The organism is Geminisphaera colitermitum TAV2, from assembly GCF_000171235.2.
GTDB lineage: Bacteria > Verrucomicrobiota > Verrucomicrobiia > Opitutales > Opitutaceae > Geminisphaera > Geminisphaera colitermitum.
Genome location: NZ_ABEA03000195.1, coordinates 1 through 57,671 on the forward strand (window position 1 = coordinate 1; position 57,671 = coordinate 57,671).

The following is a 57,671-nucleotide window of genomic DNA, read 5'->3' on the forward strand; positions in this document are numbered from 1 at the left end:
TCGTCCTCCGCGACATCAACTTTGAAGCCCGCCCCGGCCAGACCGTTGCCCTCGTCGGACACACCGGCAGCGGCAAAAGCTCCATCATCAACCTCGTATCCAAATTCTACCTACCCACATCCGGCCAGGTGCTCATTGACGGCCGCGACATTCTCACGCTCACCGGCCACTCCCTGCACCGGCAGACCGGCATGGTCACACAGCAAAACTTCCTCTTCAGCGGCACCGTTCTCGACAACATCCGCATGGCCCGCCCCGAGGCGACGGAAGACGACGTGCGCGCCGCCGCCGCGTCCATCGACTGCCTCGATCTCCTCGACGCCCTGCCTTGCGGACTTGCCACCGACGTCGGCGCGGGGGGGGGGGGGATCTCGCTCGGCCAGCGCCAGCTCGTGTGCTTCACCCGCGCCATGCTTGCCAAGCCGCGCCTCGTCATCCTCGACGAGGCCACCAGCGCCATCGACGCCCTCACCGAAGCCCGACTCCAGCGCGCCCTGCAACTCCTCCTCACCGGCCGCACCAGCCTCGTCGTCGCCCACCGCCTCAGCACCATCCGCCACGCCGACCTCGTGCTTGTGCTCGACCACGGACGTATCATCGAACGCGGTACACACGACACCCTCGTCGCCGCCGGCGGAGTTTACGCCTCCCTCCACGGCCAGTTTGCGCAAGGCGACAAAAGCCCCTCCGCGGCAGACTCGCCGCCCCTTCAGACGTAGTTATTTTTCAACTACGCAGCCATCCGGCGCTTTTGAAAACTCTTGGCCGGTTACGCAAGTTTGAAATTTTCCCTCTGAAACCGGTATTTTTACCCAGAAAAAATACTGTTTGCATTCGCTCCGCACTGTCCTAGGACGAACCTCGCTATGGCAAAAACACCTGCACGCAAACCCAACGCTGCCTTCATGAAACCGGTTCAACCTGACGACGTCCTCGCGGCCGTTGTTGGTGCGAAACCCCTCCCCCGCACGGAGCTCACCAAGAAACTCTGGGAATACATCAAGAAGAACAACCTTCAGGACAAGAAGGTGAAGACCAACATCAACGCGGACGACAAACTGAAGGCCGTTTTCAACGGCAAGAAGACCGTCTCGATGTTCGAAATGACCAAGCTCGTTTCCGGCCACCTCAAGGCTTGATTCGCGCGCGACATTTCCTCGCAGCAACTCTTGCCGCCGGCGCCCTCAAAAGCCCGGCGGCTTTTTTGTGCCCGCGCAACTTGCAGTGGAAAAGGAAGTTGCCTCATCCGAATCCCGCTCAGGAGGCAAAATCCGCCTCCCCCTGCCTCCACCCGGCCCGCCTCCTGCTATACCGTCCGGCCATCGTCGCGCCAACCTATGCCCATTCACGTTGCTCTCCACCACCGGACAGCCTACGCCTACGACCGCCCGATCAACCTCGGCCCGCAGGTCATCCGACTCCGGCCCGCGCCGCACTGCCGGACGCCCATCCCGGCCTACTCGCTCAAAATCGAACCCGAAGGCTACTTCATCAACTGGCAGCAGGACCCGTTCAGCAATCACCTGGCGCGGGTTGTTTTTCCTGAAAAAATCACCCGGTTCACCGTCACCGTGGACCTCGTGGCCGGGATGTCGGTTTACAATCCGTTCGATTTTTTTCTCGAACCCGAGGCGGAAAAATTCCCCTTCACCTACGCCGAATCCCTCGCCACCGAGCTTGCTCCCTACCGCAACAGACCCAGTCCGGGCCAAAAACTCGCCTGTTTCATCCATTCGCTCGACCTCAAGCCCCGCCGTACAATCGACTTTCTTGTCGCACTCAATCAGAGGCTCTTCACCGAAATCCGTTACATTATTCGCATGGAACCCGGCGTGCAAAACGCCGAGACCACGCTCGCCATGCGCAGCGGTTCCTGCCGCGACTCCGCCTGGCTGATGGTGCAGGTGCTCCGCAGCATCGGCCTCGCCGCACGCTTCGTATCTGGATATTTGATACAACTCAAGGCCGACGTGAAATCCCTCGACGGCCCCTCCGGAGCGGAGCAGGACTTCACCGACCTGCACGCCTGGTGCGAAGTGTTTCTCCCCGGCGCCGGCTGGGTCGGCCTCGACCCCACCTCCGGCCTCTTCGCCGGCGAAGGCCACATCCCTGTCGCCTGTTCGCCCGAACCCTCCAGCGCCGCGCCCATCACGGGCGCGCTCGACGAATGCGAAGTCGAGTTTGCCCATGAGATGCATGTCAGCCGCATCCAGGAATCCCCGCGTGTCACGCAGCCCTGCACCGAGGAGCAATGGGCGGCCATCGACCGTCTCGGCCACCAGATCGACGCCGACCTCGAACGCGACGACATCCGCCTCACCATGGGCGGCGAACCCACCTTCGTCTCCATCGACGATCCCGACGGCCCCGAGTGGAATTTCACCGCCGTCTCTCACCCAAAACGCATCCTCTCCGGCCAGCTCATCAAACGCCTGCGCGACAAATTCGCCCCCGGCGCACTGCTGCACTACGGCCAGGGCAAATGGTATCCCGGCGAACCCCTGCCCCGCTGGGCGCTCTCCGCCTTCTGGCGCAAGGACGGAGTCCCCGTCTGGCGCGACGACTCTCTGATCGCCGACGTGTCACGGGATTATGGATACGGCGCCCGCGAGGCCCGCGAACTCGCCCTGCGCATCGCCCGCGCCGCCGGGCTCAACCCCGCGCATCTGCTGCCCGCCTACGAGGACGTCTTTTATTACACATGGAAGGAGCGCCGCCTCCCGTCCAACGTCGCCGCCGGGGATTCCCGGCTCAAAGACAAGCAGGAGCGCGAACGCATCGCCCGCATTTTCCAGAAGGAACTCGGCGAAGTCGTCGGCTACGCGCTCCCCATCAAACGCATCTCCGAAGACGCCGGCGGCGGACACGCGGGCTGGATGTCCGGCCCCTGGTTTCTGCGTGACGACGACACCCTCTGGCTCATCCCCGGCGATTCGCCCATGGGCCTGCGCCTCCCGCTCGACTCGATCCCCTGGGTTGCGCCGAAGGACTACCCGCACCAATGGCCGCGCGATCTCTCGCAACCCCTGCCCGCGCTGCCCCGCGAATTTCCCCTTGGCATCGGCCGCCAGCGTTTCGTGAGTGGTGCGAACGCCCCGCTCGCGCCCGGACACGGCCCCGGCCAGCGCGCGCAGCAGCCCGACCCCGCACGCCGCCCCGCCGAAGGCGAAAGCGCGCCGCACATCATCCGCACCGCCCTCTGCGTGCAACCGCGCGACGGACGCCTGCACGTCTTCATGCCCCCGATCACGCTTGCCGAGGATTACCTCGATCTCATCTCCGGTATCGAAACTTCCGCTACAGAACTCGGCCTGCCCGTCATCATCGAGGGCGAGCCGCCGCCGCGCGATCCGCGCCTCAACAAGCTCTCCGTCACACCCGATCCCGGCGTCATCGAGGTCAACCTCCACCCGAGCCGCACCTGGACCGAACTCGTTGACCGCACCACCACGCTCTATGAAGAAGCCCGGCTTGCGCGCCTCGGCACGGAAAAGTTCATGATCGACGGACGCCACACCGGCACCGGCGGCGGCAACCACATCATCCTCGGCGGCGAAACGCCCTCCGACTCCCCCATCCTGCGACGCCCCGACCTCCTCCGCTCGCTCCTCACCTACTGGCAAAACCATCCCTCGCTCAGCTACCTGTTTTCCGGCCTCTTCATCGGCCCCACCTCGCAGGCCCCGCGTGTGGATGAGGCGCGCAACGACAGCCTCTACGAACTCGACATCGCCTTTCACGAACTGGACCGCCAGCTTGCCGCCGGCCACACGCCGCCCTGGCTCGTTGACCGCCTCTTTCGCAACCTGCTCACCGACGCCACCGGCAACACGCACCGCGCCGAGTTCAGCATCGACAAACTCTACTCGCCCGACGGTCCCGCCGGGCGTCTCGGACTCGTCGAGATGCGCGCCTTCGAGATGCCGCCGCACGCGCGCATGAGCCTCACCCAGCACCTGCTTTTGCGCGGCCTCGTCGCCAAATTCTGGCGCAAACCCTGCCGCAACAAACTCGTTCACTGGGGCTCCGACATTCATGACCGCTGGATGCTGCCGCACTTCTGCGAGACGGATTTCAATGACGTGCTGCGCGACCTGCGCGAATCCGGTTATCCCTTCGACCCGGCGTGGTTCGCTCCGCATTTCGAATTTCGCTTTCCGCGCATCGGCGAGTTTGCCCAGCGCGACGTCCACGTCGAGTTGCGCACCGCGCTGGAGCCCTGGCATGTGCTCGGCGAGGAGGCCGGCGGCGGCGGCACCGTGCGCTACGTGGACAGTTCGCTGGAGCGTCTTCAGATAAAAGCCCGCGGACTCATCGGCGACCGTTTCGCCCTCGCCGTCAACGGTCGCCGCCTCCCTCTGCACCCGACCGGCGTCAACGGCGAAGGCGTGGCCGGCGTGCGTTACCGCGCCTGGCAGCCACCCAATTGCCTGCAACCGACGATCGGCGTTCACGCCCCGCTCGTATTCGACCTGGTGGATACATGGAACAACCGTCCACTCGGCGGCTGCACCTATCACGTCGCCCACCCCGGCGGTCGCAATTACGAAACTCTGCCGGTCAATTCCTACGAAGCCGAAAGCCGCCGCCTCGCACGTTTTTCCACCATCGGCCACACGCCCGGCGCGGAGCCAGTCGCCCTTCGGCACGACTCTGCCCCCGGCATGGCTTTCACGCTCGACCTGCGCCATCCAGAACCTGCATCACGGAATCCCGAATGAGTTCCGCCGCCACTACCACCGCCGACCTCCTCGCTGACTACCGGCAACGTCCCGGCCACTTCGACGAATGCCGCCTGCCCGACGACGTCGCCCTGCGCCCGGCATGGGCCGAATTTTTCAGCCACCTCGGCTCCCATCCGCAGGACGCCATTCGCTCCGCCGTCGAAGCCTGCCGCCGTGCCGTGCTCGAACAAGACGTGAGCATGAACGTGTATGCCGGCGATGGATCAACCGCCCACGTCTGGCCCCTCGACCCTATCCCGCTCCTCCTTGGTTCCGACGACTGGACTCTCATCACCGACGGACTTCGCCAGCGCGCCCGCCTCTACAACGCCCTGCTCAATGACCTCTACGGCCCGCAACACCTCCTGCGCGACGGCCACCTGCCCGCCTCGCTTGCCATGGCCAGCCCGCATTTCCTCCGCGCCTGCCACGGTCTCGGACGCGCCCCCTCCCCCCACACCTACGCCGCCGACATCGCCCGCTCCCCGGACGGACGCTGGTGGGTGATCGAAGACCGCCTCGACGCGCCCTCCGGCCTCGGCTACTCGCTGCAAAACCGCATGATTACGCGCGAGGTTTTGCCTCGTGTTTTTCAGCGCGCGCCCGTCACGCGCCTCCATCGCTTTTTCCATGACTTCCGCCAGTCGCTCGAAACCCTCGCCCCCCACGGTTCCACCGATCCGCGCGTCGTTTTCCTCACGCCCGGCCCCGCCAACGAAACATGGTTCGAACACGCCTACCTCGCCCGCTACCTCGGATTCCCCTTGGTTGAAGGCGCCGACCTCACCACCCGCGACCGCCAGGTTTTCCTGCGCACCGTCGGCGGTCTGCGCCGCGTCGATGTCATCGTGCGCCGCGTCGATTCCGACTTTTGCGACCCGCTCGAACTCAACGACCAGTCCCTGCTCGGCGTCCCCGGCCTGATCGAAGCTGCGCAAGCCCGGCGCGTCGCCATCGCCAATCTTCCCGGAGGCCGCGCCCTCGAAACCACCGCCCTCCTCGCCTTCCTCGCCCCGCTCTGCCGCCACGTATTGGGAGAGGAACTACGCCTGCCCAGCGTCGCCACCTGGTGGTGCGGTCACGATGACGCCCGCCGCTACGTGCTGGAAAACCTGCACGGCCTCGTCATCAAGCCCACCTTTCCCACGCCCGGCAGCCCCCCCCTCCGCTACGGACCTCAGCTCTCCGAGGCGGGCCGCGCCACCCTCGCACGCGACATCAAACTCCGCCCCTGGGCCTGGTGCGGACAGGAGCGCGTGCTCCTCGGCACCACGCCCGGACTCAATCCCGCCACCGGACATCTCACCGCCATGCCCTTCATCGCGCGCATCCACCTCGCGTGGCACGACGGCGATTATCAAGTCATGCCCGGCGGCCTCGCGCGCTGCAACCCGGTGGGCGAAGACGCCATCGTTTCCCTCCAGACCGGCTCCGTCGCCAAGGACATCTGGGTGCTGCACGCCACCGACGCCCCCCCCGAGCCCGCGTCCACGCCCGCCGCCGCCTCTGTCTCCAACGAAGCGCACGACACTCCCAGTCGCCTCGCCGACGACCTCTTCTGGCTCGGACGCTACCTCGAACGCACCGGACAACTCGCCCGCATGCTCGCCAAGCTGGAACCCCTGCTCCGCGATGAAATCGCCACCCTCGATCCCGCCGTCGTGGACGACGCCGTGCGCCTGCTCTGCCACCTCCAGCAAGTCCCCGTGCCAGAGGTGGGGCCGATCGAAAAAAGCGCCGCCTTCGTCCGCCGCATCGCCACCGATCCCGGCCAGCCGGGCAGCCTCAACACCAATCTCGAACGCCTCGGACGCAGCCTCGAAGCCGTCAAATCGCGCCTCCCGCCCGAAGCCTGGCAAATGACACGCCGCCTGCGTGAATCCCGCCAGTCCGCGCCCGGCGCGGTGGGACTGCGCGCGCAACTCGCCGCGCTCGACGGCATCCTCGCCGAGAACCTCCCGCGCAACACCGCCTGGCACTTCCTCGACCTGGGTCGCCGCATCGAACGCAGCCTGCAAATCCTCAACGTCCTGCAACACCTGCTCGGCGACGCCACCGGAACTGCGCCCTCGGAATTTCGCCTCCAAACCACGCTGCACCTCGCCGACTCTCTCTTCGCCTACCGCTCCATGCACCACGGCGCATTTCACCCCGAGACGGTGTTGCAATGGCTCGTCACCGAACGGGAGAACACCCGCGGCCTGCACTATCAGGCCGACCTTGTCACGCAGAGCCTCGCCGCCCTGCCCGACCGGCTCGCGCCCCGCGCCGTGGAGCAATTGCGCAACCGCGCCCTGTACTACCTCAGCATCGTGCGCATGGCCGACACAGCACGCTTCGCCGCCGCCACCGCCGCCGCTGTTCCCTTCTGGCAAACACTCGTCTCGCTCAACCGCGAACTCAGCGCCCAACTCACCGAAATCTATTTCTCCCACGCCCGTGCCTCTGGCGCAGACACCGACCAGATGACCGGACTGTAACCGCCGGACTGGGATTCAGGATATTCCACACACATGCCGCTCTATCGTATCACGCATACCACTACATGGACGCACCACGCCCCTGTCGCCACGGCGTGGCAGATGCTGCGCCTGCAACCGGGCGACACCACCGGCCAGCGTTGCCTTGACTGGCGGCTGTCCATCACGCCTGAGCCCGCCGTCATCACCACGCGAACGGATTATTTTGGAAACCGGATGCACCTCTTCAACCTCAGCCAGCCCCATGCCCAACTTGTCATCCATGCCGTCAGCCGCGTCGCCCGTGAAGACATCCCGCCACCCGCGCTCGACCTCGATCTCACACCGCCCCCAGCCCTCGCCGCCCTCCAGACGACGCAGGCCATCCACTCCGGTGAATTTCAACTCGAACAATACCGGCATCCCACCGCCCTCGTCCCTCATCTCCCGGAAGCCGCCTCTCTCGCCGCCGGTCTCGATCTCGCCGGCATGCCCGTGCTCACATGGCTGGCTGCGCTCGGAGAAAAGTTCGGACGCGACTACAAGTTCGACACGACCGTGACCACCATCGCCACCCCGCTCGCACAGGTGCTGCGCAATCGTCGCGGTGTGTGCCAGGACTTCGCGCACCTGTTTCTCAGTTGCCTTCGCCAGCACGGACTCGCCGCTGCCTACGTGAGCGGTTATCTCCTCACCGAACCGCCGCCCGGCTCTCCGCGTCTGCTCGGCGTCGATGCCATGCACGCCTGGATTTCTGTCCATGTCCCCGGCACCGGCTGGATCGATTACGATCCCACCAACCTGATGTTTGCGGGCGTCGGCCACATCACCGTCGCCCGAGGCCGCGACTACGCCGACATCACGCCCACCCGCGGCGTCTTCAGCGGTGCCGACTCCCACGCTCTCAAGGTGGAAGTCACCGTCCAGCCGGAGGACGAAATGGACTGCTCCTTCACTATATAATCAAGGCCCAGCGCCCGCCGCGCCCGGGTCACCGCGTGGCGCAGTTGCCAGCCGTAGTCCTCGCGCACCTTCGCCGCCATTTGTTGCGCGGGTAACTCAGGAAACACCGTCGAATGCCCGGGATCACGCACGGCATTGGGCGCGAGCGTTGCCGACAGCTTTTCGAGGATGGCCGTCACCTGCATCCGTTCCGAATCGGAAAGGGCAAACCGCCGGGCCAGCGCCTCGCAAGCGAGAGCTACGGCGCTGCGCAGGTTGAGAACCAGCGAGGTATCCGACGCCAGTTCTTCCAGCAACGGGAGGCTGGCCGGGGTGATGCAACGTTTGAGGAGCGTCACCGCCGCATACCAGCGCGGCACATAAAACCATTCCTGCTGCGGACGCGTGATGTCACGCGCCTTGGCGTCCTCGCGGGTGCGGAACGCCTGCCAAAGGCGTGGCTCGGAACGCGCGTCGCCCCACATCGCAAGAATCGCCGCGGCACGCCACGAAACAGTTGTATCGGGCGATGTGAGCCGTTTTTCAACCGCGGTGCGCGTCTCCTCGTCATGCCCCGACCGATACAAATGCCACAAGGCCACCGTGGCTGGTCCTGTCGTGAGTTCTTCCAACCAGCGGTCAGATATGCGAGCGGATGGCGTGATTGCCTGTTCGTTTTCAAAAAATTCCGGTGACGCAACATTGCTGCCAAACGAAGCAGCCAGTTCGGAAGGCGGCTCCAACTTCACCGCACCGGAGGTCAGCAGGTGCGGATGCAGTTTTTCATATGGCAGGTCACGGCACGCCACGCCTGCCTGCGCGGCCAGCGCGCAACCCGCCCCGGCCGCTTCGCCGATGCGCTGGATGTCGCGCTGCATCCGAAACGAATGATGCGCCTCCTCGCTCACACCGACGGCGCGGCAGGCCAGCGTCACGTTTTTCAAGTCACGTGGCAGGAGGAGTCGCCAGGGAATTTCGCAGGCAAGGCGGCCATACCATTGCTGGCAAACCCACACCCAGAAGGCGGCTTCGACGCTTTCAAATTCATAATCGCGGGCATGGTTGTCGTAGTGTCCGCCGGTGCAGCCGACTGTATCCAGAAAACGGCGACGGCTGATGAGATCGTCGAGCGTGAGTTCGTAGTCCGTGCGGATGTGCCGCGACTGGCGCAGTCCGACGAGCGGTGCGATGTAGGTGGGATGATCGTCGGCGGTGTAGCGAGCGCGAGCGTAGTGCGAAACACCAACAAGGCGGGCGCGGGTCAGATCGAGTTCGTCGGTTGGGTTGCAGTAACCGGCGTCGTAATTGGGAATCTGCATTCGGGCCACGCCGTCTTTGACGGACACACGGCCGGAGGACTGGCTGTAAGCGTGAAGCAATCCGTCGCCCCTGCGTCCGAGTCGGAACGCTGCGCCCGCCATTGCCGCGAGGTCGCCGTCGCCGGTGGCATCGACCCAGCCGCGCGCGCGGATGCGGAGCGGGCCGCTTGGTGTGGAAAACAGGGCAGACTCCACCACTGCGTTTTTCGTTTCCACGGAAACGAGCATGGCATCGTAAACGACGTCCACGCCGGCTTCGGCGAGCATTTCGTCGAGTGCGATTTTTTTCGCCTCGGGGTGAAAACCACCAACCTGCCCCGCCGATCCGAAGAGCGGCATGATGTCGCGCACGCGGCGATTGATTTCTTCCTGCAAGCCGCCCGGCGCGCCGAAATAGTAAACATGAAACCCGCCGCCCGTCCCGATGCCTCCGGGAAAGGGCATTGCTTCGAATGCGAGCACGCGCGCGTTCGGCGTAGCACGCGCGGCGGCAATGGCCGCAACAGCCCCGCCGGTACCGAGTCCGGCAATGGCAACAAGTGGCGCGGGCGTCTCGCCCGCAATCTGCGATGTCGGCAGGATGCCTGCGCTGCCACGAAAGGACGATTGCAGGCAGGATGCCTGCGCTACGGGGCGACGCTGCGCGCCGTCTGCGGGCGTCTCGCCCGCGCCACATGCCGGCAGGATGCCGGCGCTCCCAGGCGCTGCCGCGCCATAGGTGAATTTCTCTGCCAGCGTCGCGCCGCATCCGCCAAGATAACGGACATTCGTGGGCAAGTTGGGCGATGCGGGTTGCGCTAAATATTTTCTGAACGGCACCACACTCCCATGCGTGACGACTGCGCCTTTCAGATCGGCCTCCGGCACCGTGGAGCGAAGCGTGCGCAAGGCAGGCAACCAAGCCCGACGCGGATGCGTAAAATCTCCCGGCAACTCGATCCGCAAAATCTGTTCGCCGGGCCATAATCCCGGTTCCCATTGCAGACGCGCGATAGCGGGGAGTTCGGCGGGCGTGACGAGTTCGCACGCTGGCAACGATTCATCGCGCCCAAGTCGGAAGGTGATGTTGATGACCTGACTCTCCGGTTGCGGAGTCCTCCAATCGAGGACCAGCAAGGTTGCCAATTCGCCTGCGTCGGTGGCGTCGATCCATTCGCGTGCGGTGAGGTGATGCAGGCCGGATTTTGTTCCGATGGTCACCGTGCCAATCCCGCCCCCCCCTCCCCCCCCCCCTACCGCAACGGGAACGGCATGATAAAGGACGGCGATGTTTCGGGTGCGCAGCCATTCGCTGGCGAAGATTTCTGTAATGGCGCCGTCAATACGTCCATCGCGCACCGCTCCGTGAACATCAAGGTGGGCCAGCCATTCGCGCCAAAGTGGATCGTCAGATTCGCCCGTGTCGGTGGCGAAGGACCACGAGCATTCGGCGAGCGGCGAGGCATGGCGGTCAACGAGCAACACGCGTTTGTCTGCGCGATGCGCGGCGAGCGTTGCGGCAAACCCAGCGCAACCGGCACCAAAAATGACGGTGTCGTAAACAGTGTTGTAAAATGAAGCGGCGTCAGCCGCGGTTTCGGATTTCATGGTGCAGGTTGATGCGGCACTCAGGATGAGCGACGGCTGGAACAACACGGCGAGGCCGATGGTGTTTTACATACAGCATAGCTCCCCCCCCCCCCCCCGGCTCACGGATGCGGTCGCGGCAGCACCGGCATGACTTCGCCCCAAGACAAGGCACCGGCATCAGGAGCCTCACCGGAAAAATATCCGGGCGCACAAGCGGGAAGCGGGTCGCCAATATGGCGCGAGAGATCAATGCCACGAGCGCGAGCGACACTCTTTTCCGTCAGGCTGAAATCCTTCGTTTTCTCATCGCGGAATCCGGGCTGCTCTTCCGTCCACAGACTATGCGCATCCAAGCCCAGACGTTTTGCGTATTCGATGCCTTCGGTCCAGCGTGCGTCGGTGCCCTGACGCGCGTAAACATTGCCGTCAGCCTTCCAGTTGGGCTCCACGGAACCACCCTGCTCGGCGTTGAGAAACCAGTGGGTGGGGTGCCAGAGGTTGTTGTAAAAATGGTAATTCGGCGTGCCGATTCCGCGGACTTTGTTGGAAACAATCGCGGCGGACGGCGAGGCAAAGGTGTTGTGATAAACAAACACAATGGCCGGTCTCGGCTCTGGGTTTCCGCCGAAATTGCGGACGTCCTCCCGATTCTCGAAAAAGATATTCCGGTGGATGTAAAGCGGTCCTGTAGTGGGTCCTTTGATACGGACGCCGACGAAGCAGCGGCTGACAATGTTGTCGTGCCATTGGGTGTCGATTTGTGCGCCTGCGGTTTCGAGGCCGTCGTCGCACATAGTGTCGATGCGGTTGTGGTGGACGCGGATGGCGCGGTCTTTGTCGCCGAAGGGACGGGCGCTGATGCCGTCCCAATGGTCGTGAATGTAGTTGTCGTGGATGTCGTGGCCGCCTGTGTTTTCGCGGATTTCCACGCCGTAGCGGTCGAGCCAGCCGCCGCGTTTGTGAACGCGCCAGTGATCCGTCGCGCCGGGTTTGTTGTGCGGATTGGCGCCGTCATAGGGATTCCAGAATATGCGGTTGTGGCGGACAATGGCGTTGGTCGCGCCTTCATGGAGGAGGATGCCGAAATCGGCGGGGCCGATGGTGTTTTGTTCGATGAGTGTGGAGTCGGCGTTGGTCACGCGAATGCCGGCGGCGGCGTTGCGGAGTTGGAGGCCGCGCACGACGCAGTGGTTGGTGGCGGCGATTTTGATGAGGGCGTCGTTTTTATTAAGGGAGGACAGGGTGAGTTTGAGCGTATTGGGATCGGTGTCACCACGGACGCGGAGGAGGAGTTGTTTTTGTTCGGGCAGGTAAAGGGCGAGCGCGCCGACGCCACCTTGCCATCCGGAATCACCGACGCCGTTGGCGAAGAGGCGGGGCCATTCCCATGTTTCGCCCATCGGAGCTTTGCCGGGGCGTGTCATGCTTTCACGGAGCATGACGATGATTTTTTCGTCGAGCGTGACGGTGAAAACGGGCTGGGAAAGGGACAGGCGATAAACGCCGGGAGCGATGTCTGGCGCGGCTTGCCAGTGGTGAGGTCCGGGACGGCTTCCGTCGAGGATCGCGCCAGATTCGCCTTCGAGGGTGATGGGGAGAGTCGCCGAGCCGGAACGGCGGAAGCTGACGTATTCGTGATAAACGCCGGTGTGCACGCGGACGGTATCGCCGGGGGCGGCTTGGTCGAGGGCCGTCTGGATGCTGGCAAATGGAGCGGCCGACGAGCCGGTGGCGATGGCGGCGTGTGTTTTTTGTGGTGAAACGTGCAGGATGCGTGGAGCGGCAGCGGGGAGGAGAGGGGGAGAGGAGGCGATGAGCGCCGGGGCAATGGCGGCAAGGCGACGGGCGACGAGGCGCGCCAACTCACGTGCGCCGGTTTCCGTGAAATGCGTGCGATCACCTCGTCCGGTGCGTCCGGGATGTTCGATGTTGTTTAGCGTGAAGGCTGTCGAGCCGTCCTCGCCGAGCTGGGCGAAAAGTTCGCCGCTGTCGTGGTGCAAATCAATCAGCGGCGTGCTGGTTTCGGATGCAACGGCTCGCACGGCGTCTGCCCATGGCGTGAGTTCTTCCGTAAGTTTTCCCGACCGGAACATGCGACGGCGCGGTGGCGTGACGAGAACAGGAGTTGCATTGGCGGCGCGTGCTTCGCGGATGTAACGGCGGAGGTTGTCACGAAAGTCAGTGGCGGCGTCGGTGGACTCGGGCTTGTCTTTGGCGTGGGAGTCGTTGTGGCCAAATTGAATCAGAACGTAGCCGGGCTTGTCGGCCAAGGCGCGTTGCCAGCGTTCGGGCGGGAAGGTTTTGGTGCTGGCTCCGCCTTTGGCTTCGTTTTGGACACGCACTCCGGGCGTAAGATATTCTGGAAGGACCTGCCCCCATCCTCGGCGTGGCGAGGTCGCGGCGTAATTGCAGACGGTGGAATCTCCAACGATGGCAATGAGGGCGGCTCCGCTTGTAGTGGCGGCGTCATGACGCGGTGCGAGAACCATGGCAAGCAGTGCCGTGAGAGCTGGCGGTAGAAACCGAAAAAGAGAAATGCGCATTGGTTGAATTGAGGCGGAGCCGGGGGGGGGGGGGGCGACTTAAGTCGATTTAAATCGGATTAAGTCGTGGCAAGTCGTTCTGACGTGCGGGGCGCTTGCGCAAGGTCAGGCAGGCGGCGAGCGCGAGTATGCCGAGCCATGCGGCGCACGTGGCGGGCTCGGGAACAGCAGCGGCGGCGATGGAGAAACCGTTGGTCAGTTGATCGAACGAGAGGGTGCCGCTTTGTTTGGACGCGCCAAAGTTTTTGTAGGAAAGCGTTGCGCCAGCGAAGTCATTGGTCACGCCGGTGCCGGCAATGGAGAGCAACGCAGCGTAAGTTTGGTCGAATACACCGGTGTTGCCGAAATCAATGGTGAAGGTTGCAGGGCCAGTGGCGTTTTTCAGAAGCAGGTCGCCTCCGATGGTGAGCGTGGGAAAGGTGGCGGCGTCGAGGTCGAAGCCGAGAATAGCGCTGCTTGCCAAGGTGACATCGTGAACGGTGAGCGCATTGGCAGCGGCAAAGGTTGCGTCCGCGAGGACGGTCAGGTCGCCGCTCGGCGCAAGCGTGCCGCTGACTGCGAGCGTGCCGGCTTCAACGGTTGTGCCGCCGGTGTGCGAGAGGGTGCCGGTGAGTTTCTGCGTGCCCGCGCCGGTTTTCAGGAGGGCAAGCGTGCCGCCGATGCCGTCGGTGAGTTGCGTGGTGGCGGTGAAGGTGGTGTCGGCGGCGGTGTCGATTTTGAGCGTGGCAGCGTGCGTGCCGGTTGTGGCAACGGCGGCTTTGGAGCCGGTGATTACTGCGGCAGTGCCGGTGGTCTGCGTGAGGCCGTTGATCGTGGCCGTGCGGGTCTGGGCGGCAGTGGTGTTGTTGATAAGGTTGATCGTGCGGACGTTCGTTCCGCCTCCCGAAAAGGTCACTGTCCCGAGGCGGTAGTCGCTGGCGATGTTGAGGTCGATGTCGATGGCGCTGCTGCCGGAATTTGTGTTCATCGTGACGGCACCGATGGCAAGGCTGCTCAGAGCGGTAGTATTGGTGGCGCTGCTGGTGGTGCCGCCAAAGCGGTATGTCCCCGTGTTGAGCGAAAGGTTTCCGGCTGTCACGGAGAGTGTTGATGCGCCGTCACTGATGAAAACGACATGGTTGGTGTTGGCCGATTTCGAGAGGGTTCCGTTAATGTTGAGCGTGCGCGTGTCGTTCGCCGCGCGGAGCGTCAGCGTGGTGCCGCCGGTGCCGGCCACCGAGAGGTTGTTGATGGAGACGTTGGTATTGAGGTTGACCGTTGTGCTGGTGCTCAGGTTGGAGAACGCGGCGTTGTCGGTCGTTTCGGAGGGCGCACCGGCTGGAGTCCATTTGGCGTTTGCACCGGTCCAGTCGTGTCCGGTGGTGCCGGTTGTGGTCCAAGTGTAGTCGGTGGCGGAGACCATTGTGGCGAAGGCCGCGAAGAGGCTGATCGCAAGCAGGGCGCGGGTGATGCGGATGGTAGTATTTTTTTGTGGTTTCATGCTGGATTCGGGTTGGGTGGTCGTTGGTGGATGGAAAAAAAAGGGGAGGGATTACAGGCCAAGGTCGTCCAGCGGCATGGTCTGGACGTGGCCGTCGAAGAAGAGACGGTTGCGTTTGCTGCCGTGGACGGGTTTGTCGGGCATGACCCATGTGGTATTGGAAGGGCGCATTTCGCGGTCCACGTCGGTCATCATATAAACGCGGGAGGGGGTTGGGATTTGTTGCAGTTTAAGGGATGGCACGCGGGGAGTGGAGGTCGAGTTGCCAAAGGGACGTCCGACATCGGCAATCGCGACCGGGGTGAGTGCGTAAATCGCGGCATTGGAATCGTGGACGGCATCCGGGACGCTTGCTGCGAAGCCGGGACAAACGAAGGACTGGACGAGAAAGTAGTCGCTTTTGTTCGCCGGAACAGGGGTGCCGACGTAGGAGGCGAGGTGGGTTGCGAGGCGGTTCCAGCCGCCGCTGGTCGATACCCACGCGGGAGAGCTGGAGGTGAGACCGGCGTGGTTCGCAGCGGCGGCTTGTCCGGGCAGGGAGCCGTTGTTGTCCTGCGTGTAGAGCAGGGTGGCCACGCCGATCTGTCGAAGGTTGGACTGGCAACTGGCCGCGCGCGCCATTTGGCGCACTTTGCCAATTCCGGACAGGATGAGGGCGGCCAGAACGCCGATGATCGCAATGACGGCAAGCAGTTCAATGAGCGTGAACGCAGCGGAGTGTGGCAGTCGTGGAGCGGGGGGCTGTAACGATGGACCGGACATGCGGGAATTTTTATGCGAAGTGGCGGAAGGGAGGAAAAGCACGGCGCATTGTTACATAACAATAGGGATTGATGGCAAACGCGCGGAAAATCAGAAACGGTTTCGCATCCCCTTCCTCCATTTTCTTATGACCGGGCTCAAATCAATCGCCGACAAAGCTGGTGTGTCTCGAATGACGGTGTCGCGGGCGTTGCGCAATTCGCCGCTGGTCAATGCAGTCACCAGAAAACGGATACTGCAAATAGCGCGCAAAATGGGTTATACCCCTGACGCACGACTCGCCCAAACGATGGCGGGCATCCGGGGCAGCAAGCAAAAGGCGTTGCTCCCGATCGCCTGGCTGCACGCGAATTTGAAACAGGATGCGTTTCATGCCTACAAATGGTTGACGCCGTACATCGATGGGGCGCGTGAACAGGCGCGGGAATTAGGCTACCGGGTGGAGGAATTCTGGCTGGGCGAGGCTGGCATGTCGGGGACGCGCATGTCGTCGATCCTGAACTGCCGGGGGATTACGGGCGTGGTGGTGTGCCCGTCGATGATTCCAAGCATTTCTCACATTCGCATGGATTGGCGGCTGTTCGCGGCAGTCTCGTTTGAGGGTGCGATGCTGGTCCCGCGACTGCATCGCGTGGTGCCGGACTATTATTACAATATGCTGCTCACCTTGAAAATGCTGCGACGGCTTGGTTACCGGCGCATCGGCCTGTATTTGCACCGGCAGGAGGAGCGCCGTTCGCATCACAGGTATCTCTCGGCGTTCCGGCATCTTTTGTGGGACATTCCAGAGTCCGAACGGATTCCGCCGCTCACATTCGAACCGTTCGACCAAAAGGCGCTTGGCACATGGCTGAAAAAAACGCGTCCCGATGTGCTTGTAGGACACGACAGCAGGTTGATTTCTTGGTTGGAAAACACGGGACGATGTGTGCCGGAGGACATCGGCGTGGCGCACTTGTCACTCGACGGAGATTGCGAGGATTGGGCAGGCATCTGGCAGCACAAGCGCCGCATCGGTGCGCAGGCGGTGGAACAGTTGGTGTCGTTGATTCACAACAACCGCCTAGGCCTGCCCGACATCGCCTACGAAACGCTGGTGCCCGGCGAGTGGCGGTTTGGGAAAACGCTGCTACGACGAACGGTGTGATGCGGGTGAAGGTGCGGTATGTGAACCGGGAACGAGGGGACGGGAAAGAGGAGGGGGGCTATGCGGAGGATTTCTCTTCGAGACGGTAGCGCATGAGGAAGGCGATGGAGGCGGCAAAACCGGCGGCGGGGAGAATCGCGTAGATGATGCGCATGCTCAAAATAGTGTCGCTCCCCTGCCCTTCCGCAAGGGCGACATCGAAGCCGATGCCGTTGAGCAACATGTTGAAACCGAGAATGGCGAGCGCGGTGCCCGTTTTCATGATCCAGCCGAAAAGGGCGCTGAACACGGCTTCGTTGCGCTCGCCAGTGCGGCGCGCCTCGACGTCGCACACATCGGCCACCATCGACTCGCCAAGCAGCCAGAGTCCAATGGTGGAGGGACCGAGAAAAAGGGGCGCGAGGAGTTGAAGCACGGAATACGCGGGGGTGTAAAACCACCACGAGGCTGCACTGCCACAGCCCCACAGAAGACAGAGAATGAGCGTATTTCGTTTCCCGATACGACGTGAGATCGCGGTGAGAGGTGCAGGCGGGCTGGAGTGAGTGGACATGCCGCGCAAGCTATGGAGTGGACGAGAGGACTTGCGAGCCGGAGGTACGCGTGCGGTGGAGCGAGGAATCGGTTTTGTGCTGGCCGGTGTGTGGGGGGGGGGGGAGGGAAGAAGGGCGTCAAGTGGTGGCAACGACAAGATCGCTGACGCGAACAAAGGCCACGTCCCCCCCCCTCCCCTGCTGAATCATGGTGTAACAAACATACTCGCCGCGCGGTCCGCAAAACTGGGGATGCGGATGCAGGTGATAGGAACGCAGCGCGGACGGAGGTGCTGGCATTTGGGATACAATGTCAACCGAGCGGCGGGTGCGGAGGTTGACGAAGCGCACGTGATGCATGTCAGTCGCGTCGGGAGGAAGTGCGTCGAGAACGAGGTAGTTACCACATGGAGACGTGTGCGCGTGCGAAACGGTGCGGTGCGGCCAGACGAGTTCGGGGCAGGCGGCGGTGGTGCCGGCGGTGGCAAGCGGAGTGCGTTCAATGCCGGTTTGGTAGTGGACGTAATAAATGTAGTCGCCATCGGCGGACCACCATTCGTGTCCGTGCATCTGGCGGGGGTCGGTGCGGATTTCGGCGTGCGGTGTTTCGAGATGCGAATTGCTGGCGACGGGCCGGTAACTGGAACCTACCAGATGGGCGAGCGAGTGTGGGTAAACCGGAAAAATGCCGTCGCTGTTGTTGACGCCATCGCGCCGGATCAGCCAAAGGCGGTTGTCCTTGTAGCGAACACTGCCGGTGAGCGGGTCCACGCAGTTTTCCTGCGCGAGGAGTTGGAGTCCGGGATGACGGGGCGAGGGGTTGAATTGGGCGTGATTCCAAGTGGGGGCAATAGTTTGCCAGATTTCGATTTCGCCGCGGGTGCGCGCGGTGTTGAGCGAGAGTTGACCGAGGTGGTTGTCGGGGCCGATGGCGGCGTCGATGTTGAGGGCGCGGCGGTCGGGCGATAGGGTGAGGTGCGTGGCGTAGCGGCGCACGGGACGATTGCGTGTGATCGCGGGGGCAAACGCAGCGACACGATGCGGTGTGTCGGCGGAATCGGCGGTGCGTTTCCAGATGCCTTGCCCGTTGGCCCAATAAATTTCGCCGGTGACGTGATCGAGCATAGGCGAGGCTTCGGTGAAGGCGGTTTCGGGAAAATGGCGGAGAGTGCCGGCGATGAAATCGGCAACGGCGAGGGTGCGTCCGCTCTGCGCGGAATTGGCGGGCGGGAACGCGCAATAAAACCAATAGTGCGCGGCGTGTCCGCCGATGGGAAGCCAGAGGCTGGGGTTGACGTAGTAGAATGACTGCTGGACGGGCGCGATGCGGGCGCACGCGGCGGCGGTGCCGGAGGCGGTTAACAGGTGGCTGGTGATGCCGCTGAGGGGATCAGTCCAAGGCGTGAGGAGCGGGGATTGCAGGAAATCGGGACCGGACTCAACGATCGGGAAAGGCGATGGCCGCGGAGGCGTATCAAGAACGGCGTCAGCGGACGAGTTCATAGGCGAGCTGGGTGCCGACGGGCGTGACGGTGGCGGCGGCGAGGACGAGGAGTGCGGGGTCGCGGGCGTCGCGTTGTAGTTTTATTTCCGTGACACGTTTTCCGGTGGCGTCCACGGCCCAGGCGCGCCAGGCGTCGGGTTCGGAGAGGCGAAGGGTGAGGGTCGCGGTACCGCGTTGCACGAGATGCGGGAGGCTGCCCCAGCTTTCGAGGAGTTTGCGGTCTTGATGGGCAAAGCGCAGTCCCGTCGGCAGAGCGTCGGTGAGATGCGTGACGAGGATGCGGCGGGTGCTGGCAAGGGGGGCGTCGTCGAGCGCAATCACTTGCACGACGGCGTCGGTTGAGCCGTTTTTCACGGTCACGAGGTCGCCAGTAAGCTGGCGACTGGCGGTAAGCAAAAAGTGTTCGCTGCGCGGCGTGACGATTTTGACGGTGCCGTCTGTGGCGCGGAGTTCGATCTGACGGGTTTCGCTGATGTAGCGGGTGGCGCTGGCGTCAATGGAACCGTCAGGGATGACGCCATCGCGCTGGAGGCGGGACGCGAGCGTGTCGTCGGCGGTGTAGGCGCGGGCAGGAACAGGTTTCTCCAGCGCGGGGGCAATGCCGGTGACGACGGCAGCGGGCCGGGCGTTGTTATCGCTGGTTTTTGCGAGGATCGCGGCGGGCTCGCCGGTAAGGGAGCCGATACGGGTGACGAGGCCGAGGCGCGAGAAGTGTTCTGGGAAGCGTTGGATGAGGGTGGACCAGACTTCGGCAGGGCGAACAGCGTAGGCAATGACGCCGGGCGCGGGGGCGATGTCGCCGCGTTGAAAGAGGAGCGATCCGACGCGATCAGCAATGATGCCGATGGGATCGGCGGCGAGGGCGAAGTAGTTTTCGTGTCCGCCTTCGAGCGCGGTTTTGTCGTTTTGCGCGTATTGGAAATTATAGAGGGCATCCCAGTCCTGAAGGCTGGCATAGGCGGGCATGAGGAGCGCGCCTTCGGCCCGGTGGCGGTTGGGGCGGCAGTAGTTAAATTCGGTTACGGTGAAGGGTTTTCCGAGGATGCGCGTGGGCATGATTTCACGCGGCAGGCGGGCGAGCTGGCGGGTGGCGCTGCTCTGATGAAAGGCGTAAGGGGGCTGCCAGGGTTTTGAGGGAAATTTCGGGTGATCCCAGTATTGGTGATTGTCCACGTAGTCGTAGTGCTCGCGCACATACGCGAGGCCTTGCGGCGAGGTGTAGTTGGAGCCGGTGAGGAGCGCGTTCTTGCCAATCCCCATGCCGCGGAGGATGGCGAAGAGGCGGGCGTCCGATTTGGCGTGGGTTTCGTAGATAAACTGATTCCAGGCGACGGCACGTTGGGCGTCGGTTTCGCCGGGGGGCGGGGTGCGCGAGGCGGCAAAGGCGGCTTCATAACGGGCACGGATGTCGGGATTGCCGAGTCGGACGACGAGGGTGTCTTCATTGACGGGACAGATGCCGATGAGCGCGGGGTCTTCGGCCCAGGTAAGGCCGGTGTAGGGGTTTTTGCGAAGGAGGAGGGCTCGGGTGAATTTTTCAAGCGAGGCGACGGCGGCGTCAGAGACGGGGATGATGCCTTTGTAGGGGGCGCGCGTCTGGCTGCCTGTCTGGCCGGGGGGGAATCCAAAGGAGACGAGTTCGGCATCGCTGAAACCGCGGTTGGAAAAGAGGTCGATGTTGATGTGGATACCGCGTTTTTTCATGGCGGCAAAAAGGTAGTCGAGCTGGTCGAGCTTGTGCGGGTCGAGATCCCAGGAGTCGGCGCCGCGGCGGCGGACGAGACTTTGATCGAAATGATGGAAACGGACGGTGTTGTAACCGGAGCGGGCAAGTCGGTCGGCGAGGCGGTCGGCGTCGGGTTTTGAAAGGAAATTGGCGGAGAAGCAGAGGTTGACGCCCCAGAAGCGGACACGTTCGGCGGGGGTTTGCTCGAAGGCAAAGTGTCCGTCGGGCGTGACGATGAGTGCGCCGTGTTTTCCAGCGGGTGCGTTTTTGAGGACTTGTGATGAGAAATCGAATACGCCTCCGGGTTCGATCTCAACGGAATGAGCGTAGGAGGCCCAGTCTTTGCCGGGAGCGATCACGAGAGGGAGGCGAGCCTCGAAAAGCGGAATGTCGTCGGGCGACGCGGTGGCGGCGAGGATCATCCAAGTGGCGGCGCCGGTGCCTTCGAGTTGCAGGGAGGCGGGGGTTTTGCCTGCGTCGATGGCGAAGCGGGAGGCATAGAGTCCGATGCGAGCAGCGGGGTTTTCGGCGGACCAGGCGATGGCGGCATTGGGCGCGGAGAGGGGGTTCCACCAGTCGCCGACGTCGCGGCCACTCACGACTTCGTGACGGGTGCGGGTGCCGTCGGTATAGTGGAGGGTGAGGGTGCCGACGGATTTTTGCGCAGAGGGGAGCCAAGCTGCGGCGTGCAGGAGGTAGAGGTTGCGCCACGGGGCGGAACGCGAGGTCGGGGAAGGGGGGGGGAGGTCGATGGTGACAGGCGCACGGGGGAGACCGGGCTGGTCGGCGTTGCCAAAGATGATGGCGGCGCGGTTGCCGTTCGTCGCGGGGTCAATAATGTCGAATTCAAGCGGCGGGGCGGCAAGGCGGCCGGGCTTCATTGCGGAGAGGTCGTTGTCCTTGCCTTGGTCGGTCCAGCCGCCTTGCCCGTCGCCGGGAACGTCATCACGGATGTCTCGGTTGGCGGCGAAGCGGAGCGAGAGGGGATCGTTGCGAAAGGGTTGCCAGCGGAATTGCAGGGCGAGCGTCGCGGCGCGAAGGGTTTTGTTGTTATCGGTGGTTTTGGCGTCGGAGGCGTCGAAAAATTTCAGGCGGAAGTTATAGTTGGGCGAGGACCATTTGCGGTTGTCCTGAGCGCGGACGCCAAAGTTGCCGGTGATGGTGAGCGTGCCGGTGCGGGTGGGGATGATGAGTGCGCGGGGGGCGGGGGAGGCGGAAAAGAGGGATGCTGTTTTGGCGGTTTCGTTGGGGAGTGGATAGGTTTTGGCGTCGAGGCGCACGGTCTGGCCGGCGAATTGTCCGACGGGGAGATCAATTTGGAAACTGGCTTCGCTGGTGGGCACGTCGTCGATGGCATTGAGTTGCCATGCCGCAGTGAAGGCGCGCGCGTCTCCGGCAACGGGGGCGAGGCGCTGGGTCAGCGCGAGGGGGACGGGGGATGTTTTGATGGCGAGCGTGCCGCGGGTTTCGGTGACGCCGGAGGTCGCGGAGACCGTAGTTGGCGATTCGATACGAAGTGCGTTTTGCCGGGTCTGCACCCATTTGGCGTCGAAATGGCCGATGTAAAATTTTGCGCCGTCGATGTTGAATGTACCGTCAGGCCGGAGTTCGAAGGCGGGGATGCCGGGCGCGGGGGAATCGGCGGCGACGGCGGCAACAGGCGCAATGGCCGCGAGCACGGCAAAAAGAATTCGGACAGCAGGGAATGAAAAGAGATGTCGCATAGTTGAAAATCGGATACAGATGGCGGCGTTTAGGGCCGTGGATGGGGGGGGGGGGGGAGGACGACGGCGCGGAGGCCAGACATATCAACGGCCAAGCCAAAACATCTTGCCGTCTGCATCAAGGGCCGCGGCAGACTGGCCGTAACCAGGGATATTGTCTTTGGAGAACGAGCGTACGTGTCCGTCGAGAAAGAGGAAATTGGCACGTTCGCGGTGGGCGAGTTCGGGCGGTTTGTCGTGTGCCATGCCATCGCCGTAAAGCGAGTGGACGGCTTCCCAATAGCCGTCGGCAATAATCACCACGCGGGATGGCGCGGAAAAATCATGCAAGCTGGGTGTGTTGGGACGGGCGGGATTGGTGGCACTGCGCGTGAGGGCGAGGTTCGCACCGTAGGTGCGCTTCGTGTTGTCGAGGTTTCGTTTGGTGCGTTGCTCGGGGCAGCCCATGACGCCGCGCAGGTTGCGGATGTCGCTTACGCCGATGTTTTCGGAGAGGAGGCTGAAGTAACCTTTGCTTCTCGATTCGTCCCACGACCACGGGATGCGGTCCTTGTTCTCCATGGTTTGCTGCATGTAGGCCATGTGGTTTTGCCGGAGGTTGGAAAGACACTGGGCGTTGCGCGCAGATTCACGCACGCGGCCAACGGTCGGGATGATTATGGCGGCCAAGATGCCGATGATCGCAATGACCGTGAGAAGCTCGATAAGCGTGAAGGCGGCGTCAGTGTCTTTTGAATACGTTCTCATCGGGGAGGGAGGGGCGTTCGGGCAGAATTCAGCCACGAGTAACACGGACGCGCCAGAGGGCAAGTGGAAGTAGCGAGACGATAGCAATGAGAAGCGTGGCGGCGGCGGGTTCAGGGATGACTTGCGTGGCGGTAAATCTTAGGTTGCTGAACTTCGCACCGGACGCGTTGGCGACGAGGCCAAAGCCGTTGAGAGTGGCCTTTTCGAATGTGTAGATTTCCGAAGAACTAATCGAGGTGCTGCCAATCGAAACAGTGTAACCCCACGCCGGGCCGGTGGTGTCGAGGACGAAGGTGAGCGTGGCAGTCGAGGTGGACACGGTGAGGCTCCGGGTTTTGTCGTAGTTGCCGGTGGACGGTGTGGAATAAAAGGTGTGCTGGGGGAGCGTGTTGTTGTCCGATCTCTTGGTGCGCAGAACAAGCAGTCCGTGATGAGGAGATGAGGAGCCAAAGCCCGTGACGGAGGTTTTGTCGGTCGTGAAACCGATGGCGCCGAAGTTACCCGATGTGGCCGCTTGCGTCAGCCCGGTGGAATCGACGTCAACTTTGAGCGTGTAAACAAACCCGTCCTGAAAATCGTAGCCGAGCCAGGCGGAACCGGCTCCCGTGGTATGGCCGTCGGCCTTGAAATTGGTGCTGGCGGTCCAGGTGAGCGCGGCGCGGCCATCATCCGCCAGACCGGTGCTCAGGCCGTTGAGCCCGTCGGCGGCGGCTCCGGAAAATGAATACGTCCAAGTGGTGGAGTTGGCGCTGGCGGTTTGCGCATGGACGAGGATTGACATGCCGATGGCAGAGGAGAGGAGTGCGGCAAGTGTTCGGAATGAGGTTTTCATGGTGCGTTGGGAGTTGTGCGTGTCTGAATGCCATGATGCGGGCTTGCGCGGAAGCGGCATGCCGTTTTACATAAAATACACACAAACACCCAGCACGCGGAACTCATGCCCATGAAGAAAAATAGCCCCGGACTTTCCGAGATCGCCGCGCAGGCGGGCGTGTCGCGCATGACGGTGTCGCTCGCCCTGCGCAATTCACCGCGTATCCTTCCTGAAACTACGGAACGCATTCGTCGGCTGGCGCGGGAGATGGGCTATGCGCCCGATCCGCGCATGGCGGCGGCAATGGCGCGAGTCCGCGATACCAAAAAGAAGGAATTGCTGCCGCTGGCATGGATCAACGCAAACTCGAACCGTGATGCGTTCTCCGACTACAAATGGCTGTCGCCCTACCTGGAGGGTGCGCGCAATATGTGCTCGGAACTTGGATACAGGCTGGATGAATTCTGGTTGCGCGAGCCGGGCATGACGGAACAGCGATTGTCGTCGATCATTTCCAACCGCGGCATCCGGGGCGTGATCGTAACACCGACTCTGCCGAGCATCACGCACCTGCGGCTCGACTGGCGGCAGTTTTCCAGCGTGTCGTTCGAGAACGCGATCCTCCTGCCACGCCTGCACCGCGTGGCGCCGGACTATTATTACAACATCATGCTCACGCTCAAAATGCTGCGGAGGCTCGGTTACCGGCGCATCGGCCTGTGCGTGCAGCAACTGGAGGCGCGACGTTCGCATCACAGTTACCAGGGGGCGTTGCGGGTTTTTCACGCGGGCATCCCGCGCGCTGAACAAACAGCGCCGCTGATTTTCCGTCCATTCGAAATGCGTGAGTTCAAACGCTGGCTGAAGGCGCAGCGGCCCGACGTGATCATCGGGCATCACTCTCGCATGGTGGAGTGGCTGTCGGAGGCCGGGTTGCGCGTGCCGGAAGATGTAGGCGTGGCGCACCTGTCCATCGACGGAGACTGCGAAGACTGGGCGGGCATCTGGCAGCACAAGCGTCGCATCGGCGCGCAGGTGGTGGAGTCGTTGGTGTCGATGATTCACAACAATCGCATGGGCCTGCCCGACATCGCCTACGAAACTCTGCTCCCCGGCGAATGGCGTCATGGAAAAACACTACGCCGCCCGAAATAACGCCGGAATGTAAAACACATCAACCTCCCTCCCCTCCCCCCCCCCACACTCTCTCTTAGTCCTCCCTCATCCCTCCGGGAACGACTCCCCCGTGGTCCACTTGCCCTTGATTGCTATCATGCGTGGGAACTCCGCCAGACCTCGCTGGTTGCTCTGCAACATCGACACCAGCAACTCCACCGCCGCCCGTCCCACCTCCTCCGTGTGCGGATCAATACCCGCCAGACCTCGCTCCCCGCGCTGTACCAAGTTCACAAGTCGCACGTCACGCGGCACGTTGACCCCCGCCTCCGCCAACCGCCCGGCGACATGCGCGCCCGCCGTCAGAATCACATCCGGCCGGTGCCGACGATACCACGCGAGCAACTCCGAGCCCGGCATCTCGTGGTCGTCCGGCGAAAACAGAGGCACCCGGCGTCGAGCTGGCAACGTGTGTTGGTAAAACAAATACCGCGACGACCACGCGTGGTTTGTCGCCCGGTCTTGCGCCGCCGCCACGGCGAACCCAACCCGCTGCGCCCCCGATGCTCGGATACGTTCCAGCGCAGTGTCGATGTCGTGCGTATAGTCCGTCACCACCCGGTGCAGCCCCTCGCGCCGCGTATTGAACCCGATGAGCACCGTTGTGAAACGCCACCAGTCCAGCTCCGGATATTCAAGATTCGGATACGCATCGTCGCGTCCTGGAAAAAAAATCACCCCGTGGATGTCGCGCGCCTTCAACACCTCGCCCAGCCGCTCGTCCGACATCCGCGCCGGGTCGTGGTGAAAACGGTCCACCGCCAGCCCGCGCGCCTCCGCCTCGCGCATGAGCGCCCGGTTGAGCACATGATAAAATCCGCCCGGCGGCAGCTTCTCGTTTAGCTCCAGTGCGCTCGCAAGCCGGCTGATTACCGCAATCGTTTCCCGGCGGGCCCGTCCCTCCCGCTTTTCCCGACGTTCCCGGCGCTGGTCGCGCAGTTGCGACATCAACGCGCCGATCAGCGGATTCGGGCGGTAGCCCAGTTCATCCGCCGCCAGCCGGATCGCATCGCGCGTGGCCGCGGGCAGGCTCGGATGACCGCGCAATGCCAGCGACACCGAGGAGCGGCTGAATCCGGTGCGATCGGCGATCGCCTGCAAAGTGACTGCGCTGGGCTTCGTCTTCATCAACATCAACAAAAGCCCAAAAACAGTCCCGCGCCCACCCGTTTGGCAACGCTATTACTCAACGGGTACAATATCGCTCCGATTGCCTGCCCGCGTCCCAGCCGCCAGCCTGTCGCGCCATGCACTTCCCTTCGACCTTTCCGCTCCTCCCCTCCCTCCCTTGATTCTCCCATCTTCCCGTCTTTCCTTCTCATGAAGCCCTTCGCGCACCGATCCTATTTGGCCATCCTCTCGTATCTCGCATTCATCATGTCCGCCCTCACGCCACTGCCCGCCCAACTCCCGCCTTCGAACACCAATCAGGCAACTCCCCCCCCGCCCACCCGACGCGCCGCGCTGGCGGACATCATTGCCAGTCTCGACCCCGCGCTTGCCGCCGCCCGCGAACAACTCGTCGTCGCCGCCCGCAAGGACGCCGAACAACCCATCATTCGCCGTCCCCGCACCCTCGCCGAACTCCGTGCCACGCCACGCATTGTCATGAAATACGCGGAAAAACCCGCCCACCACGCCCGCCTCGACGACGCCTCCTGGGAACGCTTCGCCCTCTCGCTTGGCGACTCCCACGCCGCCTTCACCTTTACCGCCACCCTCCCCCGGCTCGCCGCCGCCGTTGCCATCACCGACGACCCCGCGCTCGCCGCGCACATCAACGCCCAACTCGCCGAACTCGCCACCTGGTCCCCCCTGCAACGCCCCGGCTGGTCCGGCGCCCGCATCCCCGCCAACGACGGTGCCTGGCTCGGCACCGGCTGGGCCGTCCGCGCCATCGTCCAAACCCTCGAACTCCTCCCCCCCCGCCACCTCACCCCCGAACTCCGGCAGGCGCTCGCTGACCGCCTCGAAGCCGAAATCGCCGGCATCCGCGACGACTGGCGCGCACGCCGCAACTGGTTCACCCAACGCGACTGCGCCTACAGCAACCAATGGGTGCTCCCCACCGAAGCCCTCATCCTTGCCAGCCTCCACACCGGCCTCGACCGACACCGCGACGACTACGAATTTGGCGTAAAAAACCTCCTCCGTTCCCTCGACGCGCAAGGCGCGCAAGGCGAATTTCTTGAAGGCCTCCAATACGCCGCCATCACTCTCACCGCCGTTCTTTCCGCCGCCCGCGACACCGCGGCCACCGGCGACACCCGCATCCTCTCGCACCCCTACCTGAAAAAATTCCCCATCTGGTATGTCCAACACCTCCAACCCGGCGGACAAGTCATCAACGCCTTTGACACCAGAACCACCACGCTCGACTGGAAACTACTCGCCCAATTCGTATCCGACACCCGCGACACCACCGCCCACTGGGCCCTCCATGAACACACGGACAATTGCGACGACGCCAACGACAACGACTATGACAGCCGCGGCATCAAATTTAGCGACACCCTCCCCGCCCTCTTCGCCCGCGCCGTCTCTCGCGCCATCGACAGTCAACCCTCAGCGTTCAGCGCTCAACCCTCAGCATTGGATGTTGGACGTTCGACGTTGGATGTTGGACATTCGGCGCAACGCGCCGCCGCCTTCCCCACTCCCCCCCCCCTCCACGCCCATTACCCCGTTGCCGCGCGCGTCAACTGGCGCAGTAGTTGGAACGACACTACAGCCACCGGATTCTGGATGCGCGGCGGACACGCCACCGACGCCCACGACCATCAGGACCGCGGCCACGTCAACTTCATCATCGGCAAACGCCCCCTGTTGATCGAAGCCGGTCTCTATTCCTACGGCATCCCCGAACACCCCACGCACTTCAAAAGCGTGGCCGGCCACAACGTCCTGCAAGTCGGCAACGCCGACCCCCGGCAACTCACCCCTGCGCTCCTCAACGCCCGCGCCGGCCAGATCCTCGATCCCGCCCACCGCGCCGCCCCGATCACCGTTCACCGCCTCGATGCCGACGGCGGCGAAGTCACCATGGACGGCAGCGCCTGCTACGCCACCGTCGAACGCTGGGTCCGCCACGTTACCTGGGACCGCGCCACCGTTGACATCCGCGACGAAGTCACCCTGCGCGAACCCGACGTCATTCTCTTCCGCTGGCACCTCGGCGAACCCGCCGACGCGCTGCAAACGCTCACCCCCGGTCGCGCCCAAGTCGGCGGCATCATCGTAACCTACGAAACCCCCGCCGACACCGCTCCCCTCACCGCGCTCGTGCAACCCATGCCCGATCACACCCTCCGCCGCCAAGAAAAGACCTACCACTCCACCCTCGTCCTCCGCACCGCCGCCCCCGCCCGCACTCTCACCCTCCGCACACGCGTAGCGCTGGCAGAAGTAGCGGGCAACTGATGTTACGCGGACGATCAGGTGGTTTGCCTACTCGCTACTTTTTACTTCATCTCTCCGGCATGAATCACCTGCCCAGCTCCCTTTTATCCGGTATTTCGCTATTCGCCCTCCTCGCTGCCTCCCCCCCCCCCGCTGCCCGCGCCGCGCTCGAATTTCCCCGCACCACCCAAAACCTCTCCATCGCCGCACTCGATGCCGAGGCCGTCGCCGTGTTCCCCTTTAAAAATACCGGTCAATCCCCCGTCACCCTCACCGCCATCGACAGCGGCTGTGGTTGCACCACCGGCACCACCGCAAAAAAAACCTATGCCCCCGGCGAGACCGGCCACGTGCGCGTCATCTTCACCACCGGGGCCCGCATGGGTGCGCAAAGCAGCGTGCTCATCGTGCGCACCGACGCCGCGGACGCCACCGGCGATGCGAAAGACATCCCCCTGACCGTTGCAGTGGACATCCCGGAAGCGTTCATCGTGGAGCCCGGCACGCTGGCATTTGCGCGCGACGCCAAACCCGACGACCGCCTCAACGTCACCGTGACCGCCACCGGCGAAGTCCCCTTGCAAAACCTCACCGCCACCGCCACCAACGAAGCCCTCCGCCCCTATCTCGCTCGCAATCCCGCCAATCCCGACCAGTGGACGCTTAGCGTGACGCGCCCCAACCAACCCGGCACCCACTCCGTGTTGATCTCCGCCCGCTTCCCCGGCGACATCATCAAGCAAACCACACTCTGGATCGTCGCGCCTGCCAGCCACTAGAGCACCTTCAGCCGATCAGTAGCTGACATTTGGATACAACTCTATCCCTCCCCCCCCCCTTCCATGCGCTCACGCACGAACGCCGCCAAGTCCCCCGCCAGCGGAGCGCGTAACACCAGAGGCACGCCCGCCTCATTCAAGTCGATCTCCGCGCAGTGCAACGCCTGCCGTGGCAAGTGCAACTTTGCCGCCAGTTCCGGCGTGTAACCCGTGTCGATAAAATCTAGGTAAATCCGCGCATCAGGACCGTAGATTTTGTCTCCCACCACCGGCGTTCCCAACCAACTCGCGTGCGCGCGAATCTGGTGTTTGCGCCCTGTTTCCAACCGCACCCGCACCAACGAAAAACCGCCCGCGCACGCCACCGGATAAAAATGCGACACCGCCGCCTTGCCGTCCGCGCGCACGCACGTCTTCACAAACACCGGACTCGCCAGATCGTCACCCAACGGCTGGTCCACCGTCACCGCCTCGCGCAATTCGCCCTCCAGAACCGCCAGATACTCCTTGCGCACCCGCCGCTCCTGCATCGCCCGCTGCAAACGGCTCGCCATCCGCTCATCCTTTGCAAACACGACCACCCCGCTCGTCTCCCGGTCCAGCCGGAAAATCAAATGCGCCTTTTCCAACCCCTTCGCCTCGCGCACCGCGCCCGCCAGACTCGACCACGGCCCCGCCTTCGATGGATGGCACACCACGTCGCCCGGCTTGTTGACGACGAGCAACCGCTCGTCCTCATGCACCACCCACGCCTCGATCTCCTCCGCCGTTATCATCCGCACCCGCGCCGGGTCCGTGCTCTGCGGACGCGGTGGCCACGCACAGGCGCGCCCACCACGATAGTGTTCAACAAAACTTGGCGACACCGGAGCGCCCGCCGCCGCGCCTGCGTCCGTTGCCGTATCCGTTGCCGACTGCTGTTTGTCGCCGCCGTCGTTCACGATTCCCCTCCCCTGCCCTCTCCGCCCGCCACCCGGCTCATCCGGTAGCGCTCCAGAACCCGCGCCCCGATCCGCGCCACCCACGACTTGGGCAACACCGACACCACCCGCGCCACCCATCGCGGACGCCACCCCGGCAGGCACACCGACTGCCCGCGCGCCAACGCCCGTAGCGACTGTTCAACTACACCCTCCACCGTGAACGCCAGCGCATCCCCCGCCGCGCCCTCGCGCAATCCCGCCCGCCGGAAAAACTCCGTTGCCACCGGCCCCGGGCACACCGCCAGCGCCCACGCCCCCCGCTGCGCCCGCCGCCCGCGCAACTCCGCGTCGAGCGCCAGCGTCCAGTGCAGCACAAACGCCTTCGACGCCCCATAGGTCGCCGTGTAGGCCGTCGGCAAAAACCCGGCCAGGCTCGCCACATTGAGCACCGTGCCCCCGCGCTCCTCGATCACCGGCAGCAGGCGCGTAGTCAGGTCCACGACCGCGCGCACATTCACGTCGATCATTTCAAGCTGATGCTCACGCCCCACTTCCGACACCCGCCCGTAGCCGCCGAAACCGCTGTTGTTGATCAACAAAATCCCGCCCGTCGGCGCGCGCTGTTTCAGTTCGCTTAATACCCGCTCCGCCGCCGCCCCGAGCACCGCCGGATCGGACAAATCACACTCGATGTGGCGCAGGTTAAGCTGCCCATGAAATATGTTTGGAATGCGACGAGAGAGGTTGAAAACCACCAGATCCGGAGCCACCGTCAGCAACCGCTCGATGAACATTCTGCCGATCCCAGACGAGCCCCCCGTGACGATCACGGTCGAATATCGACCCATGGCATGGCGTATCTCGGTGGAAACGATCGGCGAGGAGGAGGCGGGCATGAATTTGGTCAGGAAAACCAACAAAAAACATGCAGTCATGAACAGACAAAACGAAGCACACGAACTGATCGTATCCGGCATCCACCTTGAGTTGACGCCGTCGCTGAAGACATTCGTGCAGGAGAAGGCCGACCGCCTCTTCCGCCACGAGGAACGCATACTCCGCATCCGCATCGAACTCGAATGCGACCAGCAAACCCGCGACCCGAGCCAGCGATTCATCGCCAAAGGCCACATGCAAATCAACGGCCCCGCCTTCAATGCCTCCGTCGTATCCGGCGAATGCCACAATGCAGTCAACCTCCTCGTTGAAAAACTCGACCGCATGATCCGCCGCAGATCGCGCTTCTTTAAAGTTCAGCGCCACCGCACCAGCGCCCTGCAACTCGCCGAGGCCGCCCTTCCCGAACCTGTCTAGCTGACCGCTCCGCGTTGCGCCTCAATCGACAAAAACAAAGGCCGATTCTTACCTCACGAGCCCGCCGTTCCTGACCCGGCGGGCTCTCTTTTTCCCATCCCGCCGCACGCCCGTCGCATTTGCCATTCCCTCATTTTCGCCCATCTTCCGCCATCTCATGACACACTACACTTTCGCCCGCGAATTTCACGCCCTCTACGACCACGCCGTGCAACTCTACGCCAGTGGACAGCGTGATGCCGCCACCTACTTCAACACCGCCCAGTCCGCCTGGCTCGCCGCCAATGGACTCACGGCGCAACACCTCTACGATTATGCCGAGGATCAAAACAACGGCGATGAACCCGGCTACGACATCGCCCTCGGCATCGAACTCGTGCGCCGCGACTATTACCTCAACGTCCAGGGCGGCCGCCCCTCGCCCGAACGACTCGCCGAAGACACCCTCCCGCCCAAGGACGCCGCCGTCGAAGGCGTCGTGTGGCTTCCCCGCATCATCCCCAAAGCCCGCGCCAAGCTCCGCGGCGAGTTGCCCGCGACGCTCATGTATTGCTGCGGCGGAGACAGACGCTTCTTCAAGAACAACGACATTCACCCCGCCGAATTTCTTGCCGTCGTCTGGCGCGCCGGCGACAGCGACCAAGCCATCATCGACTGGGTTGTGCGCCGCATCGACTCCCTGCGGTAATCAAGGATTCACCCGCGCCGCACGCGTTCCTTCTCCTCGTCGCGCTCCTCTTCCAATCGAGTGCGTTCGCCCGCGAGCTGCACGCGAATCTTGTCCGCTTCGTCGGGATCGCCCGAAGCCAAAGCTCCCTCGATTTTCCCCTTCAGAAAAATCTCCCTCTCCGCGATTTTCCCCTTGTACACCGCGTCGATCTCGGCAAGCCGGCCCTTCTGGGCCGCGCTGAGGGGTTTTTCCGCGGGCTCGCTTTTGGCGAGTCGTTCCATGGCGAGTTCGTAGGCGCTTTTCATGAGGCAGGCAGCGTGGTGAACCGCATCCACAACACAAGCACGAGCACCACAAAACCCACCGGCGCCGCCACGCCGCGCCAGTCCGCCGGCCACTTCCGCTCATAACCCAGCGCCAGCACGGCGAGCAACCCGCCCAGCAACGCCGGTCCCGCCCACGCCGGGCGAAACTCCGCCGCGAAAAACGCCCCCGGCAACGCCGCCTCCCCGCGCGCCACCGCCTCCATGAACCACAGCACAACCCCCGCCGCCCGGTTGAACACCACCGACGCCCACTCCAAACCCGGCAGCAACCCCAGACTCAGCGACATAAATCCCGCCGTCAGCACCAGCCCCGCCAGCGGCACCAGCACCAGATTTGCCAGAAACGCCAGCGGCGTGAACAACCCGAAAAACATCGGCCCCGCCACCATGCTCACCAACGTTGCCGCCAGCCCCATGCAACCCAGCCCGAGCACAAACCGCCACATTCCCGAAAACGCCCGCTGCCACCAAGCCAGCGCCGCCGCCGGCAACCACGCGAACAACCGCCAGCGCGCCGACAACGCCTCCTGCAACGGCACGCTCAACAACAGCAGCGCCGCCACGATCCCGTAGGAAAGTTGGAAACTTGCCGTGAAAAGCTCGAGCGGCCGTATCAACAAAACCATGACAGCCGATGCCGTCAGCGCCGCCAGCGAACCTCCCGGCAGCCGCAGCCGCCATGCCCCCATCAAAAACACCGCCATCACCCAGGCCCGCACCGCCGACGGCGACGCGCCCGTGATCGCCACGTAAAGCCACAACAACCCCGCCCCCGCCAGAAAACGCCACGCGCCCGGCACGCGCGCCACGCCCAGCAAACAGTCGATGGCCAGCGCGATCACTCCCACGTGTAACCCGCTGATCGCAAACAAATGCATGGTGCCGCTCTGCAAAAACAACTCCTTGCGCCCCTCCCCGCCCGCCGCCTCCAGCTCATGCTTTTGCCCCAGCACCATCGCCCGGTACAAACCCGCCAGCGCCCGCCCCCGCTCCGTCTCCAACCCCGCGCCCAGTGTCCGCGAAAAACGCCCGCGCATCCCCTCCAGCCAGCGCTGATACCAGCCCGCCTCCGTCACCCGCGCCTCCACCTGCCCGCGCGTGAACCGGAAATTCACCCCGCTGTCCGCCAGGTATCCATCAAATGGAGACGCACCCTCCGCCATCGTGTCCGGATGCTTGGGCAGCGGAGTCAGCACGCCCAGCACGCGCAACCTCTCACCCGGCGTCGGAGCCCATTCCGCCTCCGCGCCCGGCCACGCGCGAGCCACCGAAAAATAAACCCGCTGCCCCGTCACATCGCGCAAATGCGCCTCCGTCCCCACCACGCGCCCCATGCCGCTCACCCAATCCTGTCCCGGCTTGGGCACGAACACCCGCGACACCTCCACCACCAACCGTGCCTCACGCGCGGGCAACGCCAGCGCGTCCCACTCTGCCAGTCGCCCCCGTTCCATCTCGTAACGCGCCATCCCGGCCAGCGCCACACCCGCCGCCAGCAAGAGAAGACTGCAACAGGTCAACACATTGGATGTTCGATGTTGGATATTGAACGTTCGACATTCGGCGGCGACCGCCGCTCCCGCCATCATCACCGACACCACTGCTCCGGCGAGCAACCCGCCCACTGGCAATGCCTCCCTCCAGCAATACCCCGCAATGAGCCCCGCCATCCAAGGCAAAAGCACCCAAAGCAACGGCGCTCTATGACTGAGGCTGCGGCTCGACATGGACGGCAGTTAAAACCACGCTTGTTTGCTTCTGCCTACATTAAATTTCACGCAACCATCGTCATCCGAACCCTCGACCCACTGACAATCTCGTGCCACCCGATCAGACAGACCTTTTTGGCGCTCCCGATCCCGCGCCATCCCCCCCCCCCTCCCCTCGCCGAGGCAATTCCCCCCGCGCCCCGCTCCCCGCCACCGCCCCCTCCGCCGCGCAACCGCTCGCCGCGCGCATGCGCCCCCGCTCACTGGAGGACATTGTAGGACAAGAACACCTCACCGCACCCAACGGACTCCTCGCCCGCCTCATCGCCAGCAACCGCTTTGGCAGCCTCCTCTTTTACGGCCCCCCCGGCTGCGGCAAAACCAGCTTCGCCGAAGCCATCGCCCGCCAGACCGGCAGCCGCTTCGTGCGCCTCAACGCCGTCATGTCCAACGTCGCCGAACTCCGCGAAATCCTCGCCCTCGCCCGCCGCACCCCTGAGTCACCGACCCTCCTCTTCATCGACGAACTCCACCGCTTCAACAAATCCCAGCAAGACCTCCTCCTCCCCGACGTCGAGGAAGGCTACGTGCGCCTCATCGGCGCCACCACGCACAACCCCGGCTTCTACGTCAACCCGCCCCTCCTCTCGCGCAGCCACCTCTTTCGCCTCGAACCCCTGCGCGCCGACGCCGTTGCCACCGTCCTCACCCGCGCCCTTGCCGACACCGAACGCGGACTCGGCAACCGCCACCACACCGCCGACGCCAAAATCCTCGCCGACCTCGCCACCCTCTGCGACGGCGACCTCCGCCGCGCCCTCAACGCCCTCGAAGTCATCGCCCTCTCCTTGCCCGAAGCCGCGCCCATCACCGAAGCCGAACTCGAAGTCTTCGCCCGCGAACGCCGCATCCGTTACGACGCCGACGAAGACGAACACTACGACACCATCTCCGCCTTCATCAAAAGCTGCCGCGGCAGCGACCCCGACGCCGCCATGTACTGGCTCGCCAAGATGATCGAAGGCGGCGAAGACCCGCGCTTCATTGCCCGCCGCCTCGTCATCCTCGCCAGCGAAGATGTGGGACTCGCCGACGCCCTCGCATTGCCCATTGCCACCGCCGCGCACCACGCCTGCGACTTCGTTGGCCTGCCCGAATGCGAATACGCCCTCGCCCACGCCACCCTGCACATCGCCTGCGCCCCGAAAAGCAACTCCATCACCCTTGCCATCGGAGCCGCCCACGCCGCGCTCAAAGCCGGCGCCGTGCAACCCGTCCCCATCCACCTCCGCGACAAAGGCGGCCAGGCCAGCAAACGCATGGGCCACGGCAAAGACTACCGTTACGCGCACGACTGGCCCGAAAACATCACAGGCCAAGATTACCTCGCCACGCCGCAAACGATCTACACGCCCAAACCCATCGGCCTCGAAACCAAAGTCGCCGACCGCCTCGCCCGCTGGCGCGCCCTTCGCGCCCAGATCCAAACCGAAGAAGCAACAGTGGCGCGGGCGTCCCGCCCGCAGTAGGGGCGTCGCTTGTGACGCCCGCATTCCGATGTAGCGCAGGCGTCCCGCCTGCCATCCAGCCTGCTGCGCGAAGCGCCGCACTCCATAAAAGTCACCGCGCTTCGCGCTATAGACAAGATGGCAGGCGGGACGCCTGCGCTACGTCAGCATGCGGGCGGGACGCCCGCGCCACTTCGAACCGGCGGCAGGATGCCGCCGCTCCTCGTTTGTTGGATTGGGATAAAGGGGAACCACGAGAGGCACAGAGAGCAGGGCATCCTTGATTTGCATTCATTCCTATGCGGCCCGGCCCTCCGTTGCCTCCGTGGTTAATTCTCTATGGAGGGCGGGTCTCCTGACCCGCCGACGGTGCGAAGCACCGCCCTTCCGTTTTTTTCGGATGGGCGCGGCTTGCGCCGCGTCTGGCGGGGATTGGCGATTGGCAATAAAACCCGCCCTCCGTTACTAATTCACCGGCGGCGACGCACGTAGGCGTAGGCGAGCATCGCCAGCCCGGCGAGCGCCGCATAGGTGGAAGGCTCCGGCACGTTGCCGAGGGTGAAGTCGGGGGTGCCGTTCAGCGTCAGGGTTTCGGCGAAATTACCTTGCACAGGGGAGGCAAACCCCCCGGCCGATGTCGTGAAATAAGCGCCGACCTCGCCCTGCATCACATCTGTTCCCTGAATCAGGGTCCAGAAGTTCCCCAAGTCAGATAGGCTGATATCACGAAACAAGACATCGTAGTCGGTACGCATGCCTTCTTCATCCGACCCGATAAAGGTTCCCGGAGAGTACTGGAACACGCGGGTAGCAGCATAATACTGGGTTCCTTTCGTTGACTCCACCTCAGCCTGAAAATCATACCAGCCCTTGAGGGCTGCGATCTCCGGATCGGGGTAGGCATCCAGCATCACCGAGGACCCCAGCAGGGTCAGGTTATCTGGACTGGTGCCGCCCCAGTGGGTGGCGATATATCCATTCGTGGCCAGAGCGCCGTCCACGGCGGTATACCCGCCTTGCCATTGCCACGAGATGGTGGCCGCCTGGGCCATCGCCGACAGCCCGAGTGCAAGACTCATTGTGATTATCTTTTTCATTATATATATCCTTTTATTTATTGTATTCTGAAGGTCCCCCCCTCCCGCGTTGGGCAAGGAAGGAGGGACAAGTGTTATCAGGTTTTCGTTTATTCTATCTCGATACTGTCTTCGTCGAGGGTCAGCGCGGGCTGCACCCAAGTCTTGCTGGTGTTGCCCCTGAAGATGAATCCTTCACCGATATCGAACGCGGGCGCGCCGCCAGCCGGCCAGTTGCCTGCTATGGTCAACCCATATGCGGTGTATGCATCTTCCGCTCCATTCTGCTTGCTGAAGTTGTCCGACCGGGCGCGGACATAGCCGACTGCCTCCGGCGTGTTCACTGCCTCGGGATATTGCACCCCCATCAGCAATTCCATGCCTGCGACAATGGTATAGGATCTGGCGGCTTCGGGAACGATGCCGGCAAAATCCAGCGTCACGGAAGCCGATGCGTTGCCATTGCGTGCCGCCACGGCATAGCCGGCTGGCACCTCCCGGTCTCCTCCGCTCCAGCTACCGGTAATTCCTTTGCTCGATGCCGGATACATGTCTCCGGTCTCGATGTTCTGCACGGTGACCGAGGAGCGGTTGGGCAGGGCGGCGAACAGTTGCTGCACCGTCGTCTTGCTGCTGACCAACTGATGGGCGACCAGCTTCAGGCCGTTGGCCGGGATCGTCACCGCGTAGCGTCCGCCCACGTTGTAGGAGAACTTCGCGTCGGCGTTGATCGCTCCGCTGGCGAGCGAGGTCGCGCTGGTCACCACCCGGTAAAACTCCGCCGTGGCGGCGCTCTTCGGGAAGGTCAGCGTCGCAACGCCGTAGTCGTCGAACTGCCCGGCAGTGCCGGACACAAATCCCCACAAGGCAGCGGGGGCTTTCAGTTCTTCCGAAGCATGAAGAGCGTAATAATTGCCCGGCGTGCCGAGCACATTGATCGTGATCGTGCTGCCGTTGATCACCGGCTCGTCCAGCGTCGCGGGCGCGGCCTCGGCAACGGCCTCGTCCACCGTGATCGTGACGCTGGCGACCGCGGTGGCGGGCCGCACCACCGTGACGGGGCTGCTCGCCACCATCGCGCCAAGCGCGTTGAAGGCCAGCAGGGTGTAGGCGCCGGGTTCCGTGGCGATGTAGCTCGTCTGCCCGGTCACGTTCACGCTGCCCGAGGGTGTGACCAGTTGCAGGGTGCTCGCACCGGTGACGCTCCAGTAGAACGTCGAAGTGGGCTTCGGCTGCGCCGCCACTACGTAGATGTGGCTGCCTGCCGCGAGGCCGGTGAGCGAGTGGCTGCCTTGCGCGACGTTCGTGTTGAGACCGGGGCCGGTCACGGTGACCATGCCGGCGTCGATCGCGTTCCACACGAGCGTGGAATCGAGCGGCGCGGTGCCGCTGACCGGGCTCGCGCTGATCGTGGCCGTCGGGACCGGCGGGTTGCTCACCGTGAAGCTGCCGATGCTGGCGGGCGCTGTCACGGTGACCGTGACCGTCGCGCTCGCGGCGGACGTGGGCAGCGTCACCGTCCTGGTCTCGGAGACTGTCGCGCCGAGGGTGTTGGTCGCCTGCAGGGTGTAGCTGCCGGATTGCGTGGCGATGTAGCTCGTCTGCCCGGTCACGTTCACGCTGCCCGAGGGCGTGACGAGCGTGAGCGTGGCCGCGTTGCTCGTCGTCCAGGTGAGGGTGCCGCTGGTCTGCGGCTGCGCCGTCACCGTCCAGGTGTGGGTGCCTGCCGCGAGACCGGTCACGGCTTGGCTGCCGCTGGGACCCGTCGAGCTGAGGCCGGGGCCGCTCACGGTGACCGAGCTGGCTTCCACGGTCGCCCAGTTTATGGTCGTATCGAGCGGCGCGGTGCCGGTGTTCGGCGTGGCGTTGAACATCACCACCGAGGGCTGTTTCACGGTGGGGGGCGTGAAGCTGTCGATGCTGGCGGGCGCGGCGACCGTGATCGTGACGCTGTCGCTCGCGGGGCCGGGCAGGACCACCGTGACGGGGCCGCTGCTGATCGTGCCGGCGGCGTTGGTGACTTGCAGCGTGTAGCTGCCGGGCTCGGTCACATAATGGCCTGTCTGGCCGGTCACGTCCACGCTGCCCGATGGCGTCAGCAGCGTAAGGGTGAGTGTGCCATCGTCGGGCTGCACCGACCAGGAGAGCCTCGCGCGGGTCGATGTGGTGGCTGTCACCGTCCAGGTGTGGCTGCCTGCTGGCAGACTGCTGATAAGCTGGCTGCCGGTGCTCTCGTCAGAGTCGAGGCCGGGGCCGCTCACGGTGACCGAGGCGGCGTTGCCGGTGCTCCACGTCACCGTGGAGGCGAGCGGCGCGGTGCCGCTGGCCGGGCTCGCGCTGATCGTGGCCGTCGGGACCGGCGGGTTGTCCACCGTGAAGCTGCCGATTACCGGCGGGACCGGGGTTTGCACGATGGCGACGATGCCTTCGGTGTAGAGGCGGTCGAAGTTCCACTCGAGCCCGGCTCCCAGCGGGGCGCTGCTCGTGTCGATGGTGGCAAAGGTGCCGGTGCGCGCAGTGAAGTCGAAGAGCTTCCACTCGGCACCCGCGACCGCCGCGAAGCCGTCGCCGGGCACCAGCATCAGCGTGCCGCCGAAGACGATCTCGCCCGCATCGACCCGGCCGTTGTCGCCCGCGGCCCCCAAGATGGAACCGACGATGCTGCCGGCGGCGATCGTCACCTCGTCCGCCGTCACCCGGCCGGGCGTGCGCAGGACCACGCCGTTGGCGCTGTTGCCCGCTGCGCCCAGGTAGACGGCGTTGGCCGTGAGCTCGCCTTCGATGTCGAGCCAGTTGTAGGCGGAGCCGGCGTTCTTGCCGATGTAAACGGCCGCGCCCGCGGCGGTGACGTTGGCGGTGTCGGCGATGCCGGTGGCGGCGTTACGGCCCAGCATCACGTGGTTGCTGCTGGTGTTTTCGCCGATCACCCAGTCGCCCTGCGACACGAAGCTCAGCCCGCCGGTCCACATCTCGCCCGCGCCCGTATCCAGCGTCGTGAAGGCCCGGATGTCGCCCGCGTAGGCTTTGCCGGTGGCGACACCATTCACTTGGGCGTTACGCGCACCGATCACGAAGATGTCGCCCTCCATGCTCACCGAATAGCCGAAGTTGTCACTCGCCGCGCCGTCGGAGGCGAGGAGCTTCACGTCCTGGTTCACCGTGCCGCTCTTCCCGGAGAGCCCCTTAAAATAATAGGCCGCTCCCGTATCGGCCACATTGCCGTCACCTAGAACAGCCCCGACCAGGGCGTTGTCGGCTGACAGGCTCACCGAAAGGCCGAAGTTGTCACTCGCCGCGCCGTCGGAGGCGAGGAGCTTCACGTCCTGGTTCACCGTGCCGCTCTTCCCGGAGAGCCCCTTGAAATAATAGGCCGATCCCGAAGCGCTCCCCCTGTCGTCATCCCCCTGAGCCCCGGCCAAGGCGCGGTCGCCCGACAGGCTCACCGACCAACCGAAGCTGTCATTCGGCGCGCCGTCGGAGGCGAGGAGCTTCACGTCCTGCGTCACCACCGTAGTGCCGGCCGAGACCGCGCTGTCCAGCCCCTTGAAATAATAGGCCGAGCCGGAATCGGGCGCATTGCCGTCATTCCCATCAGCCCCGGCCAAGGCGCTGTCGCCCGACAGGCTCACCGACCGGCCGAAATTGTCATTCGGCACGACGTCGGAGGCGAGGAGCTTCACATTCTCGTTCACCTTGCCGCTCTTACCGTCCAGCGCCTTGTAGTAATAGGCCGCACCCGTAGAGCTCCCCCTCTGATAAGCCCCGGCCAAGGCGCTGTCGCCCGACAGGCTCACCGACTGGCCGAAGCGGTCCGACGGCGCGCCGTCGGAGGCGAGGAGCTTCACGTCCTCGTTCACCACCTGGGTGCCGGCCGAGATCGCGCTGTCCAGCCCCTTGTAATAATAGATCGATCCCGAATCGGGTCCCTTGTCGTCATCATATATAGCCGAGACCAAGGCGCGGTCGCCCGACAGGCTCACCGAAGTGCCGAAGTAGTCAGCCGTAAAGCCATCGGAGGCGAGGAGCTTCACGTTTTGGGCCATGGTCACCACGCTATTCCCGGGGATCCCCCTGAAATAATAGGCCGATCCCGATTCGGTCCCATTATCGTCATCCCCTCGAGCCCCGGCCAAGGCGCGGTTCTCCGACAGGCTCACCGACCAACCGAATTGGTCACCCGTCGCGCCGTCGGAGGCGGTGAGGGTGGAGGCGCGGGCGTGGGGAGCGGTGAAGGCGAGGAGCGCGAGGCCAGTGGCGAGGGCGCCGGATGCTCCGAGTAAAAGCAAGGCGCGCCGGAGCGTGCCTGTAGTATTTGTTTTTGGTATTTTCATAGGTGCGGGAGGAAAGGGGGGAGAGGAATTAATAATTAAGAATTTAAGAATGAGGAGCGGGGGGGGAGTGGCGCGGGGAGGATGGCGGTCAGCTCTGGGTGCGGCCCTGGCGGAGGAAGAGGGTGAGGCGGGTTTCGGCGCCGATGGGCTGGCCGTCCTTGCCGATGAGGCGGAAGGTGTAGTCGCGCTGTTCCTCGCGGTCGGCGGGCGCGGGGCGCGGGTCGGTGATGTGCGCCTCGGCGGTGCTGAGCACGAGCACGCTCCCCTGATCGTCGTGATAATCGCAATGCACCACGAGCGCCTTGGCGGGCGCAGGGATGCTGGCGACGAAGCGCTGGAGGTTGCCGTCGAACTGCGCCCGCACGTGGCTCTGCACCGTGGCGGGGTCGGGGCTGCTCTTGCCGAGAGGTGTCAGGCGCAGGGCGCGCTTGATGTCGTCGGTGCATTTGACGTTGTCGATAAACCCGTCGATCAGCGTGAAGGCCTGGGTGAAGAAGCCGCCGTTGGGCAGCGACTGGTTGGCAGTCGGTCCGGTGGGCGTGGTGTTGGGGCGCACGAAAAGCTCCGCTCCCATGGGGGCCCAGGCGGCGCGTTCCTTGTCCGCCGTGCGTTCGCGGGCGATGATCTGCGCGTTGTTTTGCCAGGTTTCGGTCGCCACCCAAGTGCCCCAGGTGGCATGGAGCTGGTCAAAGGCGTCGTTGCTGATGCCCAGCGTGGTCTTGAAGTTGGGCAGCTCGGTGACGAAATTGAGCCCCCATTCGCGCTGCTCTTTTTCGGTCGTCGGGAAGTAATTGCGGTTGATGTGTCGGGTCATGATTGTGGTGATTACGGGTTACAGGCGGGTGCGATCCAAAGTCGGTTCGGAGTGGCGCGGGCGTCCCGCCCGCAACGTGCTTCCCGTAGCGCAGGCGTCTCGCCTGCAATCCATAGGATGCGCGAAGCGCGGTGCTCTCTTCTGCTTTTTGCTGATTGTGTTATTTGGGAAAGCGGCGCTTCGCGCAATAGACTGACTTGCAGGCAGGATGCCTGCGCTACGCTTATGCCACGGGCGTCCCGCCCGCAGGCAGGGTTACAGGTGACGGAGAGCGGGCGGAACGGCGTCCCCGTGCCAGGGACGGCAAAATCGCCCGTCCCTTTCATTGTACCGGAAAAAAGGATGCCGGTACCCGACGGTACAGCGCCGGGGACATCGGGTACAACGCCTGTACCCGATGGTACAGCACCAGGGACGAATGTCCCCGCCCTTGTACTTTTGTGTCCAGCGTCAGGGACATCGGGGACAGGGCCGGGGACATCGGGTACAATGGCAGGGACATCCGGTACAATGCCTGTACCCGACGGTACAGGGCCGGGGACGGATAAAAATGCCCCGAAACGGTTTGTCCCTGCGCCTGTACCCGTTGTCCCTGACGCTGGACAAAGAAAAAGTGGCGCACTTTTTTCTGGTACAGGCGTTGTACCCGATGTCCCCGGCATTGTACCGGATGTCCCTGCCATTGTACCCGACGGTACCGGGGCAGTACCGTTTCGTAATGGTGCCTTTTGGGCGGGTTTCGGGCCGGGGAAAAAAGGTTTCGGGCCTGTACCGTCGGCAACCGGGACGAAACAGTCGGGGACCGGAACAAAACAATCGGGAACCGGGGCAAAACAGAAAGGTAATGCCTCCAAACATCTGATGTTACGCGGACGACCAAGGAGCGCCCAAGGAGCGGCGGCATCCTGCCGCCGGTTCAAAGTGGCGCGGGCGTCCCGCCCGCATTCCGATGGAGCGCAGGCGTCCCGCCTGCAATCCAGCCTGCTGCGCGAAGCGCCGCACTCCATAAAAGTCACCGCGCTTCGCGCTATAGACAAGATGGCAGGCGGGACGCCTGCGCTACGCACGGAGCGGGCGTCCCGCCCGCTTTGCAACAGGATGCGGGCGATTGGCAGAAAAAGCCCGCACCACTCCGGAATATCGGCGGCAGGATGCCGCCGCTCCCTGCGACTCCTGCGTAACTTCCGTAAATCGGAATTCCCTAAATCCGCATTAGAAAAATTGCTGGGGGGGGTAACGTAACTGGCACTACAGTCAAGCACTTCCGCAATCTTTTCCGTCGTGTTCTGCACCGCAATCTTCACGCAAACCGTGCCCGCAACCCGGCGGGCGGGAGCGGCGAGCGGTGCAGCGTGGCGGTGGTTGGCGGGCAGGCGGTGGTTCACGGAAAAGCACACTCTACCGGAATCCCGACAGGGGGGGAAGCTAGGCAAAACCCTGCACATTACCCACGCTAATACCTTGCTTTTCTTTCCTTAGCGCGTGCCGGCAAGCCACATCCGCAAAAAAACCTCTCCGGGGTGAAAAGCCGCCCGAAAAATTTTTTTCGGGTTTCCGGATTTTTTTACCCCCGGTTTTTTTCCGGGCTACGGAATGCCTGGCGCGGGCGTCCCGCCCGCTGTAGGGGCGTCGCTTGCGACGCCCGCGCCACTCCGAACCGGCGGCAGGATGCCGGCGCTCCCAGGCGCTACCGCGCCAAATCCAACCTTTTCCGCCTGTCCCCTCCCCCCTCCCCGCTCCGCAGCAACCTACGCCCACCGCGCCGCCCGCGCCTTGATGTGCGCCCGCGCCCCCGCCAGTCCGTTGCGACGTGTTGGCGTCAAATCGCGCAACAAGCCCAACTGCTCCAACACCACAGGTTCTGTTGCCACGATTTCCTCCGCACTCGCGCCATCGTAAATCTCGCAAAGCAACGCGATCAACCCCTTGACCAACGGCGAATCCGCATCCCCGCGCACCCGCATCCCCCCGTCGGCCGCAGGAGACACCGCGATCCAAACCGCGGAGACGCATGCCTTCACTCGATTCTCCTCCGTCCGCTCCCCCTCCCCCAGCGGAGCCAGTCCCCGCGCCCGATCAACGACCGCCGCGAGGCGTTCCTGAGAATTTTCAATGATGCCCAAGTCTTCGATCAACCGGGCCTGTCTGGCGGCAACAGATGCGACTGACATGATGTTTGACGATAAAACTGCATTCTCCCTGCGAACCGAGGCGAGCACGAAGTCGGATAATAGAACCCCTGTTGCGAAAATGCGCCCCCTGCATTAATTCCCACCTGATCCACCTTGCACCACCAGCACACATGAAACCCAACCATCACCAGTCCGGCCCTTATGCCATCCGCCGCCTCCGTTCGCTCGCCACTGTCATTTTTATCATGAGCCTGATCCCATTTGTCACCACCACCGCCCAGTCCGCGCCCCTTGATGCCGGCGCCGACGCGCCGCACGTTTCCGCCACCACGGAGACGGGAGCCAAAATCAACCTCGCCGACGTGTATTCCAAAAACACCTACACGCTCGTCTTTTTTTATCCCAAAGCCTTCACCGGCGGATGCACCGCGCAGAGCTGTTCATTGCGCGACGGCTACGAATCCCTCGCCGCCCTCGGTGTGGCAATCATCGGAGTGAGCACGGATAACGTGGAGACACAACGACGCTTCAAGGAGGAAAACCGCCTGCCCTACACGCTTCTGGCCGACACTGACAAAACGGTTGCCCAAGCCTTCGGCCAGCCCTCCGGCGGACGCGCCAGCCGCCAGGCGTATTTGATTAAAGACAACAAAATCATCTACGCCGACCACAAGGGCACCACATCCAAACAAGCCGAGACAATCCTCGCCTTCATCAAGGACGCGGCGGCGGCGAAATAGCGGCACCCGTCTCAACCACTCCCAACGTCTGACCCGGTATCAGATTAGGAATGACAAAGGTCGATTCCAACGTGGACTGTCCCGCCGCCACCTTTTGCACAAGGCGGGCAATGGACTTCGCCAGCGAGCGAATATCGAACACATAGCGCGCCGGTTCCGGCGTGCAATTTGCCAGATACGGATCGGCGTCGCGGCACACCAGCGACACCTCGCCCGGCACATCAATGCCCTGGCGGAGCAAGTGCGTTTGCACCGTGAGAAAACACGCGGGATCGGCGATCAACCACGCCGTCGGACGCGGGCTCCTCGCCAGCAACCGGTCCGCCAGCCGGCACAAATCCGCCACCGTGCCATCATGGTGCGCCACACTTGCGACCGCGTCCTGCCCCCCTGCGGTTCCCGCGCCCTCCAGAAAACCAACGCGACTCTCGATATCCCCGCCCCGTTCCTGCCGGTTGAGCACAAACACCAGTTGCCGGTGCCCCAGCCGAAGCATTTGCGTTGCCGCGTGGTGACACGACGCGCGGTAGTTGAAATCCACATGCGGCAGGCTCCCCGCCTCATGCAACGTGCCCACGATCACCGCCCGCAACCGCTGACCCACGCACCACCGCTGCATGGCCGGGCTTGAGTAGGGCAACACCCAGCAATCATGCCGGACCGACGCTGCGAGTTTCCGAAAATACGCCAGAGCCGTTGCGTTGCCCGCGAATTGTTTGTGATAAACCTGCATCGAGATTCCCCGTTCGTAGAGAATCCGGCGCAGATCATCGATCCATAGAATCGTGCGATGCCGCAGATGCTCCATTTCAAGCGGCAGCAGCAAGCCCACCGAAGCTGCGCGCCCGCCGCTGCTCCCTCCCCCCCCCCCCCCGATTGCATTTGCCCGCGCCCCCACCCTTGCATCGCTGCTGCCCCGCCGCCGCCGCTTCCGTGCCACCTGCGTTCCCTGCCGACTGCGCTCCGCAACCCAACCCTCCTGCTGCAACGTTTCCAACGCCGCCCGCACCGTCCGCCTGCTAACCCCAGCCTGTTCAGCCAGCACGCGCTCTCCCGGCAGTTGCCCCGCCCACTCCCCCGCCTGTAAACGCTCCCGCAAGTATTCCGCGATTTGGGTGGATCGAAGTTGATAGGGGCGGCGGGAAACAGTGTTCGGCATGGTCTCTTTATGAAACCATTCATGCCGCTTGTGAATCCTCCTTTTCAGAAAAGTATCTATTCTAAAATCAATTCCATTTCAGAACACGATTCCCCACATTTCACTTACATCCAAAGAATAACATTATTCTAAACGGTTCTTCGACGTTTTCAGTGGAAACTCGATAAGTTGATATAGCGGGAGTTGGCGCGGTAGCGCCCGTAGCGCAGGCATCTTGCCTGCCATCTAAATTGATTGCGCGAAGCGCGGTGACATCGGTTTGTCACGTAGTTCGGTGCATTATTGCCAATCCGAACCGTGTGACTCACGAATACGCAGAGGTAACGGTTCGGGCTAAAGCTCCGAACTACGTCAAGGCAAGCGGCGCTTCGCGCAGTAGATTGGATGGCAGGCAAGATGCCTGCGCTACGGGCGCTGCCGCGCCACCTCTCGTCTATCCACCGAAAATGTCGAAGAACCTTCTAAACCAAAAAGAATCTATTCGCCCTCGTCTGAGCTCCTCCCTGTCTGGACCGAAGCTTAAACCCTCGCTACTCGATTCCGTTCCCGCCTTCTCGCCACGCCCAACATAACGCCGGAATTCCGTGTCATGTGGAAATGAATACAAAGGAACTTTGAGAAATTTCCAGGAAATGGAGAGTCACCCTTTGCGGCGATCTCGCAAGGTTGCTCCTGCTACGAACTCCGGCAAGATGTGCGACTCCATGCCGGCTAACGAAGCTCCCGAAGCAATCCGTTCGGCCATACGCGCAACCTGCTTCGCCAGTTGCCGACTATCAAAAACATAGCGGCTCGGTTCCGGCATGCAGCTTGCCAGCCACGCATCCTCATCCCGGCAAACCAACGAAATATCATCGGGGATTCTCACCCCACGCTGCATCAAACGCGTATGCACCGTAAGGTAACAAAGCGGATCGGCAATCAACCACGCACTCGGCTTCTCCGCTCGCTCCACCAAACGATCCACGAGATGACACACGCCGTCCGTCGTTCCATTATGATGTATTATTTCTGCCACTACACCGTCATGCGCGCGGGCCGTTTCCAGAAAGGCCGCGCTGCATTCCATATCACCCAGTTTCCCCTCGCGATCCATAAGCATTGCCAGATGCCGGTGTCCCATTCGGATCATCTGCGCCGCCGCATGATGCCCCGATGCCTGATGATCCACCATCACATGAGGCAAACCACAACCGGCATGACGCGCCCCAATCACCAGCGCAGGCACATTCGATTCCTCGCACCACTGCTTCATCGACGCGTTCGAATTCGACCAGGAAATCAGCCAGCAATCATGTCGCGACTCCCGCACCAGTTTCCGAAATGCCCGGTTTTTGGCTCCATCCGAACGAAATTTCTTCTGGTAAACCTGCAGTCCAATCTGACGCGAATACAGGATGCGCCTGCATTCATCGATCCACAGGATGGTGCGCTGAAAAAGATGATCCATTTCCACGGGAAGGAAGAGTCCTACCGAACGTGAACGAAGCGCCATGCGACGGCCCCGCCCTCCTCGTGCGTCCGCCTCCTTCACCGTGGTTCCCTGCCGACTGCGCACCAAGACAACACCCTCCTGCTGCAACAAGTCTAAGGCCAAGCGCAGAGTCGTCCGGCTCGTCCCGATCTGTGTCGCCAGCACACGCTCAGCGGGAATGGCATCCCCCCATTCCCCCGACTTGATCCGTGCGCGCAAAAACGCTGCCACCTGCGTGGCTCTCGTCTGGAAGGGCATGTCACGGGAAGAGTTCATGGTTTATTCATTGGACCACGAGATTCCCCTTTTGAAAACCCATATCGCATTTTCTTCTTCGGCTTATGTTCGGACTTCAATGGCAAGACTTTCTGGTCATCGTGGCTTACCTCGTTATCGTAACCATCATCGGCGTGTGGATGGGAAAACGGGTGCACAACATGGGGGATTTCGCGATGCCGCGCACCTTCGGGAAAATCCTGATGATTTTCTTTTCGTTCGGCACGGGCACCAATTCCGACCAAGCCGTGGCCGTCGCCGCCAAGAGTTACACCAATGGCATATCGGGCATCTGGTATTCTTGGTTGGGAATCTTCACGACGCCGTTTTTCTGGATCATCGCGCCGATCTTCCGGCGGCTCCGCGCCGTGACCACGGCGGATGTTTTTGAGGCGCGCTTTGGCCGGAGCATGGCCTGCCTCTATGCGTTTCTGGGCTTCACAAAGCTGATGTTCAGCATCGGTTTGAGCCTGAAGGGAGGCGCGATCATGCTCACGGCGGTTTCGGGCGGGGCGATCTCCGGTGATGTCTCCATTTTTGTCCTCACGGTCCTCTTCGTTCTCTACGGCACGGTGGGAGGACTCTCCGCGGCAGTCATGACCGACCTGATTCAGGGGCTTATGACGATCGCGTTTTCCTTCATGCTGCTGCCATTGATTCTGAATTCAATCGGCGGGCTGGAAGGGATCCGAAGCTCCATCGACAATCCGGAATTTTTCAACCTCTTGTCCAATGAACAAATCGGTCTGTTCTTCGTGACGATGCTGGGAATCTTGGGACTGCTGATGGTGATCGGCGCCCCGCATACGATGGGAAATTGTGCGGCGGGACGGAATGAAATGGACGGTGCCGTAGGCTTCATGGTGGGAAGTTTCGTCAAGCGCATCTGCACGGTGGCATGGGCCTTTGTTGGTCTGGCGGGAGTGGTCTATTTCGCCGGGCGGGAGATCAATCCGGAGGAGGTTTACGGGCAGGTGGCACGGGAATTCCTGCCGCGGATCGGGTGGGGATTGCTGGGCTTTTTCCTCGCCTCGATGATGGCGGCGATGATGAGCACCTGCGACGCCCTCATGGTCGCGGCGTCCGCACTTTTTACCCAAAACCTCTACAAACCGCTGCGCCCGCACCGCTCGGCCAAGCACTACCTTGCCGTGGTGCGTATCTCCGGTGTCGTGATCGTGACCGGCGCGGTGTCCATCGCGTATCTGCTGCCGGGATTCATTGCTGGCGTGGAGATTTATTGGAAACTCAGTTCGATCATCGGCCTTGCCCTGCTCATGGGCTTGATGTGGCGCGGATTGACGCCGGCGGGTGCGTGGGCGACCACGCTGGGCGCATACGGGACATGGCTGCTTCTCTATTATTCTCCCGCCGTCGCATTGATCGCCCGATGCCCGATGGTCACAGAATGGGGCATCATTAGGCAAAATGCCTCCGGCGTCGCATCGGTATATATGCCCTGGCAGATTCTGTTTTTCCTGATCGCGGGCATTACGTCGGGAATCGTAGTGAGCCGTTTCACGCGGCAAATTCCACGCGAAAAACTCGATCGTTTCTATGCCCTGATACGGACTCCCATTCAGCCCGGCGAAGTGGTGGAAGAATCCTGCGTCCTCCCGCGAGGCGTCAATCCGCCAACGCCGCGTCATATTTTCCCCGGAACGTCCATCGAACTGCTCATCCCATCGTCCCGGACGGTGGCGGGTTTCGCCGCTGGCTGCGCGGGGGTCGTCGCATTGATCGGTGCGGTGGTCTGGATTCTCTCATAACCTGATTGCGTTGCCCTCCCCCCCCCCCCCCCCCCCCCCGCACACACACATGATGAAATACACAACCTACATCCTCACGCTCGGCGTCCTGATTTCCTGTGCTGCTTTGCAGGCTGAAACCTTGCAGGCAGAAGCGCCGCTGCCGATTTGGGCGGCGAAAAATCTCGATGGGCAACCGGTGCGCATTGCGGTTCCCGCGCCGAAAGACCTCCGCTTCGCTCATCTGTCTTGGAACAAGGTGCAGCGCACTCCCAAGGGAACGGTGATTCTGGCTTACACTGCGGGCACCTTTCACGGCAACGATGGCGGGGGAAGTCCCGCCGTCTCACGTTCCACCGACGGCGGTCGAACCTTCTCGGAGCCTCAAATCATTCGCGAGTTCGGCCCCGGCCGCGATTACACCCAGAGCGGCAACCTGGCGCTCGGCATTGACGAGAACGGGAACCTCGTGCTGCTCGCAATGGCTTTCACCGCCGACACCACCAGTCACATCTTCGGCTGGCGCTCGGAGGATGATGGCGTGACTTGGAAGCCGGTGGATACCAGCGCTCTGGGGCCCAACAAAACAGGATCTGTATTCGGTGATATCGTGTCGGTCGAAGGGCAAGGGCTCATGGTGCTCGGGCATTACCGGCAAGGCTCGAAGCCATATAACCGAGGCATCTGGCTGTCCACTTCTCAGGATCAGGGACGCACTTGGAGTCCGGCCCGCCGTATCTCGGATGTTCACGCAGCGGAACCTGTCCTTGTGCAGACTACTTCCGGTCGGTTGCTCGGCTTTTTCCGCAGTCGAGGTGATAAAACTCTGGGCGGCCGGCAATATGTAGGCGTTTCCGACGACCAAGGTGCCACTTGGAAAACCGAACTTTCCGTTCTGGATTCTGAAGACAACACCCGGTCCAGACTGGCGGCCCCATTCGCGGTTGAGAATCCCAACAACAAGGGGGAAATCCTCGTGCTCACCACCGAGCGCGGCAAAGTCGGAGAAACGCGGGGACGCATCTGGCTCTGGCGGGGGGACGCGCAGAAACTGGACTGGAAGCGCGAGCGCGTGTTGCTTGAATTTCCCCACATCCGGGGAGATGCCAACGACGACTTCGGTTATCCATGGCTGCTGCATCTCGAAGGAAACCGCTGGCTGATGTACTATTATCATGGCCAAAAAAAGGGTGCCAATCCGCTCTGGGTGACCGAGGTGAAGTTGTAATGCGGATACACTTATGGGAGGTCCTAAAAATTGAAAAATTACACAGAGGACACAGAGCAGGCACAGAGATTGGGGAGGAAAAAACGACTCCGCACCTTTTCCCGCTAACAAAGATTTTTATTTAAAATAAATGACTTACAGAAACATCCCCTTGCAGAAAAAACATCCGACAATCGGACAGTCCTCCCCAAGCTCTGTGCCCTCTCTGTGTCCTCTGTGTAATTCTTAGGAGCTCCCTTATGACAAAGAACGTATCCAAAAATAAGCGTACACTCGTGATGGATCCGGAACTCGTGAAGTCATCCACCGGCACCACGCTCACGGTCAACCCGCCTCTGGCTGTGCAGCCGGTGATCGTGCCGGACAAACCTTGGGAAGGGTTTATGATCAACTTCTACACCTCGGTCATCGACGAGGGAGGCAAACTGCGGCTCTGGTACAACTGTCGGGACAAGGACCGCAAATTCCATGTCGGCTACGCGGAATCGGAGGACGGTATCCATTGGACCAAGCCCGCCCTTGGTTTGACCGAGTTCGAGGGCAACACGGCAAACAACATAGTGAGCGGAACCAATTTTTTCGCCGGCAACGTGTTTCGCGATCCCCATGCGGCCTCTCCCGACGCCGCCTATGTCTGCATAAGCAGCGTGTTCAAGGGGTTTGCGCCGCCGGCCGAATGCGCCATCTACCGCTACACGTCGCCGGACGGCCTGCGCTGGAAGCGGGATGCGGAGCCGATGCTGGCATTCGAGGCCGATTCCCAGAATGTCACGCTGTGGGACGAAAAGTTGGGAAGCTATGTGCTTTTCCTGCGCGGCTGGGACCTGCACGACCCGGCGGGGCGCGCGCGCAGGGTCGTCAGGCTTGAGCTGGATGCATTGGACCGGCCAACCGGGATCAAACCGACGGGGCGCGGGCAGACGAAAGAACCGGAGCGAACGCCCTTCATCGCCGACGAGATACCCACGGTCTTCGCCTGTGATGCGCTCGATCCTATGCACACGGATGTTTATACCAGCGCCGTCCATCCCTACGGGACGCAGGGCGAATGGCTGGTGGGTTTTCCGTCAATGTATCGCCACGATACCGAGTCGCCCCATCGCAACGACGGGCGCACGGAGATCCAATTTATCGCCAGCCGCGACGGGAAAAAATGGCTTCGCTTCGACCGGGCTCCGTATGTGGCGCCAGGATTGGACGGCAGCGCGAGCGCGAACATGATCTACATCGGAGCAGGCTTGGTTGAACGCGGCGACGAAGTCTGGCATTACGGGACGATTTATCGCACCACGCATGGCGATGAGCCCGCGCGCCAGAAGCAGCAGGATGGCACCATCTGTCGTTTCACCCAGCGCATCGACGGATTCGTTTCCCTCAATTTCGCACCCGCTGGAGGTCGCTGCCTGACCAAGCCGGTGCCCGTCACCGGCGGGAAACTGAAGCTCAATGTTGACACTGGTGCCTTGGGAGAAGCCCGCGTCGGATTGTTGGATGAAAACGGACACGAAATCCTAGGCTTTGGAGTGGACGAATGCGAACCGCTGCGACTGAACGCAACTGGCGCCGATATTCGCTGGAAGGAACAGGCTGACCTTGCGTCCCTGCTGGGGCGGCAGGTGAGTCTCTTGATCGTGGCGACACGCACGAAGTTGTTCTCATTTCGTTTTGAATAAATGCCCCCTCCCCCCCCCCCGCCTCCACCTCCGCCTCCACAACTTTTATTATGAGCTCTCTTTCCCACTTTGATCTGGTCGTTTATGGCGCAACTCCCGGTGGCATTGCCTGCGCAGTGCGAGCCGCTCGCGAAGGACTGACGGTTTCGCTCGTCAGCGTCTTTCCTCATTTGGGGGGAATGCTTACTTCAGGTCTCGGACTTTATGATGCCAATTACACCGGCGAACGCGCGCCGCTCGTGACCGAAGTGTTCCAGCGAATACTCGCGCACTACGAGGCGGTTGACGGCCGTGAATCGGAGAATTACCGGCTCTGCCAAACCAACCAGACCTTCGAGCCACACGTTGCCGAAAAGGTGCTCACGGAAATGGTCGCGGGTGAACCGCGCATCAGCGTTTTCAAAGGCTGGCAGGTTACGGGCGTCGAGACATCGGGGAGGACGATCATTGGCATTCTGATCGAAGAAATGCACGGAAAGGAACGCCTCCGGCTGCAAGCACGCGCCTTTGTCGATACTTCCTACGAAGGCGACCTGCTGGCGGCGGCGGGTGCGCCTTACCGCGTTGGTCGCGAGTCGCGGACGGAATACGGCGAACCTCACGCCGGACGGATTTTTACTCGTTACGATGAAAGCCCCGACGGACCGCGCTACCCCTACGAAGCCTTGCACGGCTTCATCAAACTAAAGCCCTTCGACCTTTGCACGGGGAGGATTTTCCCCGGCAGCACGGGCGAAGGCGACAATGCAATCCAAGCCTACAACTTCCGCATCTTCCTCACGCGAGATCCCGCCAACCGCGCACCCATTCCGAAACCCGAAGCTTACTCGCGGGAAAATTACCTCGGCCTGTTGCAGTCGGAAAACGAGTCGTTGAACATTCCCTATCCGGTCAAAAGCAAATGGCTGGTGGATGACATCCGAAGCTTCAAGTTTCGCAACCACCGGACCATGCCGAACCGGAAAATCTCATGGAATCACGGCAGCTTTACCGGCCAGAATCACGAGTATCCCGAGGCGGACTGGTCGAAGCGTCGTGAGATTCTCGAACGCCACAAACGCCACGAACTGGGCCTGCTTTGGTTTTTGCAAAATGATCCCGATGTACCCGAAGAGGTGCGCGCTCGCGCTTGTGAACTAGGACTCGCCCGGGACGAGTTCACCGACAATGGCAACTTTCCTTGGGAGATCTACGTGCGTGAAGCCCGCCGGCTCTGTGGGCGAGCGGTTTTCACCGAGTTGGATGCCAGTCTCGCTGCGGGTATCCAGCGAACCCCGCCGCATTCCGACAGCATTGGCATCACCGATTGGATGATGGACTCACACGAATGCAGGACTGAGCGGCAACCCGGCAGTGCCTATGACGGAGCCATCCTCCTGAGTGAACTATCCAGACCTGCCCACATCCCGTTTCGCTGCCTGCTGCCGCCCGATCTGGACAACTTGCTTGTCCCGGTGTGCCTCTCGGCGACGCATGTGGGCTGGGGCTGCATCCGCTTGGAACCCACTTGGATTCATGTGTCTGAATCGGCGGCTTGGGCCTGCGTGCTCGCCCAGCGGCGTCAGGAAATGCCGGCGCAGATTCCGGTCGAGGAATTGCAACGGCTGCTTCTCTCGCGAGGCGTGATGATCTCGTTTTTCAACGATTTCGACATGCGCCATGATGCGCCTTGGGTGGAGGCGGTGCAATTCTTCGCCGTGCGGGGATTTTTTCCGACCTACAATGCCGATGCTGATCAGCCGCTGGATGAAGCAAGCGCCGTTTTGTGGATTCAGGAATTGGCCGGTCTGTTGGCAGGCAAATCCCAAGCATTGACGCTCGCCCGGCAGTTGGCAGCGGTGAGAACGACCGCGTCAAAAATTGATCCCCTTAGTTTTGCCACGCAGCTTTGTGAGGCGCTTGGTGCAAGTGCATCCGCCGATTGGATACCGGCTGAATTGGCTTCAAGTCCAAAGCCACTGACCCGAGGTGACGCATGCCGTATCATGTATCGCGCGATGAACGCCCAGCGATCAGAATGCCGCGCCGTTCCTGCAAGTTAACGTGAGGCATTAACACATACTCATGATGAAAGGCACAACCTACATTCTCGCACTCGGCTCCCTGATTTTCTGTCCTGCTTTGCAGGCTGAAACGTTGCAGGCAGAAGCACCGCTGCCGATTTGGGCGGCGAAAAACCTCGATGGCCAACCGGTAAGCATTGCGGTTCCCGCGCCGAAAGACCTCCGCTTCGCTCATCTGTCCTGGAACAAGGTGCAGCGCACCCCCAAGGGAACGGTGATTCTGGCTTACACTGCCGGCACCTTTCACGGCAACCGTGGCGGGGGAAGTCCTGTCGTCTCACGTTCCACCGACGGCGGCCGGACCTTCTCGGAGCCTCAAATCATTCGCGAGTTCGGCCCCGGCCGCGATTACACCCAGAGCGGCAACCTGGCGCTCGGACTTGACGGGAACGGTGACCTCGTGCTGCTCGCCATGGCTTTCACCGCCGATACCGCCAATCACATCTTCGGCTGGCGCTCGGAGGATGATGGTCTGACTTGGAAGCCGGTGGATACCAGTGCTCTGGGGCCCAACAAAACAGGACCCGTATTCGGCAATATCGTGCCGGTGGATGGGCAGGGGCTCATGGTGCTCGGGCAATACCGGCAAGGCTCGAAGCCATATACCCAAGGCATCTGGCTGTCCACCTCCCGGGATCAGGGACGCACCTGGAGCCCGGCCCGCCGTATCGCAGACGTTGATGCAGCGGAGCCCGTCCTTGTGCAGACTACTTCCGGCCGACTGCTCGGCTTTTTTCGAGGTGATAAAACTCTGGGCGGTCGGCAATATGTAGGCGTATCCGACGACCAAGGTGCCACCTGGAAAACCGAACTTTCCGTCCTGGATTCCGAAGACAACACCCGATCCAGACTGGCGGCCCCATTCGCGGTTAAAAATCCCAATCGCAAGGGGGAAATCCTCGTGCTCACCACCGAACGCGGCGAAGTCGGAGAAACGCGGGGACGCATCTGGCTTTGGCGAGGGGACGCGCAGAAACTGGACTGGAAGCGCGACCGCCTGTTGCTTGAGTTTCCCCACATCAAAGGAGATGCCAACAACGACTTTGGTTACCCATGGCTGCTGCATCTCGAAGGAAACCGCTGGCTGATATACTATTATCATGGCCTGAAAGATGGTGCCAGTCCGCTATGGGTGACCGAGGTGAGGCTGTAGTGCGGACTACGAAAAAAATAACCGCGAACATCCAGACAACTCCTTTATGCCCAAACGATCCATCCTCGCCGTCATGCTTTTCCCGCTGTGTTGCTTTCCTGCCCTGCTGCACGGCAGCGAACCCTTTTTCGCCAAGCAAACCGTCCTGACCCGACAGACGGAAGGTTATCATACCTTCCGCGTGCCCGGCCTTGCGGCGACCCCGTCGGGCTCGCTTCTCATCTTTTGCGATGGCCGCGTGGATGGCGGCGGCGACGTCGGCAAGATGGATCTCGTTGTCAAACGCAGCCCGGATGGCGGCAAAACTTGGGAGCCGGTGCGCACGCTCTTCACCGACAAGGGCAGCAAGACAAAGATCGGTAATGTCTCGGCGGTCGTTGATGAAAAAACCGGCAACCTACATGCCATATTTTGCAAAAACCTTGAGCAGGCCTACAGCATTAGCTCCACGGATGGCGGAGCGACTTTCGAGAACCCGGTGGAAATTACCGAGGTTTTTAAAAAATTCGCGAATCCCTGGGTCTTCTTCGCCACCGGCCACGCCCACGGCATCCAGCTCCGCACCGACCGGCTCGTCGTCCCCATTTTCCTCAGCGAAGTGCCTCGTTCCGGCGGCAAAAAGCGCGATAGCTTCCATGTCGGGGTGATCTACAGCGACGACCACGGCAAGACATGGCAGGCAGGCGGCACCGTGCCCGAAAGCAGCCATCTAAACGAGAGCACGATCTACGAGGCCTCCGACGGCTCGATCGTGATCAATGCGCGAGCCACGAATTCCAACCGCTACGTTGCGCACAGCGCGGACGGCGGCCAGACTTGGTCAAAACCCGTATCCGACAACAATCTCTGGGGCGCCCGCTGTCAGGCCAGCTCGCTGGTCACGCAAGATAGCGACGGCAAACGCGTCACCCTTTTCACCAATCCTGCTGGGCCCGGTCGCACGAATCTCACCGTCCGCCTAAGCTATGACGACGGCAGGACGTGGCCCTACGCGAAGCTCATCGACGCCGAAGCCTCCGCCTACAGCGACCTCGCGCTCGGTCACGACGGCAGGATTCATATCGCTTACGAATCCGGAAAAAAATCCGCCTACGAGGGCATTGCTGTCGCCAGCTTCAACGTCGATTGGATCCTCAGTGCTCCGCAAGCCGCCACCGTCTCGCCAGCGACGCAGGCAGCTTCGCCACCGGCCAAATCCCAAAGTCTGTCGGGCGTGGTCGTTGACGACGAGGATGCCGAACGATCCGGCAAGTGGGAGCCGGGGCAAAAAGCCGGGTATGTTGGAAAAGGATACCGGCGCGCGACGTCTGGCGATTCCACCGCGCGATTCCTTCCCGACCTGCCGCAGGCCGGCGAATACGAGGTGCGCCTTCTCTATCCTGTAACGGGCAAGAACACCTCGAAGGCCAAGGTCACCATCCTGAGTGTGGACGGCGAAAAAACGCTCATCATCGACCAGCGCAAAAGCGCGTTTGACGGCACGGTGGCCCGCTCGCTCGGCACCTTCCAATTCAACGAAGGCAAGGAAGGCGCGGTGACAATTTCCGCCGAGGGAGCGGATGGCTTCGTTCTCATCGACGGCGTGCAATTCGTCCCCGTTGAGATTGCGAAAGAGGAACGCAGGAAAGTGAATGCGGCGCAATAGCGCCCGTAGCGCAGGCATCTTGCCTGCCGTCTGGTCTATAGCGCGAAGCGCAGTGACCTTCATGGAGTGCGGCGATTCATCGCCGCTTTTGACGAACCGTTTCAACGGTTCGCCAGTAAGCGTGAAGCGTGCTAAAGCACGCGAAACAAAGCGGCGATGAATCGCCGCACTCCATAGGAGAACCGAGGAGGTCCATTTAATGGACCATACATTTGCCCTTTGAACATCTCCGGTTCCGGAAATGTTCGGGCATTCCATAAACCGCCCTCACCTTCCCGCGATTCCCGAGCCATGAACATCGGTGCCCATCATTATCACCGCCGCATAAAAACCAACGCAGGGGAAAAACAAGATTTACCGGA

Annotated in this window: 41 protein-coding genes (1 of these 41 running past the window's edge); 21 read left to right on the top strand and 20 right to left on the bottom strand. The window is 62.5% G+C overall.

The annotated features are described in order from the left end of the window. The 5 genes from OBACDRAFT_RS22450 to OBACDRAFT_RS22470 form a co-directional block, all read left to right on the top strand. On the top strand, positions 1-719 hold a 719-nt coding region (locus OBACDRAFT_RS22450), incomplete at its 5' end, for an ABC transporter ATP-binding protein (protein WP_043589176.1). 186 nt (positions 720-905) lie between these two features. Next, complete coding sequence (locus tag OBACDRAFT_RS22455; protein WP_198529969.1) at positions 906-1,139, top strand: SWIB/MDM2 domain-containing protein; 234 nt, start codon at positions 906-908, stop codon at positions 1,137-1,139. A gap of 198 nt (positions 1,140-1,337) precedes the next feature. After that, the gene (locus OBACDRAFT_RS22460; protein WP_043589179.1) at positions 1,338-4,721 is read left to right on the top strand and encodes a transglutaminase family protein; all 3,384 of its coding nucleotides are present in this window, start codon (positions 1,338-1,340) and stop codon (positions 4,719-4,721) included. Beyond that, positions 4,718-7,204, top strand: coding sequence for a circularly permuted type 2 ATP-grasp protein (locus tag OBACDRAFT_RS22465; protein ID WP_043589180.1), 2,487 nt, complete (start codon positions 4,718-4,720; stop codon positions 7,202-7,204). The genes OBACDRAFT_RS22460 and OBACDRAFT_RS22465 overlap by 4 nt, the downstream gene beginning before the upstream one ends. Positions 7,205-7,237: 33 nt before the next feature. Beyond that, positions 7,238-8,146 (top strand): transglutaminase family protein, encoded by a 909-nt coding sequence (locus OBACDRAFT_RS22470; protein ID WP_043589181.1) that lies wholly within the window; start codon positions 7,238-7,240, stop codon positions 8,144-8,146. Here the strand turns inward: OBACDRAFT_RS22470 and OBACDRAFT_RS22475 are convergent. The 4 genes from OBACDRAFT_RS22475 to OBACDRAFT_RS22490 all read right to left on the bottom strand — a co-directional run bounded on the left by OBACDRAFT_RS22475 (position 8,032) and on the right by OBACDRAFT_RS22490 (position 15,798). Further along, positions 8,032-11,031, bottom strand: a complete 3,000-nt coding sequence (locus OBACDRAFT_RS22475) for an FAD-dependent oxidoreductase (RefSeq protein WP_081722283.1) — start codon at positions 11,029-11,031, stop codon at positions 8,032-8,034. The two genes, OBACDRAFT_RS22470 and OBACDRAFT_RS22475, sit on opposite strands and share 115 nt — an antisense overlap. Positions 11,032-11,132: 101 nt before the next feature. After that, positions 11,133-13,502 carry a GDSL-type esterase/lipase family protein gene (locus OBACDRAFT_RS22480; RefSeq protein WP_052362387.1) on the bottom strand — a complete coding sequence of 790 codons (2,370 nt, stop codon included), beginning with the start codon at positions 13,500-13,502 and terminating at the stop codon, positions 11,133-11,135. 103 nt (positions 13,503-13,605) lie between these two features. Then, a complete protein-coding gene (locus tag OBACDRAFT_RS22485; protein ID WP_052362388.1) occupies positions 13,606-15,036 on the bottom strand; it encodes an autotransporter-associated beta strand repeat-containing protein in 1,431 nt (476 codons plus the stop codon). Between the two features lie 51 nt (positions 15,037-15,087). Continuing rightward, positions 15,088-15,798, bottom strand: coding sequence for a type II secretion system protein (locus OBACDRAFT_RS22490; RefSeq protein ID WP_052362389.1), 711 nt, complete (start codon positions 15,796-15,798; stop codon positions 15,088-15,090). A 127-nt stretch (positions 15,799-15,925) separates the two neighbouring features. On the opposite strand from OBACDRAFT_RS22490, the gene OBACDRAFT_RS22495 reads away from it, so the two are divergent. Further along, positions 15,926-16,945 (top strand): LacI family DNA-binding transcriptional regulator, encoded by a 1,020-nt coding sequence (locus OBACDRAFT_RS22495; RefSeq protein WP_043589261.1) that lies wholly within the window; start codon positions 15,926-15,928, stop codon positions 16,943-16,945. A 58-nt stretch (positions 16,946-17,003) separates the two neighbouring features. Here OBACDRAFT_RS22495 and OBACDRAFT_RS22500 read toward each other — a convergent pair whose 3' ends face one another. From OBACDRAFT_RS22500 to OBACDRAFT_RS22520, 5 genes are all read right to left on the bottom strand, one after another. Then, positions 17,004-17,498: an MFS transporter gene (locus OBACDRAFT_RS22500; protein ID WP_081722284.1), complete on the bottom strand. Its 495-nt coding sequence runs from the start codon at positions 17,496-17,498 to the stop codon at positions 17,004-17,006. A 118-nt stretch (positions 17,499-17,616) separates the two neighbouring features. Next, positions 17,617-18,981 (bottom strand): hypothetical protein, encoded by a 1,365-nt coding sequence (locus OBACDRAFT_RS22505; protein WP_232767587.1) that lies wholly within the window; start codon positions 18,979-18,981, stop codon positions 17,617-17,619. Beyond that, positions 18,965-22,387: a glycosyl hydrolase family 5 gene (locus OBACDRAFT_RS22510; RefSeq protein ID WP_157837255.1), complete on the bottom strand. Its 3,423-nt coding sequence runs from the start codon at positions 22,385-22,387 to the stop codon at positions 18,965-18,967. The genes OBACDRAFT_RS22505 and OBACDRAFT_RS22510 overlap by 17 nt, the downstream gene beginning before the upstream one ends. A gap of 129 nt (positions 22,388-22,516) precedes the next feature. Continuing rightward, positions 22,517-23,179, bottom strand: a complete 663-nt coding sequence (locus tag OBACDRAFT_RS25960; RefSeq protein ID WP_052362391.1) for a prepilin-type N-terminal cleavage/methylation domain-containing protein — start codon at positions 23,177-23,179, stop codon at positions 22,517-22,519. A 28-nt stretch (positions 23,180-23,207) separates the two neighbouring features. Continuing rightward, entirely contained in the window at positions 23,208-24,011 is an 804-nt protein-coding gene (locus OBACDRAFT_RS22520; RefSeq protein ID WP_043589265.1) for a hypothetical protein, read from the bottom strand. 111 nt (positions 24,012-24,122) lie between these two features. On the opposite strand from OBACDRAFT_RS22520, the gene OBACDRAFT_RS22525 reads away from it, so the two are divergent. Further along, positions 24,123-25,148 (top strand): LacI family DNA-binding transcriptional regulator, encoded by a 1,026-nt coding sequence (locus tag OBACDRAFT_RS22525; RefSeq protein ID WP_043589266.1) that lies wholly within the window; start codon positions 24,123-24,125, stop codon positions 25,146-25,148. Positions 25,149-25,214: 66 nt separating this feature from the next. On the opposite strand, the gene OBACDRAFT_RS22530 is transcribed toward OBACDRAFT_RS22525, so the two are convergent. Beyond that, positions 25,215-26,297: a substrate-binding domain-containing protein gene (locus OBACDRAFT_RS22530; RefSeq protein WP_043589267.1), complete on the bottom strand. Its 1,083-nt coding sequence runs from the start codon at positions 26,295-26,297 to the stop codon at positions 25,215-25,217. A 192-nt stretch (positions 26,298-26,489) separates the two neighbouring features. Here OBACDRAFT_RS22530 and OBACDRAFT_RS22535 point away from each other — a divergent pair, with 192 nt between their 5' ends. Then, positions 26,490-28,589 (top strand): heparinase II/III domain-containing protein, encoded by a 2,100-nt coding sequence (locus OBACDRAFT_RS22535; RefSeq protein ID WP_052362392.1) that lies wholly within the window; start codon positions 26,490-26,492, stop codon positions 28,587-28,589. Between the two features lie 59 nt (positions 28,590-28,648). Next, positions 28,649-29,347 (top strand): DUF1573 domain-containing protein, encoded by a 699-nt coding sequence (locus OBACDRAFT_RS22540; protein WP_043589186.1) that lies wholly within the window; start codon positions 28,649-28,651, stop codon positions 29,345-29,347. Between the two features lie 41 nt (positions 29,348-29,388). Here OBACDRAFT_RS22540 and OBACDRAFT_RS22545 read toward each other — a convergent pair whose 3' ends face one another. After that, positions 29,389-30,288 (bottom strand): RluA family pseudouridine synthase, encoded by a 900-nt coding sequence (locus OBACDRAFT_RS22545; protein ID WP_052362393.1) that lies wholly within the window; start codon positions 30,286-30,288, stop codon positions 29,389-29,391. Continuing rightward, on the bottom strand, positions 30,285-31,205 hold the full coding sequence (locus tag OBACDRAFT_RS22550) for an SDR family NAD(P)-dependent oxidoreductase (protein WP_232767590.1): 921 nt from the start codon (positions 31,203-31,205) through the stop codon (positions 30,285-30,287). Before OBACDRAFT_RS22550 ends, OBACDRAFT_RS22545 begins: the two co-directional genes overlap by 4 nt. On the opposite strand from OBACDRAFT_RS22550, the gene hpf reads away from it, so the two are divergent. After that, positions 31,204-31,584, top strand: a complete 381-nt coding sequence (gene hpf, locus OBACDRAFT_RS22555) for a ribosome hibernation-promoting factor, HPF/YfiA family (RefSeq protein ID WP_043589270.1) — start codon at positions 31,204-31,206, stop codon at positions 31,582-31,584. The genes OBACDRAFT_RS22550 and hpf overlap by 2 nt on opposite strands. 157 nt (positions 31,585-31,741) lie before the next feature. Further along, a complete protein-coding gene (locus OBACDRAFT_RS22560) occupies positions 31,742-32,272 on the top strand; it encodes a DUF5069 domain-containing protein (RefSeq protein ID WP_043589189.1) in 531 nt (176 codons plus the stop codon). 8 nt (positions 32,273-32,280) lie between these two features. On the opposite strand, the gene OBACDRAFT_RS22565 is transcribed toward OBACDRAFT_RS22560, so the two are convergent. Further along, on the bottom strand, positions 32,281-32,535 hold the full coding sequence (locus OBACDRAFT_RS22565; RefSeq protein ID WP_232767593.1) for a hypothetical protein: 255 nt from the start codon (positions 32,533-32,535) through the stop codon (positions 32,281-32,283). Positions 32,536-32,555: 20 nt separating this feature from the next. Continuing rightward, the gene (locus OBACDRAFT_RS30965) at positions 32,556-34,103 is read right to left on the bottom strand and encodes a ComEC/Rec2 family competence protein (protein ID WP_269799094.1); all 1,548 of its coding nucleotides are present in this window, start codon (positions 34,101-34,103) and stop codon (positions 32,556-32,558) included. 22 nt (positions 34,104-34,125) lie between these two features. Between OBACDRAFT_RS30965 and OBACDRAFT_RS30295 the strand changes: the two genes are divergently transcribed. Both OBACDRAFT_RS30295 and OBACDRAFT_RS22585 read left to right on the top strand, forming a co-directional pair. Beyond that, a complete protein-coding gene (locus OBACDRAFT_RS30295) occupies positions 34,126-34,287 on the top strand; it encodes a hypothetical protein (RefSeq protein WP_232767596.1) in 162 nt (53 codons plus the stop codon). A gap of 112 nt (positions 34,288-34,399) precedes the next feature. Next, positions 34,400-35,818 (top strand): replication-associated recombination protein A, encoded by a 1,419-nt coding sequence (locus tag OBACDRAFT_RS22585; protein ID WP_043589195.1) that lies wholly within the window; start codon positions 34,400-34,402, stop codon positions 35,816-35,818. A gap of 449 nt (positions 35,819-36,267) precedes the next feature. Here the strand turns inward: OBACDRAFT_RS22585 and OBACDRAFT_RS30300 are convergent, their stop codons facing one another. The 4 genes from OBACDRAFT_RS30300 to OBACDRAFT_RS22605 form a co-directional block, all read right to left on the bottom strand. Then, positions 36,268-36,894 (bottom strand): putative globular PEP-CTERM protein, encoded by a 627-nt coding sequence (locus tag OBACDRAFT_RS30300; protein ID WP_043589196.1) that lies wholly within the window; start codon positions 36,892-36,894, stop codon positions 36,268-36,270. A gap of 89 nt (positions 36,895-36,983) precedes the next feature. Further along, positions 36,984-41,204, bottom strand: coding sequence for a hypothetical protein (locus OBACDRAFT_RS27655; protein WP_043589198.1), 4,221 nt, complete (start codon positions 41,202-41,204; stop codon positions 36,984-36,986). An 88-nt stretch (positions 41,205-41,292) separates the two neighbouring features. After that, positions 41,293-42,018 carry a hypothetical protein gene (locus OBACDRAFT_RS22600; protein ID WP_043589201.1) on the bottom strand — a complete coding sequence of 242 codons (726 nt, stop codon included), beginning with the start codon at positions 42,016-42,018 and terminating at the stop codon, positions 41,293-41,295. Between the two features lie 1,748 nt (positions 42,019-43,766). Next, on the bottom strand, positions 43,767-44,189 hold the full coding sequence (locus OBACDRAFT_RS22605; protein WP_043589271.1) for a SufE family protein: 423 nt from the start codon (positions 44,187-44,189) through the stop codon (positions 43,767-43,769). Between the two features lie 131 nt (positions 44,190-44,320). Between OBACDRAFT_RS22605 and OBACDRAFT_RS22610 the strand changes: the two genes are divergently transcribed. Further along, positions 44,321-44,890, top strand: coding sequence for a peroxiredoxin (locus tag OBACDRAFT_RS22610; RefSeq protein ID WP_232767598.1), 570 nt, complete (start codon positions 44,321-44,323; stop codon positions 44,888-44,890). Here OBACDRAFT_RS22610 and OBACDRAFT_RS22615 read toward each other — a convergent pair. Beyond that, positions 44,865-46,049 (bottom strand): substrate-binding domain-containing protein, encoded by a 1,185-nt coding sequence (locus OBACDRAFT_RS22615; protein WP_043589202.1) that lies wholly within the window; start codon positions 46,047-46,049, stop codon positions 44,865-44,867. The genes OBACDRAFT_RS22610 and OBACDRAFT_RS22615 overlap by 26 nt on opposite strands. A 640-nt stretch (positions 46,050-46,689) precedes the next feature. Further along, positions 46,690-47,799, bottom strand: a complete 1,110-nt coding sequence (locus tag OBACDRAFT_RS22620) for a GntR family transcriptional regulator (protein ID WP_043589203.1) — start codon at positions 47,797-47,799, stop codon at positions 46,690-46,692. A gap of 65 nt (positions 47,800-47,864) precedes the next feature. On the opposite strand from OBACDRAFT_RS22620, the gene OBACDRAFT_RS22625 reads away from it, so the two are divergent. The 7 genes from OBACDRAFT_RS22625 to OBACDRAFT_RS30970 all read left to right on the top strand — a co-directional run. Further along, positions 47,865-49,568, top strand: coding sequence for a sodium:solute symporter family protein (locus OBACDRAFT_RS22625; protein WP_043589205.1), 1,704 nt, complete (start codon positions 47,865-47,867; stop codon positions 49,566-49,568). A 52-nt stretch (positions 49,569-49,620) separates the two neighbouring features. Then, positions 49,621-50,775 (top strand): sialidase family protein, encoded by a 1,155-nt coding sequence (locus OBACDRAFT_RS22630; RefSeq protein ID WP_157837256.1) that lies wholly within the window; start codon positions 49,621-49,623, stop codon positions 50,773-50,775. A 278-nt stretch (positions 50,776-51,053) separates the two neighbouring features. Beyond that, positions 51,054-52,448 carry a glycoside hydrolase family 32 protein gene (locus OBACDRAFT_RS22635; protein WP_157837257.1) on the top strand — a complete coding sequence of 465 codons (1,395 nt, stop codon included), beginning with the start codon at positions 51,054-51,056 and terminating at the stop codon, positions 52,446-52,448. A 50-nt stretch (positions 52,449-52,498) separates the two neighbouring features. Further along, a complete protein-coding gene (locus tag OBACDRAFT_RS22640) occupies positions 52,499-54,490 on the top strand; it encodes an FAD-dependent oxidoreductase (RefSeq protein WP_081722287.1) in 1,992 nt (663 codons plus the stop codon). A gap of 22 nt (positions 54,491-54,512) precedes the next feature. Further along, positions 54,513-55,664 carry a sialidase family protein gene (locus OBACDRAFT_RS22645; protein WP_043589211.1) on the top strand — a complete coding sequence of 384 codons (1,152 nt, stop codon included), beginning with the start codon at positions 54,513-54,515 and terminating at the stop codon, positions 55,662-55,664. 46 nt (positions 55,665-55,710) lie between these two features. Continuing rightward, positions 55,711-57,309 (top strand): exo-alpha-sialidase, encoded by a 1,599-nt coding sequence (locus OBACDRAFT_RS25965; RefSeq protein ID WP_052362396.1) that lies wholly within the window; start codon positions 55,711-55,713, stop codon positions 57,307-57,309. Positions 57,310-57,600: 291 nt separating this feature from the next. Then, positions 57,601-57,671, top strand: the beginning of a protein-coding gene (locus OBACDRAFT_RS30970; protein ID WP_043589212.1) for an FAD-dependent oxidoreductase. 766 nt of this gene lie beyond the right edge of the window; the window shows 71 of its 837 coding nt (coding positions 1-71); it begins with the start codon at positions 57,601-57,603; the stop codon falls past the right edge of the window.

Excerpts from the sequence above, each read along its gene's own strand:
- OBACDRAFT_RS22535 (WP_052362392.1), top strand. The coding sequence starts at position 26,490 with ATGAAGCCCTTCGCGCACCGATCCTATTTGGCCATCCTCTCGTATCTC.
- OBACDRAFT_RS22530 (WP_043589267.1), bottom strand. The coding sequence starts at position 26,297 with ATGAAGACGAAGCCCAGCGCAGTCACTTTGCAGGCGATCGCCGATCGC.
- OBACDRAFT_RS22495 (WP_043589261.1), top strand. The coding sequence starts at position 15,926 with ATGACCGGGCTCAAATCAATCGCCGACAAAGCTGGTGTGTCTCGAATG.
- OBACDRAFT_RS25960 (WP_052362391.1), bottom strand. The coding sequence starts at position 23,179 with ATGAGAACGTATTCAAAAGACACTGACGCCGCCTTCACGCTTATCGAG.
- OBACDRAFT_RS22485 (WP_052362388.1), bottom strand. The coding sequence starts at position 15,036 with ATGAAACCACAAAAAAATACTACCATCCGCATCACCCGCGCCCTGCTT.
- OBACDRAFT_RS22640 (WP_081722287.1), top strand. The coding sequence starts at position 52,499 with ATGAGCTCTCTTTCCCACTTTGATCTGGTCGTTTATGGCGCAACTCCC.
- OBACDRAFT_RS30300 (WP_043589196.1), bottom strand. The coding sequence starts at position 36,894 with ATGAAAAAGATAATCACAATGAGTCTTGCACTCGGGCTGTCGGCGATG.
- OBACDRAFT_RS22525 (WP_043589266.1), top strand. The coding sequence starts at position 24,123 with ATGAAGAAAAATAGCCCCGGACTTTCCGAGATCGCCGCGCAGGCGGGC.
- OBACDRAFT_RS22465 (WP_043589180.1), top strand. The coding sequence starts at position 4,718 with ATGAGTTCCGCCGCCACTACCACCGCCGACCTCCTCGCTGACTACCGG.
- OBACDRAFT_RS22625 (WP_043589205.1), top strand. The coding sequence starts at position 47,865 with ATGTTCGGACTTCAATGGCAAGACTTTCTGGTCATCGTGGCTTACCTC.
- OBACDRAFT_RS22560 (WP_043589189.1), top strand. The coding sequence starts at position 31,742 with ATGACACACTACACTTTCGCCCGCGAATTTCACGCCCTCTACGACCAC.
- OBACDRAFT_RS22475 (WP_081722283.1), bottom strand. The coding sequence starts at position 11,031 with ATGAAATCCGAAACCGCGGCTGACGCCGCTTCATTTTACAACACTGTT.
- OBACDRAFT_RS22610 (WP_232767598.1), top strand. The coding sequence starts at position 44,321 with ATGAAACCCAACCATCACCAGTCCGGCCCTTATGCCATCCGCCGCCTC.
- OBACDRAFT_RS22460 (WP_043589179.1), top strand. The coding sequence starts at position 1,338 with ATGCCCATTCACGTTGCTCTCCACCACCGGACAGCCTACGCCTACGAC.
- OBACDRAFT_RS22635 (WP_157837257.1), top strand. The coding sequence starts at position 51,054 with ATGGATCCGGAACTCGTGAAGTCATCCACCGGCACCACGCTCACGGTC.
- OBACDRAFT_RS22630 (WP_157837256.1), top strand. The coding sequence starts at position 49,621 with ATGAAATACACAACCTACATCCTCACGCTCGGCGTCCTGATTTCCTGT.
- hpf (WP_043589270.1), top strand. The coding sequence starts at position 31,204 with ATGAACAGACAAAACGAAGCACACGAACTGATCGTATCCGGCATCCAC.
- OBACDRAFT_RS22520 (WP_043589265.1), bottom strand. The coding sequence starts at position 24,011 with ATGAAAACCTCATTCCGAACACTTGCCGCACTCCTCTCCTCTGCCATC.
- OBACDRAFT_RS22540 (WP_043589186.1), top strand. The coding sequence starts at position 28,649 with ATGAATCACCTGCCCAGCTCCCTTTTATCCGGTATTTCGCTATTCGCC.
- OBACDRAFT_RS22490 (WP_052362389.1), bottom strand. The coding sequence starts at position 15,798 with ATGTCCGGTCCATCGTTACAGCCCCCCGCTCCACGACTGCCACACTCC.
- OBACDRAFT_RS22565 (WP_232767593.1), bottom strand. The coding sequence starts at position 32,535 with ATGGAACGACTCGCCAAAAGCGAGCCCGCGGAAAAACCCCTCAGCGCG.
- OBACDRAFT_RS25965 (WP_052362396.1), top strand. The coding sequence starts at position 55,711 with ATGCCCAAACGATCCATCCTCGCCGTCATGCTTTTCCCGCTGTGTTGC.
- OBACDRAFT_RS22505 (WP_232767587.1), bottom strand. The coding sequence starts at position 18,981 with ATGAACTCGTCCGCTGACGCCGTTCTTGATACGCCTCCGCGGCCATCG.
- OBACDRAFT_RS22605 (WP_043589271.1), bottom strand. The coding sequence starts at position 44,189 with ATGTCAGTCGCATCTGTTGCCGCCAGACAGGCCCGGTTGATCGAAGAC.
- OBACDRAFT_RS27655 (WP_043589198.1), bottom strand. The coding sequence starts at position 41,204 with ATGAAAATACCAAAAACAAATACTACAGGCACGCTCCGGCGCGCCTTG.
- OBACDRAFT_RS22615 (WP_043589202.1), bottom strand. The coding sequence starts at position 46,049 with ATGCCGAACACTGTTTCCCGCCGCCCCTATCAACTTCGATCCACCCAA.
- OBACDRAFT_RS22645 (WP_043589211.1), top strand. The coding sequence starts at position 54,513 with ATGATGAAAGGCACAACCTACATTCTCGCACTCGGCTCCCTGATTTTC.
- OBACDRAFT_RS22620 (WP_043589203.1), bottom strand. The coding sequence starts at position 47,799 with ATGAACTCTTCCCGTGACATGCCCTTCCAGACGAGAGCCACGCAGGTG.
- OBACDRAFT_RS22480 (WP_052362387.1), bottom strand. The coding sequence starts at position 13,502 with ATGGTTCTCGCACCGCGTCATGACGCCGCCACTACAAGCGGAGCCGCC.
- OBACDRAFT_RS22600 (WP_043589201.1), bottom strand. The coding sequence starts at position 42,018 with ATGACCCGACACATCAACCGCAATTACTTCCCGACGACCGAAAAAGAG.
- OBACDRAFT_RS22455 (WP_198529969.1), top strand. The coding sequence starts at position 906 with ATGAAACCGGTTCAACCTGACGACGTCCTCGCGGCCGTTGTTGGTGCG.
- OBACDRAFT_RS22500 (WP_081722284.1), bottom strand. The coding sequence starts at position 17,498 with ATGTCCACTCACTCCAGCCCGCCTGCACCTCTCACCGCGATCTCACGT.
- OBACDRAFT_RS22550 (WP_232767590.1), bottom strand. The coding sequence starts at position 31,205 with ATGACTGCATGTTTTTTGTTGGTTTTCCTGACCAAATTCATGCCCGCC.
- OBACDRAFT_RS22470 (WP_043589181.1), top strand. The coding sequence starts at position 7,238 with ATGCCGCTCTATCGTATCACGCATACCACTACATGGACGCACCACGCC.